This window comes from Pseudomonadota bacterium, assembly GCA_018817425.1.
GTDB lineage: Bacteria > Desulfobacterota > Desulfobacteria > Desulfobacterales > RPRI01 > RPRI01.
In genome coordinates this window covers 1-57671 of the sequence record JAHITX010000058.1, presented here as the reverse complement: position 1 = coordinate 57671, position 57671 = coordinate 1, and the positions used below count along the sequence as shown (strand labels likewise).

General features: G+C 39.6%; 55 protein-coding genes (1 of these 55 running past the window's edge). 18 read left to right on the top strand and 37 right to left on the bottom strand.

Features of this window, described 5'->3' with window-relative positions; genetic code table 11:
• The 5 genes from KKC46_10385 to KKC46_10365 all read left to right on the top strand — a co-directional run.
• On the top strand, nucleotides 1–661 hold the end of the coding sequence (locus KKC46_10385; protein MBU1054224.1) for a DNA internalization-related competence protein ComEC/Rec2. It extends 1847 nt beyond the left edge of the window; 661 of the gene's 2508 nt are visible here — the last part of the coding sequence; the start codon falls outside the window, past its left edge; it ends in the stop codon at nucleotides 659–661.
• Between the two features lie 64 nt (nucleotides 662–725).
• On the top strand, nucleotides 726–1508 hold the full coding sequence (locus KKC46_10380; GenBank protein MBU1054223.1) for a TIGR02757 family protein: 783 nt from the start codon (nucleotides 726–728) through the stop codon (nucleotides 1506–1508).
• A gap of 124 nt (nucleotides 1509–1632) precedes the next feature.
• The gene (locus tag KKC46_10375) at nucleotides 1633–2286 is read left to right on the top strand and encodes a hypothetical protein (GenBank protein MBU1054222.1); all 654 of its coding nucleotides are present in this window, start codon (nucleotides 1633–1635) and stop codon (nucleotides 2284–2286) included.
• A 45-nt stretch (nucleotides 2287–2331) separates the two neighbouring features.
• On the top strand, nucleotides 2332–3768 hold the full coding sequence (locus KKC46_10370; protein ID MBU1054221.1) for a hypothetical protein: 1437 nt from the start codon (nucleotides 2332–2334) through the stop codon (nucleotides 3766–3768).
• 107 nt (nucleotides 3769–3875) lie between these two features.
• A complete protein-coding gene (locus tag KKC46_10365; protein ID MBU1054220.1) occupies nucleotides 3876–4610 on the top strand; it encodes a hypothetical protein in 735 nt (244 codons plus the stop codon).
• A 207-nt stretch (nucleotides 4611–4817) separates the two neighbouring features.
• On the opposite strand, the gene KKC46_10360 is transcribed toward KKC46_10365, so the two are convergent.
• The 3 genes from KKC46_10360 to KKC46_10350 form a co-directional block, all read right to left on the bottom strand.
• Entirely contained in the window at nucleotides 4818–7088 is a 2271-nt protein-coding gene (locus KKC46_10360) for a response regulator (GenBank protein MBU1054219.1), read from the bottom strand.
• Between the two features lie 20 nt (nucleotides 7089–7108).
• Nucleotides 7109–7567 (bottom strand): YfiR family protein, encoded by a 459-nt coding sequence (locus KKC46_10355; GenBank protein MBU1054218.1) that lies wholly within the window; start codon nucleotides 7565–7567, stop codon nucleotides 7109–7111.
• Nucleotides 7568–7705: 138 nt separating this feature from the next.
• Nucleotides 7706–9787, bottom strand: coding sequence for a TonB-dependent receptor (locus KKC46_10350; GenBank protein MBU1054217.1), 2082 nt, complete (start codon nucleotides 9785–9787; stop codon nucleotides 7706–7708).
• Between the two features lie 1102 nt (nucleotides 9788–10889).
• Here KKC46_10350 and KKC46_10345 point away from each other — a divergent pair.
• Nucleotides 10890–11273, top strand: a complete 384-nt coding sequence (locus tag KKC46_10345) for a hypothetical protein (protein ID MBU1054216.1) — start codon at nucleotides 10890–10892, stop codon at nucleotides 11271–11273.
• Between the two features lie 66 nt (nucleotides 11274–11339).
• Here KKC46_10345 and cooS read toward each other — a convergent pair whose 3' ends face one another.
• Nucleotides 11340–13310 (bottom strand): anaerobic carbon-monoxide dehydrogenase catalytic subunit, encoded by a 1971-nt coding sequence (gene cooS, locus KKC46_10340; protein MBU1054215.1) that lies wholly within the window; start codon nucleotides 13308–13310, stop codon nucleotides 11340–11342.
• Between the two features lie 217 nt (nucleotides 13311–13527).
• Between cooS and KKC46_10335 the strand changes: the two genes are divergently transcribed.
• Complete coding sequence (locus KKC46_10335) at nucleotides 13528–13959, top strand: DUF255 domain-containing protein (protein MBU1054214.1); 432 nt, start codon at nucleotides 13528–13530, stop codon at nucleotides 13957–13959.
• On the opposite strand, the gene KKC46_10330 is transcribed toward KKC46_10335, so the two are convergent.
• The 19 genes from KKC46_10330 to KKC46_10240 all read right to left on the bottom strand — a co-directional run bounded on the left by KKC46_10330 (nucleotide 13888) and on the right by KKC46_10240 (nucleotide 32694).
• Entirely contained in the window at nucleotides 13888–14268 is a 381-nt protein-coding gene (locus KKC46_10330; protein ID MBU1054213.1) for a hypothetical protein, read from the bottom strand. The genes KKC46_10335 and KKC46_10330 overlap by 72 nt on opposite strands.
• A 270-nt stretch (nucleotides 14269–14538) precedes the next feature.
• Nucleotides 14539–16932, bottom strand: coding sequence for a fused MFS/spermidine synthase (locus KKC46_10325; protein ID MBU1054212.1), 2394 nt, complete (start codon nucleotides 16930–16932; stop codon nucleotides 14539–14541).
• 20 nt (nucleotides 16933–16952) lie between these two features.
• Nucleotides 16953–17639: a fused MFS/spermidine synthase gene (locus tag KKC46_10320; GenBank protein ID MBU1054211.1), complete on the bottom strand. Its 687-nt coding sequence runs from the start codon at nucleotides 17637–17639 to the stop codon at nucleotides 16953–16955.
• A complete protein-coding gene (locus KKC46_10315) occupies nucleotides 17596–18081 on the bottom strand; it encodes a hypothetical protein (protein MBU1054210.1) in 486 nt (161 codons plus the stop codon). The genes KKC46_10320 and KKC46_10315 overlap by 44 nt, the downstream gene beginning before the upstream one ends.
• Before the next feature lie 17 nt (nucleotides 18082–18098).
• Nucleotides 18099–19286 (bottom strand): MFS transporter, encoded by a 1188-nt coding sequence (locus tag KKC46_10310; protein ID MBU1054209.1) that lies wholly within the window; start codon nucleotides 19284–19286, stop codon nucleotides 18099–18101.
• Nucleotides 19287–19424: 138 nt separating this feature from the next.
• Complete coding sequence (locus tag KKC46_10305) at nucleotides 19425–20816, bottom strand: amino acid permease (GenBank protein ID MBU1054208.1); 1392 nt, start codon at nucleotides 20814–20816, stop codon at nucleotides 19425–19427.
• A gap of 177 nt (nucleotides 20817–20993) precedes the next feature.
• The gene (locus KKC46_10300) at nucleotides 20994–21836 is read right to left on the bottom strand and encodes a tetrapyrrole methylase (GenBank protein ID MBU1054207.1); all 843 of its coding nucleotides are present in this window, start codon (nucleotides 21834–21836) and stop codon (nucleotides 20994–20996) included.
• A gap of 27 nt (nucleotides 21837–21863) precedes the next feature.
• On the bottom strand, nucleotides 21864–22679 hold the full coding sequence (locus KKC46_10295; protein ID MBU1054206.1) for a DUF4198 domain-containing protein: 816 nt from the start codon (nucleotides 22677–22679) through the stop codon (nucleotides 21864–21866).
• 37 nt (nucleotides 22680–22716) lie between these two features.
• Complete coding sequence (locus KKC46_10290; GenBank protein ID MBU1054205.1) at nucleotides 22717–23574, bottom strand: tetrapyrrole methylase; 858 nt, start codon at nucleotides 23572–23574, stop codon at nucleotides 22717–22719.
• A 19-nt stretch (nucleotides 23575–23593) separates the two neighbouring features.
• Complete coding sequence (locus KKC46_10285) at nucleotides 23594–25726, bottom strand: TonB-dependent receptor (protein ID MBU1054204.1); 2133 nt, start codon at nucleotides 25724–25726, stop codon at nucleotides 23594–23596.
• 1 nt (nucleotide 25727) lies between these two features.
• Nucleotides 25728–27131 carry a tetratricopeptide repeat protein gene (locus tag KKC46_10280; protein ID MBU1054203.1) on the bottom strand — a complete coding sequence of 468 codons (1404 nt, stop codon included), beginning with the start codon at nucleotides 27129–27131 and terminating at the stop codon, nucleotides 25728–25730.
• Nucleotides 27132–27135: 4 nt separating this feature from the next.
• Nucleotides 27136–27828, bottom strand: a complete 693-nt coding sequence (locus KKC46_10275) for an energy transducer TonB (protein MBU1054202.1) — start codon at nucleotides 27826–27828, stop codon at nucleotides 27136–27138.
• A gap of 197 nt (nucleotides 27829–28025) precedes the next feature.
• Nucleotides 28026–28445 carry a biopolymer transporter ExbD gene (locus KKC46_10270; protein ID MBU1054201.1) on the bottom strand — a complete coding sequence of 140 codons (420 nt, stop codon included), beginning with the start codon at nucleotides 28443–28445 and terminating at the stop codon, nucleotides 28026–28028.
• A 36-nt stretch (nucleotides 28446–28481) separates the two neighbouring features.
• On the bottom strand, nucleotides 28482–29060 hold the full coding sequence (locus tag KKC46_10265) for a MotA/TolQ/ExbB proton channel family protein (GenBank protein ID MBU1054200.1): 579 nt from the start codon (nucleotides 29058–29060) through the stop codon (nucleotides 28482–28484).
• Between the two features lie 32 nt (nucleotides 29061–29092).
• Nucleotides 29093–30526 carry a MotA/TolQ/ExbB proton channel family protein gene (locus KKC46_10260; protein MBU1054199.1) on the bottom strand — a complete coding sequence of 478 codons (1434 nt, stop codon included), beginning with the start codon at nucleotides 30524–30526 and terminating at the stop codon, nucleotides 29093–29095.
• Nucleotides 30523–31299, bottom strand: coding sequence for a DUF3450 domain-containing protein (locus tag KKC46_10255; GenBank protein ID MBU1054198.1), 777 nt, complete (start codon nucleotides 31297–31299; stop codon nucleotides 30523–30525). Before KKC46_10255 ends, KKC46_10260 begins: the two co-directional genes overlap by 4 nt.
• A 119-nt stretch (nucleotides 31300–31418) precedes the next feature.
• Nucleotides 31419–31616 (bottom strand): CooT family nickel-binding protein, encoded by a 198-nt coding sequence (locus tag KKC46_10250; protein ID MBU1054197.1) that lies wholly within the window; start codon nucleotides 31614–31616, stop codon nucleotides 31419–31421.
• On the bottom strand, nucleotides 31609–32031 hold the full coding sequence (locus KKC46_10245; protein ID MBU1054196.1) for a DUF3842 family protein: 423 nt from the start codon (nucleotides 32029–32031) through the stop codon (nucleotides 31609–31611). The genes KKC46_10250 and KKC46_10245 overlap by 8 nt, the downstream gene beginning before the upstream one ends.
• A gap of 465 nt (nucleotides 32032–32496) precedes the next feature.
• A complete protein-coding gene (locus KKC46_10240; protein MBU1054195.1) occupies nucleotides 32497–32694 on the bottom strand; it encodes a GxxExxY protein in 198 nt (65 codons plus the stop codon).
• Between the two features lie 470 nt (nucleotides 32695–33164).
• Between KKC46_10240 and KKC46_10235 the strand changes: the two genes are divergently transcribed.
• Genes KKC46_10235 through KKC46_10220 form a run of 4 tightly spaced genes read left to right on the top strand, consistent with a single transcriptional unit; the run spans nucleotide 33165 to nucleotide 34255 of the window.
• On the top strand, nucleotides 33165–33419 hold the full coding sequence (locus KKC46_10235) for a type II toxin-antitoxin system HicA family toxin (GenBank protein ID MBU1054194.1): 255 nt from the start codon (nucleotides 33165–33167) through the stop codon (nucleotides 33417–33419).
• A complete protein-coding gene (locus tag KKC46_10230; GenBank protein ID MBU1054193.1) occupies nucleotides 33416–33754 on the top strand; it encodes a type II toxin-antitoxin system HicB family antitoxin in 339 nt (112 codons plus the stop codon). The genes KKC46_10235 and KKC46_10230 overlap by 4 nt, the downstream gene beginning before the upstream one ends.
• A 55-nt stretch (nucleotides 33755–33809) precedes the next feature.
• Nucleotides 33810–34007, top strand: a complete 198-nt coding sequence (locus KKC46_10225; protein MBU1054192.1) for a type II toxin-antitoxin system RelE/ParE family toxin — start codon at nucleotides 33810–33812, stop codon at nucleotides 34005–34007.
• A gap of 2 nt (nucleotides 34008–34009) precedes the next feature.
• Nucleotides 34010–34255, top strand: coding sequence for a helix-turn-helix domain-containing protein (locus KKC46_10220; GenBank protein ID MBU1054191.1), 246 nt, complete (start codon nucleotides 34010–34012; stop codon nucleotides 34253–34255).
• Here KKC46_10220 and KKC46_10215 read toward each other — a convergent pair.
• The 3 genes from KKC46_10215 to KKC46_10205 form a co-directional block, all read right to left on the bottom strand.
• On the bottom strand, nucleotides 34237–35073 hold the full coding sequence (locus tag KKC46_10215) for a TonB-dependent receptor (protein MBU1054190.1): 837 nt from the start codon (nucleotides 35071–35073) through the stop codon (nucleotides 34237–34239). The genes KKC46_10220 and KKC46_10215 overlap by 19 nt on opposite strands.
• A gap of 30 nt (nucleotides 35074–35103) precedes the next feature.
• Complete coding sequence (locus tag KKC46_10210; GenBank protein MBU1054189.1) at nucleotides 35104–35859, bottom strand: TonB-dependent receptor plug domain-containing protein; 756 nt, start codon at nucleotides 35857–35859, stop codon at nucleotides 35104–35106.
• A gap of 65 nt (nucleotides 35860–35924) precedes the next feature.
• Nucleotides 35925–37928: a TonB-dependent receptor gene (locus KKC46_10205; GenBank protein MBU1054188.1), complete on the bottom strand. Its 2004-nt coding sequence runs from the start codon at nucleotides 37926–37928 to the stop codon at nucleotides 35925–35927.
• Between the two features lie 1076 nt (nucleotides 37929–39004).
• On the opposite strand from KKC46_10205, the gene KKC46_10200 reads away from it, so the two are divergent.
• The gene (locus tag KKC46_10200; protein ID MBU1054187.1) at nucleotides 39005–39796 is read left to right on the top strand and encodes a DUF4198 domain-containing protein; all 792 of its coding nucleotides are present in this window, start codon (nucleotides 39005–39007) and stop codon (nucleotides 39794–39796) included.
• Nucleotides 39797–39959: 163 nt separating this feature from the next.
• A complete protein-coding gene (locus KKC46_10195; GenBank protein ID MBU1054186.1) occupies nucleotides 39960–42047 on the top strand; it encodes a TonB-dependent receptor in 2088 nt (695 codons plus the stop codon).
• A gap of 183 nt (nucleotides 42048–42230) precedes the next feature.
• Here KKC46_10195 and rssA read toward each other — a convergent pair whose 3' ends face one another.
• The 6 genes from rssA to KKC46_10165 form a co-directional block, all read right to left on the bottom strand.
• Nucleotides 42231–43148 (bottom strand): patatin-like phospholipase RssA, encoded by a 918-nt coding sequence (gene rssA / locus KKC46_10190; protein MBU1054185.1) that lies wholly within the window; start codon nucleotides 43146–43148, stop codon nucleotides 42231–42233.
• Nucleotides 43149–43209: 61 nt separating this feature from the next.
• Nucleotides 43210–43842 carry an NAD(P)H-binding protein gene (locus tag KKC46_10185; GenBank protein MBU1054184.1) on the bottom strand — a complete coding sequence of 211 codons (633 nt, stop codon included), beginning with the start codon at nucleotides 43840–43842 and terminating at the stop codon, nucleotides 43210–43212.
• A gap of 16 nt (nucleotides 43843–43858) precedes the next feature.
• Nucleotides 43859–44251 carry a hypothetical protein gene (locus KKC46_10180; protein ID MBU1054183.1) on the bottom strand — a complete coding sequence of 131 codons (393 nt, stop codon included), beginning with the start codon at nucleotides 44249–44251 and terminating at the stop codon, nucleotides 43859–43861.
• A 155-nt stretch (nucleotides 44252–44406) separates the two neighbouring features.
• Nucleotides 44407–44739 carry a hypothetical protein gene (locus KKC46_10175; protein ID MBU1054182.1) on the bottom strand — a complete coding sequence of 111 codons (333 nt, stop codon included), beginning with the start codon at nucleotides 44737–44739 and terminating at the stop codon, nucleotides 44407–44409.
• A gap of 74 nt (nucleotides 44740–44813) precedes the next feature.
• Nucleotides 44814–45620: an NAD-dependent epimerase/dehydratase family protein gene (locus KKC46_10170; GenBank protein ID MBU1054181.1), complete on the bottom strand. Its 807-nt coding sequence runs from the start codon at nucleotides 45618–45620 to the stop codon at nucleotides 44814–44816.
• Nucleotides 45621–45987: 367 nt separating this feature from the next.
• Nucleotides 45988–46680, bottom strand: coding sequence for an isoprenylcysteine carboxylmethyltransferase family protein (locus tag KKC46_10165; GenBank protein MBU1054180.1), 693 nt, complete (start codon nucleotides 46678–46680; stop codon nucleotides 45988–45990).
• Between the two features lie 161 nt (nucleotides 46681–46841).
• Here KKC46_10165 and KKC46_10160 point away from each other — a divergent pair, with 161 nt between their 5' ends.
• On the top strand, nucleotides 46842–47180 hold the full coding sequence (locus KKC46_10160; protein MBU1054179.1) for a hypothetical protein: 339 nt from the start codon (nucleotides 46842–46844) through the stop codon (nucleotides 47178–47180).
• A 275-nt stretch (nucleotides 47181–47455) separates the two neighbouring features.
• Here KKC46_10160 and KKC46_10155 read toward each other — a convergent pair whose 3' ends face one another.
• The 3 genes from KKC46_10155 to KKC46_10145 all read right to left on the bottom strand — a co-directional run bounded on the left by KKC46_10155 (nucleotide 47456) and on the right by KKC46_10145 (nucleotide 52093).
• The gene (locus KKC46_10155) at nucleotides 47456–48883 is read right to left on the bottom strand and encodes an FAD-binding protein (GenBank protein ID MBU1054178.1); all 1428 of its coding nucleotides are present in this window, start codon (nucleotides 48881–48883) and stop codon (nucleotides 47456–47458) included.
• A 171-nt stretch (nucleotides 48884–49054) separates the two neighbouring features.
• A complete protein-coding gene (locus tag KKC46_10150; protein ID MBU1054177.1) occupies nucleotides 49055–50383 on the bottom strand; it encodes a DUF1329 domain-containing protein in 1329 nt (442 codons plus the stop codon).
• Between the two features lie 111 nt (nucleotides 50384–50494).
• Nucleotides 50495–52093, bottom strand: a complete 1599-nt coding sequence (locus KKC46_10145; GenBank protein MBU1054176.1) for a hypothetical protein — start codon at nucleotides 52091–52093, stop codon at nucleotides 50495–50497.
• A 315-nt stretch (nucleotides 52094–52408) separates the two neighbouring features.
• Here KKC46_10145 and KKC46_10140 point away from each other — a divergent pair, with 315 nt between their 5' ends.
• Nucleotides 52409–53392 carry a helix-turn-helix domain-containing protein gene (locus KKC46_10140; GenBank protein MBU1054175.1) on the top strand — a complete coding sequence of 328 codons (984 nt, stop codon included), beginning with the start codon at nucleotides 52409–52411 and terminating at the stop codon, nucleotides 53390–53392.
• A 201-nt stretch (nucleotides 53393–53593) separates the two neighbouring features.
• Here KKC46_10140 and KKC46_10135 read toward each other — a convergent pair whose 3' ends face one another.
• Nucleotides 53594–54337: a 3-hydroxyacyl-ACP dehydratase gene (locus tag KKC46_10135; protein ID MBU1054174.1), complete on the bottom strand. Its 744-nt coding sequence runs from the start codon at nucleotides 54335–54337 to the stop codon at nucleotides 53594–53596.
• Between the two features lie 30 nt (nucleotides 54338–54367).
• The gene (locus KKC46_10130; GenBank protein MBU1054173.1) at nucleotides 54368–55519 is read right to left on the bottom strand and encodes a 2-hydroxyacyl-CoA dehydratase family protein; all 1152 of its coding nucleotides are present in this window, start codon (nucleotides 55517–55519) and stop codon (nucleotides 54368–54370) included.
• Between the two features lie 823 nt (nucleotides 55520–56342).
• Between KKC46_10130 and KKC46_10125 the strand changes: the two genes are divergently transcribed.
• The 3 genes from KKC46_10125 to KKC46_10115 form a co-directional block, all read left to right on the top strand.
• On the top strand, nucleotides 56343–56681 hold the full coding sequence (locus KKC46_10125) for a hypothetical protein (GenBank protein ID MBU1054172.1): 339 nt from the start codon (nucleotides 56343–56345) through the stop codon (nucleotides 56679–56681).
• On the top strand, nucleotides 56678–57133 hold the full coding sequence (locus tag KKC46_10120) for an SHOCT domain-containing protein (protein MBU1054171.1): 456 nt from the start codon (nucleotides 56678–56680) through the stop codon (nucleotides 57131–57133). The genes KKC46_10125 and KKC46_10120 overlap by 4 nt, the downstream gene beginning before the upstream one ends.
• Before the next feature lie 345 nt (nucleotides 57134–57478).
• The coding region (locus KKC46_10115; protein ID MBU1054170.1) for a hypothetical protein at nucleotides 57479–57671 on the top strand (193 nt) is incomplete at its 3' end.

Sequence of the window (57671 nt, the reverse complement as noted above, 5' to 3'; positions counted from 1 at the left end):
GAAAATAAATACTGTGGATACCCTTGTTCTTTCGCATACTGACAGTGATCATTTAAACGGCCTTTTATATATTGCCGAGAATTTTCATGTAAAAGAAATATGGTTTAATGGTGAAGCAAAGAATAGTCTTGGGTATAATAATTTTCTTGAGATTATAAAAAAGAAAAATATCAAAATGCAGGATTATAACGATATAAATAAAGAAAGAACCATAAACGGGGTGATGTTTAAAATACTGTATCCTGAAGCAGAATTTATGGAGAAAAAAGATATATGGAGAAAAGGTGACAACAGTTCACTTGTTTTAAAAACAGTATTTGGCACAAAATCGTTTCTCTTTACAGGAGATATAAAGGCCAAAGGAGAAGCTGGCCTTATAAGAGCTGCCGATGGATTACTTGAAAGTACTGTTGTCATCGTACCTCACCACGGAAGTCAAACTTCCAGCTCACAAAAGTTTATTGATAAAGTAAATCCGGAAATTGCTATTATATCAGCTGGCTGGAAAAACAGATATAATTTCCCGCATCCGGTGATACTTGATAGATATGAAAAAAGAATGTGTAATATATACCGCACAGATGAAAGCGGAGCTATAGAAATGTCAACAGATGGGAAAGAATTGAAGATAACGCCATCAATTGGTAAAGTAGAATCATAATGCTTGTGAAATATTTACAACTGCAAAGTTCATTTACGCTAGCAAGGCAAAGAAATTGAGCGATATGAAAAATGTACTTGAAGATCTTTATTGCAGATATAACAAAAGAGAATATGTGCATCCTGATCCTCTCGAGTTTCTCTATAATTACAGTGAAATCAAGGATAGAGAAATTGCAGGATTTATTGCTTCATCGCTTGCATATGGAAGGGTTGCACAGATTTTAAAAAGTGTTTCTTCCGTTCTCGATAAAATGGGGTCTTCTCCTTACTCATTTTTAGTAAATTCAAAACCAACAGTTATTAAAAAAACTTTTAAAGGTTTCAAGCACAGGTTTGCTGATGATAAAAATCTCTATGCTGCATTGACCGGCTTAAAATATATTCTTATGGAGTACGGGTCATTGTACGAGTGTTTCTTAAAAGGAATAAAAGATAATGATGAAACCATCCTTGGCAGTATGGAATTTTTTGCAAAAAAAATTGTTTCAGGTTGCAATGCCAGCCCTGGGCATCTTGTTCCGGTAGTGGAAAAAGGCAGCGCCTGCAAGAGACTTCATCTTTTTTTGCGCTGGATGATCCGAAAAGATAATGTTGATCCGGGAGGTTGGGATATGATACCAACTTCAATGCTTATTATCCCGCTTGATGTTCACATGCACAAAATTGGGCGCCTGCTTGGTTTTACAAACAGAAAACAAGCAAATATTGTAACGGCTCTTGAAATTACTTCCGGTTTCAAAAAGATTATGCCGGATGATCCTGTAAAATATGATTTTACGCTAACACGTTTTGGGATAAGAGATGATATGGATATTGACAGCTTATTGAAAGAATGCCATTTTTAGCCAACAAGACAAAGCAAGGGGGCCGATATGACAATAGATCGCATGGTTTTGGCTTTTGCCGGAAGTTTCATTCTAATCGGAAGAAAAAATAAACCTTCAGAGCCAAAAATCGGAGTATACAAGGATGAATGAATTGCCAATTAATAAAATTAAAGTTGCCTTTATTATTATATCTTTTTTTTGCATTTTCAGAGTATCTGCGGCATGGCCTTTTACTTTTTCCGAATATGAAAAAGAAGATAGTTCCGAAATTGCTGCTGAAAATATTTCCGATGATTTAAAAAATGAACTTAAATGTCTTAAAAATAAAAAAATTGCTGTTATGGTCGGTGAAGAGGTTATCGAAGGCAGGTATAAAATAAAATCAAGCTCAAGCAGCCACCTTGCAGAAGCATTGAACGAACAGTTAAATCAACTTGGCTTAAAAACATATACGCCTGAAGAAATTAACAGCCAGATAGTAAAAGCCGAACAGGAAGCTTTTCTATCAAATGATATTGATGCAGCAGCAAGTGCCGCAACGAGGCTGAGCGCAAAATATTTTTTAAAAGGTTTGATATCAACAAGAACACAAAAAAATCCCGTAATCGGTATCGATGAAATCTTTCTTACTCTTAGCCTGACAGTTGTTGACGAAAAAGGAAGAAATCTGGCTTCAGGTATGTTAAGTGATGCGGTTTTTTCAGACTCTAATACTACAGCTACCGCACTTAAACTGGTCAGAACAAACTCAGCCGGTTTAATATCGGATCTTTTCAAAGAGGTTTGCAGTAAATAAGAAAAAATCAAGAATCAGAATATTAAATTATTGTGGGGGTACAACTTGAAAATAAAACCTTTATATGCCGGAACAAAAACATTAAAAGATGTATTAACGCCGAATTTAAAGATTAACTTTTTTTTATTTTTTATTCTTTTATCTTACATATTTTTTTTCAACCAAAACCAGGTAATGGCGGCAGATAAAACTGAAGCGAATACAATAATCGTATCCGCCGAAGGTCTTGCCGATCCCAATGCCGATATATACAAAAGTGATAAAGGCTTGATGATAGACGATCTGCGCCGTGATGCCAGAAGACAGGTTGTTGAAAAAGCTGTAGGCACATATGTTGACAGCTCAACTCTTGTTGAAAATTACATGCTGATAAATGATAAAATTCTTACCAAAAGCAAGGGGTTGATAAAGCGGATAATAAAAGAGACATCTCCCACACTTGGTGAAGACGGTCTCATGCACATGTTTATCAAGGCAGAAGTTTTTCTAAGTGATGTTAAAAGCGCCATAAAAACCATGTCTAAAGAAAACCGCCTTAGTCTTATTAAAGAAAGCGGTAATCCTACAATATCGGTTGCAGTGCTTGTAAGGGACTCAAAACGTGGTTCCGACACTCCTCCTGAAGCATCTCAAATTGCCGAAAATGTACTTAAAGAGCATTTCGTTAAATTCGGTTACAGGGTATGGTCTGAAGATTATACAAAAATGCTTCGTGGTGAACTTGCCAAAACAGACTCCAAACGGCGGATTGCCGATTTTTCGGTAATAGGTGAAGCAAAATTTAAAGCAAACTCGATAAGACTGAAAGCATCCGGCATTACACTGACAAAACATATTCTCACATCATGGACGGTAAAATGCATCAACAACCATACCGGAGAAGAAATCTATTTTAACAACAAGGTACCGAAAAAACAGAGCTGGACTGATGAGGATGAAGCTATCCAGGCTATAGGAACTTTGATCGGACATGAATTTTCCGAAGATTTTTTTAATGACCATCTTTCCAAACCTTCACAAATCATGCAGGTGCAACTTACCGGTTTGCCTGATTATGATACAGGAGTATTATTAAAAAAGGAGCTTATCGGACTCAGACCTATATTAAATGTCGATTTCAGAAACTTTAATGCGCAAGGTTTATCGTATTATGAGATCGAATTTGCCGGAAACAGCAGCAATATTGCCCAGATAATAAATGCCAATGTCTTAAAACCCATAAATGCTAAGTTAGGCGTTAAGGCGTTCAAGCTTACTTCCCATCACGGAAATGTAGCAAATATTACGGTAAATATGGGTGAAAAACCGGAAGCTATCCGGAAAAAATTAAAAACCATGCCCCCGGCCTCGCTTTCGGCATCCAGTCCGGAAAGAATCAAAGCGGTTGTAAAAGATCCAAAGATAATGGAAAAGATTACAGAAATGAACCCTGATTTGGGTAAGAATAAAAATACCGGAACATCAGATATTGCCGATTTTTAGTTTTATAATTAAAAATTTTGTAAGTTAAATCTTAATATAAAGTTAATAAAGGAGAATAAAGAATGAGAAAAATTTTGTGCTTTGCCATAGCTGTGTTTTTTGTTTCAATGATGATCTTTTTATCAGGGTGCGTGCCGTCTGCAACCGGCGGTTCGGTTTTTCAGCAGGCCAATGCCGAAGCTGACGCAGTTATATATCAGCCTGTTGACTACACGAACAAATCAAAAAAAGGACCAACACTAATAGTATTGCCTGGACAGATAAAAAGTAGTAATGCCACTTTTATTCAGAAGGTAACCTCAAACAATATAGCGGATTTTGCCGAGTTGGAACTGGGCAATGCCAATTTTATGGTTCTTGAACGTTCTGATTTAGGCCCCATGTTAAATGAGATCAACCTTGCTGTAAATATGGGTGATGCAACCGCTTTAAATAAATTTAAACGTGGTAAATTTAAATCAACCAAATGGTTCATCAAATTTGATATTTTAAAAGCTGAACACGTTGCAGACACTACTTCAGGATTTTCAGGGCAAGCTATAGGAAGTATTTTTGATACAGTAGTAGGCGGAAAAGCCGGTAATATCGGTGAAACCGTATTGTCCTCAAGCAAAACAGGCGATGCTGCCGGAATGTGGCTTGTCGGTCTGCGTTACAAAATAATGGATGCTTCAACTTCCGAACAAGTAGCTACCGGCTATATAGAGAAAAAAATGGATACCGGCAAAAAAGCGGTTTCCATGTTAGGTGTATCAGGTTCGGCTGCAAAATTGGTTACGGTAGATACTATTGTTCACCGGCTTGTCCAGGAAGCAGTTGCTGAAATTGATATGAAAAAATAACATATCGAATCTAAAATTGATTAAAATCCTTACGGTCGAAGCTCCCGGATGCTTGCATCTGGGAGCTTCAATTTTGATTCGCAATTTACCGACTCTTTTTATACTTACTTTTTAATTTTGCAAATGCGGTTACTCTGTGTTGCATGGTTTTTGAGTTTGATGGATTTATTTTATAGTTACAGAATCCGATTATTATGAAATAGCCTGTCAGGTCAATTTAAAATCAAGAGCCTCTCTTACTGCCTTTGCGATTTCTTTTATGCGATATGGTTTTTTCACATATGCGCAGGCACCAAGTTTTAAAGCTTGCTTTACCCTTTCTGTTTCAGAAAATCCGCTGCATATTATGATCTTCTGGGTAGGATTGCTTTCAAGAATTCTTGTGCATGTTTCCAAACCGTCAATTCCTGGCTCCATGATCATGTCAAGCAGAATGATATCGGGTGTATTGTTTTGAAGATATTCTAATGCTTTTTCTCCACTTGAGACAACGTCTAAGCTATAGCCAAGATATCCAAGCAGATTGGAAGCAACATCCTGCTGTTCTTTTACATCATCAACAACAAGAATATTTTCTGAGCCATAATAGGATTTTAGTGAATAATCTTTAGCTTCGATTTTTATAAAATCTCTGGTTACAGGAAAGTAAATATCAAATCGACTGCCTCCCTCTTCCCTGTTTGTAATATCTATATAAGCTTTGTGATCTTCAACGGTACCCCTGACTACGGTCATGCCGAGGCCTGTCCCACTTCTTCCCATCTTCTTTTTTGTGTAAAAAGGTTCAAAGATTTTTGATCTGTCTTCAGCACTAATTCCAATTCCTGTATCCGATACGCTAAGAACCACATAATCGCCTCCGGGAATATTTTGGAACCCTTCGTAAGGCTGATCTAAATGATGGTTTTGTGTAGTTACAAGCACTTCTCCTTTTCCATCTTGAATTGACTCACTGCCGTTTGCCATAAGATTCATCAGGACTTTTGTAATATGGAAAAAAGAACCCCGGTTATTAAGAAGTTCAGGATCAAGGTTCAATTTATATTTGATATTGGAATGATATTCTATCATTTTTTCGTACTCAGGAGTTTTTAAATATTCCTCTACTATGTTATTGAGGTTAGTCACTTCTTCTACAGTAACTCCTCTTCTTGCAAGCGTTAGGAGATCCTGCACTATAGCTGCGGCTTTTTCACCGGATTTCATTATCTGCAAAAGAGGCTCTGCCATAGGACTTTCCGGAGGCATATCAAGAAGAAGCAATTCAGGATATCCGACCAGGCCTCCAAGGATATTGTTCAGATCATGTGCTACTCCGCCGACAAGAGTACCGATAGCCTCCATTTTTTGGGCCTGCTGAAGCTGCGTCTCAATGCGTTTTCTATTTGTAATATCTCTTGCAAAAGCGCAACAATATTCCTGGCCTTTAAAACGGACATAATTAAAATTTGCTTCAATAGGAAAGATTATTCCTGTTTTGTCGCGCATCACGGATTCCCTGGTAACAACTTGTTTATTCTTAAGATCTGTCCAGTGGGCGTTCCATGTATCACTGTTAAAATTAGGAACAATAAAATTTACACTATTTAATTTAAACTCATTACTTGTATATCCCAAAGATGCGCATGCCACATTATTGGCATAAATATATTGTCCTTCGGGGTCAACCCAGAAGGCCATGTCTCCCATATAATCAACCACATAATTTGTAAACAAAAGAGCATTATCTCTTTCCTGAATTTGTGCGAGCATATTGTTGAATCCGTCATAAAGTGTGCCCAGTTCATCTGAATATTTGGTATCTACACGGACAGAGTAGTCTTTTTCCGCAGATACCTTTTCCATTGTATTCGAAAGTTTCAGTATAGGATCCGATATGGTTTTTTGAAGTTTAATGGAAAGAAAATATGTTAGAACAGCGCAAATGCATAAAATCCCGGTGCAGAAATATATATTCCATAATATTTGTGAATAAAGGCTTGCCATGTTTGCGCACACATAGATACTACCCTGATATTCTTTCTCAAAATTAATTGCTACAAACATACAAAGATGTTTTTTGTAAAGCATATATGAAGCGCCCATATAGTTGGACCACTTTGAGTCAAGCGCTAAAAACTTATTATATTTCAAAAATTTCTCGGAGTCGGTTTTCTCTGTTATCTTGTTTTCGGGAAAATATTCTGCAAATAATTTCCCGTTTCCGTCAACAATGCAGGCATAACTGATATCAGGCTCTGTTTTAAGGGCGGATAATGTTTCTGCGGCAGACTTCTGATCATTAAATATAATGGCTGCTTTACTGTTGATTCCGATAGTATTTGCAAGAGTTGATAATTTAGCAATTGCTGCGCGCCTGGATGAGATAATATTGGCTGAAATAAAACCAATAGATGCCACAAATAGAGAAATTATGCTTATAAACATAATAATGGCTATCAGTTTGTTTTTTATCGACAGATCCTTAAGTAATTGCATATCAACCTATATTTCAAATATTAATGTTTAATTTTTCGTGCCAGCGACAAAAGATCCGACCTTATTTTAAGATTGGACTCTTCTGCTGCCTTTAAGTTAATATCAAAACGTATTTTATTTTCCATTCTTACAAACCCAATTATGCCGCCTTTTTCTATAAAATTATTCATATCGCTTACAGTAAGTATGTCACTGTTTTTTAAGGTATTTAATATTGTGATAAGATTATTTTCCTCAGAAGCACTTATGAAAATAACATGACAGCCATTAATTCGTTTTGTATTTGACAAAATTCTGACACGAAGTTTTTTGCCCTTTACGGTTTTATCCTCAATAGCCATAAGTTCTTTAATAACACGATCATCGCCAAATATTCCTATTACGAACGGCTGATCTGTTGTATCATTACCGGCTGATGCAGGCCATTCAACAAATTTGGCGAAATTATAAATAAAGGCTGCCTTCAGCTTGGATTCCATGGATAAATATTCCGATGAATAACTCCATGATCTTGGAATTATAATAGATATCATAGGAACCATGATAATCCAGCATATACATTTTATTATCCGATGTGTCATATTATTAGCTGTGTTTACCTTATAATACGTATCCTGCTAAAAATGCCAAGTTACCTTAAAATAATATGCGCGTTCCACCTCAATATCAGAAGAATTCAGATATTCTTCTTTATATTCCTGGTGTTGGCTATCAAAAAGATTTTGCCCAACAATGGATAGTTCAAGGTTTTGAGTGGGCTTCCATCCAAGACGGGCATCTATCATACAATAGCTATCAATATCCAAATCCGAAACATCGTCCGTATAACGAAGCCATAGATCCAGTTCCAGATCCATGGGCAGATCCATGGCAGATCGAAAAGAGAGTTGATGCCTTGGGGCTGCGGTGTCAGGAGCATCAACTTCAGCTTTCGACAGGTTCATGTGCGAAAAGGAATAAGCAGGGTTTATTTTCCACCATAATACCGGCTTCCATTCTGCAGATACTTCTATACCATATGTGTGTCCATCAACATCGTTGTTAATATATACAGGCAACACGAGGTGAGGTGGAAGAGGAGAAGATTCAAAAAATGTAGCTGTATAATCATAATTGGATGATCTGAGATTTTCATATTCATTGTAGTATGCAGCGATATCAATTGAAATGGATTTGCTTATTTGATTACGATACCCGATTTCATAGGCATAAAGGGTCTCGGAATCAAAATCATCACCTGTAATATTTGATATAATCATTGGGAAACCGGATGTGTTTGGAAAAATGCCCGGGGGAAGTACCAACAGATTAGTGCGCGCATCATGTTCGGCTCTTGAAGGTGTTCTAACTGCCCTTGAAAATGATGCCCATATCGAGTTTTGTTTATCAGGGGTCCAGAGTGCCCGGATATTTGGCTGGAATTCAAAACCGCTATAATCATTGTGTTCAATCTTTGCGCCAAGAGTCAATCTAAGGTGATTTTCTACTATTGTAATATCATCCTGAACAAATGCGCTCAAAAGATCGTCTGTGCGACTATCCGGGTCAATAGATATAACAAAGGAAGATTTTGCATCATCGGTTGTAAGCCGATATCCAAGTCCCCATATAACTTCGTGTTTATCCCAAGGGGAAAACCGGTATTGAAAATCCAGATCGTATGTATCTCTTGTATCATGTAGTACGGTTTGCTGTAGTCTTGACCTGTCATAATATATCTGAAGCTTCAAATCCGATGTATTTGATAAAAACCGCTCCCAACTGAATAGAAAGTTTACACCATCGGATCTGGCTTTTTCATCAATATCTGTTGAATAGGGTGGAGACAAAGAAGCATTAGTGATTGTCTGGCCTTCATCAGCACGGTAGTGATTTCCCTCAAACATAAAAGAATCCGTAGCTGTTGGATTCCAATCCGTTCGAAATCCTAATGTATAAATATCCCAGTCATCTGCTGCGTCACGTCCTGATGATAATTTAGATTCATCCCTGTCTTGATATTTGCCAAAGATGCGGTAGTGAGCGTTTTCACCAAGCGAATCGCCAAAACGGAAATTACCGAATCCTCTCTCTTCCTTTCCGGCTCCGGCGCTGACAAGTCCACCGGTGGTCTCTTTGGAATTTTTGGTAATAATATTTATAACGCCATTTACTGCATTTGCTCCCCACAAAGCGGCGCCAGGGCCCCGGATTACTTCTATCCTGTCAATATCTTCAAGAAGAGTATCCTGTATGTCCCAGAAAACACCGGTATAAAGAGAAGAATATACTGAACGCCCATCCATCAATACAAGCAGCTTGTTTGCATATCGGCTGTTGAACCCACGTGAGGTTATGGCCCACTTGTTTGCATCAATTTTGGCAACCTGCAAACCCGGAGCCATACGCAAAGCTTCGGCAATGGATGTTACACCGGAGCGCCTGATATCTTCCTGTGTGATAACAAAAGCGGCTGCAGCCGTATTTGCTATTGTCTGGCTTTTTCTGGAACCCGTGGTAATTTCTATTTCCATCAGGTCCTGGATACTTAATTCGGTCAGGTCGGCAGAAGATTTTAATTCCGAATTGTATATGCCGGCAAAGACCATACCGGGCAAGAAAGATAAAAAAATACTTAGCAGAACCCCAATAATTTTATATTTTAATGAACTGCTTGCATAATTAACCATCTTCTTGAAGCAAAAGTAAATTTTTCGCATATAATATCCTTGCTATATCCCAAAGTAATAAACATTGCCCATTTATAATAAAATCATTCTTGAGAGCCACTTTCAAAACGTTTCAGCTTGGTCAAGCTCGAGGTGGGGGGGAAAATTTTAACCGCAGGAATACATGGAGTATTTCGAGGATTAAAATTTTCACCCAACGCAGAGATCGGCCGAAATGGGACGTTTTGAAACTGGCTCATTTGCTATAATAAGTTTTTGTTTTAAAAAGCAATTAATATGCCAGCAATATAAATTGGCAAGGTATATGTGTATAATTATTTAAAATCGCAAGATAACGAGCCAATTTCAAAACGTTTCAGTTTAGTCAAGCTCAAGGCGGGAAAAAATTTCAAACACAGGAATACATTGAGTATTTAGAGGATAGCGCTGATGGTTAGCGCTATGCTTCACTACGTGTCACTTCTTGCGAAATTTGAGCCCAACGCAAAGATCGGCCAAATAAGGCGTTTTAAAACTGGCTCTAACGTTATAGTTTTTTGCAAAGCTGTAAAAAGATACTCGACAAAGACTATGAAAATAAAAAATAAAACAACAACGCGCCAAACAATTGACACTTTACAGATAAAACAATGGAGTATAGAATCTATATTTCTTTGTTGATATGTTGTTTTTAATTATCAAGCGGATGGATTTTTTTAATTTTATATATACGATGAATATGAGATAAAGATAATCGGGAAAAATTTATAACTACAAGAAGAAAAACTAATGCTGATTGTTAGTATATTTTTTTATTAATATTTGCAAATATTTTGCAAATATTTTGTTGATAACATTGTCAAAAAAAGGTAGGATTTTATTTCTATTTAATTTACTTTTTATCGGAAGAGTAAATTAAGGTGTTTTGTTCTGCCTGAAAGGGTTACTAAAATTATGTTTGTTCGACTTTCCCACATCAACAAACTATCGAGCCACTTTCAAAGCGTTTCAGTTTGGTCAAGCTCAAGGCGGGAGAAATTATCAACCCCTAAATATGTATTAGCTTATAATTATATAAAGATAACAAATTATAAATGATCAATACCTATTATTGGATTTCTGTTGAAACAGATAATTTCAAGGAGGGGAAGTCATGAAAATGAACAAAATGAAATTTGGCGGAAAAGATTTGATTGTTGACGATATCTTAAATGGTATAAGTCGTGATGTATTATATTCTTTATCTTTCGAACAACTGGCAGAAATTAAAAAAGCTGTTGAACAAAATTTGCCGAAAAAGATACAACATTCAATCGATGTGCATTTTTCCATCCCTCTTTTATTTAAACGGTTCTATTTTGTTTTTTCTTCAGGGCCGGATAATCGTGGTAACAAAAAACCTCCTGAAGAAATAGCTAACCTTCGTGTTAAGACTCAGCCAGGTGATGCAGCAATTGTTGTCGCAGGTTTTTTATGTATGTCCGCTTTCATAGGCACTATACTCTATAAGATCTTTCAAATAATACCCGTTCGTTAATTTTGCTATATAAGAAAAGACCCGAAAAGGGCTAAAACCTCTCCGGATCTTTTTTTGCTAAAAAGATTAAACTACCGACATTTCTCTTCTTGTCGCCATGTCAACTAATACTCGCTCCTTTCCTTTGTCAAGGCCAAGGGCTTTTCTTTTCTTGTCGATATGGGCTATCATCATTTTTGCCATTTCATAAGGATCAGCGTTATATCCCCATTTCCCGAATCCCTGCTGCTCTAGACCTTCAAAAAGAAGTTTGTGGAACTTGGTATCTTCTATTATCGGGAAAGTCACACCAAAGACCGTATATACGCCTGATGCTACAAAGTACTGTCCGATACAAATAGCCTTTTCACTCATCCATTCCGGAGCAGCGCCTGCTACCGGAAGATCGGCAATGCTGGTTCCCAGCCCACCTTCTTTAACCATCTGTGATGCGGCAATCAGAATACGGCTGTTATCAACACATGACCCCATCCCAAGAACCGGCGGCATACCGACTGCTTCACATACTTCTCTTAATCCTGGGCCGGCGAGGCAAGCTGCTTCAGGAGTGTAAAGTCCGGCTTTGGCAAGAGCAATCTGGGAGCAGCCTGTTTGAATTACAAGCACGTCATTTTTAATAAGTTCTTTCACAAGTTCAACATGAACCCAGTCCTGTTTTACCCTTGGGTTTGTACAGCCCACAACACCTGCTACTCCTCGTATTCTTCCATTGATTATATTATCATTTAAAGGTGTATAGCTCCCTCTGAAAGTTCCGCCCAGCATGTAATTGATATACTCATGTGAAAAACCGTGAATTCCGATATTTTTGATTTTTGGAATTTCAACAGGAAGACTACGGTTTTTAAACCTGGAGATAGCCTTAATTACTATTTCATCCGTGCATGAACTTGGATCATGTTCATTAAATTCAATATGCTGAGCGCCTTCTATATGGCAACGGGGATTGGTAGTAAAAAGATGGGTTTTGTAGCATTCGGCAACTTTTACAAGGCCTTGTTTTATGCATTGAATATCTACTGCCATAGCATCTACAGCACCTGTTACAAGGATAGCTTCAGTTGACATAAAATTACCTGCATGAGGAATTCCATGGCGGGAAAGCATTTCTGCTCCCGAACAGCACATACCTACAAGATTTATTCCTTTGGCACCTGCATCTTTTGCCGCCTGTATGAGCGATGGTTCATTGACCGATACAAGCATTGATTCAAAAAGATTGGGTTCATGACCATGAATAATTACATTAACCTCATTTTCCTTTAATACACCCATATTCACTTCGGCACTTACCGGTGTCGGGGTACCGAACAGAATATCACATATTTCAGTTGCAACCATAGATCCGCCCCAGCCATCAGCAAGAGCTGTTCTGCTGCATTGCTTTGTAATATTTTCGTAATGCTGGTCAACTCCCATGTGTGTCCTGTTCATAAGTTCCATGATTTCGCGCATTGCGCCTCTTGGAACAATGCCGTGTTTTCTCCATGTTTCGAGTGTTTTTTCAGGAACTCTTTTTGCAAAAGGAATTTCGCCTTCAACCTGGGTATATGTTTTTTCCAGTTCATGATACAGATCTAACGCAATGTCTTTTATTTCGCGTCCATCGACTTCAATCCCTATTGAACGTGCAACTTCTTCCAATTTATAAGGATCTTTGATTTTATACTCTGTATTCTTTCCGGTTACTACTTCTCTGAAAAGTTCAAGCATAGCCATACCATGATCATTATGACATGCAGATCCTGCCGCAACCATACGGGCAAAGTTTCTTGACATAATTGTATCGATAGTTGCACCGCATACACCTACTTTTCCATAAGGATCCTTTGAGCTAAGCCTGCATGGACCCATTGCACAATGTTTACAGCAAGCAGAATCTGCTCCTATAGGACATGCTTTCATGTTTAAAGCCCTGTCAAACGCAGTTTCAACACCATCCCTTCTGGCTTTTTCAAGCATCTGGGCTGTAGCATCACAAATTGTAAGATCTTTAATGTTTACTGATTTTTTTGAAGCGCTTTCTTCCTTTTCCATGTGCTCCTCCCTTCGTGGAAAGATTATATGTTATATTGAATTGAAATAAATTGGACAAAAAATATAATAGGAATTATTATTATTAAGAATAAGATTTTTAATATTATTGTCAAGTACAAGGTTTAATACACATAAAAATAATGGGGGATATAATGGTAAATAACAAAATATTTACAAATGAATCCAACAGGTTGATAAATAAAAAAGTCCTTATCTTTTGCAGCATGCCTATAATCCTGTTAACTGGTATCCGTGGGGAGGTGAGGCCATCAACAGAGCCGTCAAAGAGAATAAACCAATTATATTATCGATAGGTTATTCTACATGTCACTTGTGCCATGTAATGGAATATGAATCATTTACAAATAATAAAATTGCATCTGCTTATAAAATTACTGATATTATAACAAAGAATCTTTCTCATGAAAAGGTGTTTTCACCTTCAAAAAAAGATAAACAGAGTCATCTATACGATGCTTTCAAATATTATTCGTCTTCTTTTGATGATAAATATGGAGGTTTTGGAAAAGCTCCCAAGTTTCCTTCACCTTCAATATTCAAATTTCTTTTTGCCTGTTTAACTTATGCAAATATAATTGGGGATATAAGAACTTCTCCATTGCCCATACACTTCCGAAATCCAGTTTAAGAATGTTGTATCAGGCACATGCATTGATAAATCATCAGAACGCAGGTTCAGTTCTTCATCCAGATCAATCAATTCTTTTTCAACAACAAAACTGTAACTCTCGCCGGTAATTTGATCTGTGATATTTTTTTCCACCAGGCAAAGATATTCCAATTTAGCATCAAGATCAGCATTTGCTATAATTCGGTAAGCCCTGTTTTCGGTTACAAACGGACAGGTTTTGAACATTCCGCGCTCATTTAAATCGAATACACCGGGTATCCGGTGCTTCGGCTGGTAGATTACATAATAACCATCCGGAACAATCATTTTTATCTCCTCCTTTTTTTCAGATAAAATAAGGCCACGAATACCAAAGCTGAATGCTTTAAAAGGTCTTCGTGGCCTTTCAGGTTATATTAATTATTGGGTTATAGTATCTAAGTTTTTAAACAAATACTTGTCACAATTTCCGATAAGCTAATGCTTTATGTTCAACCGGCACGGGCTGCATCGCTTCAGCAATTTTTTAGGCAATCCCGGATACAAGTCTTCTTATCGGCTGGGTTATTATCAAAATCGGAACATCTTTTAAAATCCTCACTGTCTATAATTTCTTGTCCGTTCATTTTGATTTTCTACTAATGTATTTTTTTCCGAATCGATTTGCGCTGCTGCCAAAAAATGCTCCCCGGCCTTTTGCGGATCCCCAAGGTGTTTATAAGCAAGTGCTATATTATGATGAGCATCAGCATCCATTGGTTTTTGTGCAAGTACTTGTGAAAAAGATTCAACCGCTTTTTTGTAATTATGCCGGTAAAAGTGTACAAAGCCCAATTCAGTCAGGATTTCAGGATCATCGGGTTGAAGAGCCACAGCTTTAGACAGGCTTGAAACAGCACTTTTCAAGTCTCCTCTGCGAAGATCAATCATTCCCAGATATTTATAAGCTTGCGCCATTTTTGGCGACATCTCAAGAATACGAATAAAACACAGGGCTGCCTCATCCAGCTTTCCGCATTTTGCCAGAAGTAGCCCCAAGGCGGTGTGCCCTTTTTCATGCCATGGATCAAGACTAATCGTTGTGCGAAATTCATTTACTGCCTCATCTTCTTTGCCTGCAGCAATCAAAGCAAGTCCCAGATTATAATGATCAACCGTTCGTAACCCATTTGCCGAAGATCTCTGCCTGATCCTGTCGATTTGCAGTTTCGCGCAATTTCTTTTTAAGTCGGTATTATCGAATCTATTGTATGAAGGCACCTGCACCAGACTGCAATAACGCAACACAGCATTTTTATAACGGCCTTTTTGTTCCAAATTAAGATTCTGCCATTTTACCATATCAAAAGCCGGCACATTAGCCGACACAAAGAACTCATTCAGATCCAGCATGGTATCGTAATCAGAATTCGTTTCAAGCATTCTTAAGGTATCGGATGAAAGCCGGCGTTTGCCGGCAACAGCTTTATCTATGTTTAAACTGCCGCTGTATAGCTTCAAAGGTGCTGAGAATTCCAAGATCGGCCGGTTGTCTGCATGAACTGAACCGGGACCAAAAAGCGCCTGTAAGTCTTCGGTCAGTATTAAATGCACGAGAAATTTCAGTCCGGGAAATGTAACATATCCGGATTTTCCGGCATACCTGAGATTTTTCTGAGCAACCGGCCAGTCAAAGCCTTTTTCATCCATAAAACCCAAAAGCATATAATCCGCCGGGCCGATCTTGATAAGTGCGGCATTGGGAAATGCCTTAGCAAAAGTCCTTCCCAGCAAGCAAAAGGTATCCCAATCCATTTCATAAGACTGAATCCATTGGGCGAAAATACCTTTTTCGTTTAAGCGATTTCTGACCATCTGAAAGAATTCTGCCGTATAAAGACTTGCCAGACCTGCCATCCATGGATTAGACGGTTCGGAAATTATTACGTCATATTTTTCCCGTGTCAAGGCAAGATGATTACGACCATCCTGAATGATCAACCGTGTTCTGGGATCAGACAGGCAATCGTTATTCCATTCGGTGAAGTATAACCGGCAAGCCTTGACCACCTGCTCATTTATTTCCACAATATCGAGTTTTTCCACAGGATATAATAGTACTTCTCCGGAAGTCATTCCGCTTGCAAGCCCCAACACCATAACGTTTTTTGCATTTGAATGAAAAAGCATCGGTATATGTGCAGACAATGTCTGTGTAGATCTGTCACCATGGGAGGAAGCATCCGCTTTGCCGCTGTTGAACATGGCATATTCAACTGTTCCGATGCTTGTAATCTCTTTTTCTACCGTTGTAAATCCTCCTATCCCTTCGCCATAAAAAACCACATCTATACCTTCGCGCTGTTTGGATAAAAGGCCACATCCTTTCCACAAAGCCTCCATCCATCCAGTTCTGTCGAGTTCATGTTCAATGGTTCTGAAATCACGGTACCAACCCCTTGAGAGAAGATCTCCATGCCATGATGGGAAATAAAAGATAAGAAAAATACAGGAAACGACCAGTCCGATGCCGGCAACCGCTCTTTTGGTTAGTTTTAAACCGGATGTGGATGTAGTTAAAAGAGCAAGTACGGCTGTAACAAACTGGAACATGATAACAATCCGCAATCCGTTTTCCTTGCCTATGAGCGGAATCATCAGATATCCGGCAGCAATTGATCCAAGAATGGCACCTACCGTATTAAGTGCATAGGCAGTACCAAGGGATTTTCCCAGATCATTCATTGATCGGATATAAATGCGGTTTACAATAGGAAAAGCTCCGCCCATAAAAATGGTAGGTCCTATAAGGATTACAAAAATAACCACGGACTGTACTATTATCATGGTCGAATAACTGCTGTTAAAGGTATGGATGAGTTTGGCAAAAAGAAACTGGCTGTTGCCCAGAACCTGACTGACTATCAGTGCCATTACCGAAGCACAAAGCTGGGTGATCACCAGTAAAAGAAAAACACGTTTTGTTTTATCCGCTATTTGCCCGAAGATCATGCTGCCCAGCGCCAGGCCGATTATGAATGTAGATATAAAATGTTGATGGCGGCTCCAATACCAAGGCTTTGCCATACACCCAGGTTTTTAACCAGCACAAATCCGCACATAACGGAACCCAATGCGGCTCCAATTGTATTAAGTCCGTACAACCATCCTGTACGTCCGCCTATGTGACTTAAACGGCTTACATAAAACCGGCACAGCACAGGCAAAGTTGCTCCCATAAGACATGTAGGAACTATAAGAAGTACTGCACACCCTAAAAAAGAAATAGCCTGATAACACCAGAAATGGCTCACTAACGGGTCATAAATTATTCGATAAAGAGGCGTTACAGCCATAATCAGAAAAGAAAGAAGCAAAGCATAGATACCAACACAGATTTCAATCTTTCCGTAAAAAGCAAGAAGGGCATTCCTGGATTGGAAACGGTCCACGTATTTTCCCGCCAGATAACCGCCAAGAGCCAGACCGCCCATGAATATCGAAAGCACTGCAGCTACGGAAAACGGGGCGCTGCCGATAACCTTTTCTATCATGCGCACCCACAGTACTTCATAGATCAGCCCTGCAGCTCCTGACAAAAAAAAGCAACCGGAAATAAAAAGGGAAACAATAGTAAACCCGTTTTGTAACAGGTTATCGCTATTTGTTAAATTGTCAGGAAGCTTTTTGCCGTATTTCACGTTTCGCCTTCCATCCATACCACAATCCGAAAATACCGAAGATGATCGATAAACCCATAACTATTTTTTCCGCCCGTGTTATGCCGTAAGAAGCCGCCTGTGATTTCGTTTCGGAAGTCTTAGGCTTGTCATCATTATTGGCATCAATGCTTATATCCGAGATTAATGCTATACGGTGCCCCATACCATCCGTAACCACAATATCCCATTGGCCTTGTTTATCCGGGAAAAACATAAAATGACCGTTACGATCACAACGTCCGGTTTGAAATGCAATATCCGAATCAGCAGACCTGATCTCAACAGCCGCATAGCTCATAGGTTCTCCATCATCATACTCCGCAGTTACAAGATACCCATCGGAACGGGCGACATGGCCCAATGTTCCGTGTGAAAACCCTGATGTTACGCATAAAATCTGAATTACTATACAAGCTATAATTAAAATAAAAGGTTTCATTTTCCATATCCTTATTGTTAATAATTAATCAGGTTAACTCTGTGAGTATTTGCAGAACCTTCTAAAAATTTGAACCGATATGCAATCTTCATGGCAATTATTAGAGCGAATACTAATGGAACTGTAGATAAACCAAAAATCAAATGCAAGGGCATAAAGCTGCTCAAATATCCAAAAAGAGAAAGACTAAAAATTGATCCGGCACTTTCAGAAAAAGATATTAAAGATAAAATTGAGGCCCTGTTAGCATCAGATATTTTACGATTAAGTATCTTTGCCCTTATAGGACCTAAAATACCGAGAAATAATTGATAGGAACAAAAGAAGAACACAGAAATCAAAAAATTCTTATCAAGAACAGCAGACAATAAAAGTGTTATACCACATAGGCATATTGTAATCCAAAACAAATGTATGTCATTTATTTTTTGTAAAGTTTTACTTTTAACGAATAAATTTCCACACATATTAAAAAATATAAAACCTACCCATATCCACCCTAAGGATTTTATAGATTGAACAGTGTTATAGAAAAATGGCTGCCAATATACCAATGGAATGCTGCAAAATATAATAAAAAAAACGCCACTAATCATAAGCCAAAAAATATCTTTTTCTTTTTTCATAAAAGCAAAAGAGTTCTTCGCATCAAAAAGTAATATACGAATAATTGACTTCTCGCGTTTATTCATTTTATTTATATATTTTTCTTTCGTAATCATATCGTAAAAAATAAATAAAGTAGAAATTAAAACCAAGATTGCCGAAGCAATTACAAAAGGAATTCTTAACTCAATTGACCCAAGAAAAGCACCTAACCATCCACCAAGGACCTTGCTTGCTCCTGTAAGAAAAAATATATTTGAAAAAAAATTTGCCATATTATGTTTAATAGTACTATCCCTACTAAAAATCCATGCTTCAGCTGCACCGGAGTAGCATGTTGCCCCGACTGAGTGCATAATGGTAATAATGGAAAACAAGAATGGCCCGTAACAAAATATGGTAAGAAAGGCTGCAATGCCACGTACTATTAAAGAAACCGCTACAGACGTTCCGCTTCCCAATCTATCTGCAATTAGACCGGTAGGAAATTCAAACAATAAAATAGTGATTACACCAACGGTTCCCAAATAACCGACCCACTGGATAGAGATGCCTCTGCTCAGCAGATACATAGTTCCGTTAGACGCAGTCAGCGACATCGCAAAATATTGAAAGAATACCAAAATAATGTATATAATATGGCTATTAGAAACAGATTTAATATTAAATTTAATAAAGTTTTTATTTATTCGGTTTAGATACATTTAATATATAATTTAATGTTTAATAATCACTGCTTAAGACGCTAATACTTTGTCGTGCTTTTGTTTTACGGCAAAAAAAAGATAAACGATTATCCCAAGCCCGATTGTTCCAATCCCGAGCAATGCCGTCACCGGCCTGCTTTTTATTGAAAAGAAAATAATCCATAAATTTCCTGCAATAAAAATTAACGGTGTTACAGGATACCCGAAGGTCTTATAAATAATCCCGGATTCTAATCCTCTTGTTCTGATTTTCATCAACCCTATCACAGTGAGTGTGGCAAAAAGTGAAAGAGTAAAACCGATATAAAGAAGCAATGTTTCAAATGATGCGGACACAACCATAATAACGGCAATTGCGGCCTGTAGAAAAATGGAATATGCAGGGGTCTTATGAGCCGTATCCAGCCTGCTAAACACATTGAAGAAAATGCGATCTTTCGACATGGCATAGTAAATCCTTGGCCCGGTCATAATCATGGCACTAATAACGGAAAGAAGACCGATTGAAATAGCACCGCTAAAAACCCTGCTTATATTTTCCCCGAAAAGAAAAATCGCAGATTTTGCACCTATCTCCAATACTCCACCCATATCTTTTGGAGGCATTGCGTAAATATAGACGGCATTTAAAAGCAGATACAAAAAGATCACAATAAATGTGCCGATAAACAGGGAAAGAGGTATGTTTCTTTGCGGATTGGTTATCTCTCCACCAAGATATGCGGCTGCATTCCAGCCGCTGTATGCAAAAGACACAAAAATCAGCGATACTGCAAATTTCTCTGCCGGCAGTGTCTCAATTATAGTAGTTTCAAAAAAGTGGCCGATGGATCCCTTCCCCAGGAAAAATCCGGCCACTATAAATGAAATCACAAGGGTGATCTTAAGAATAGTCAGGGCGTTTTGAACCCGGCTACCCATGTGCAGGCTGTGATAATGGACAATGGAAAACAGGATGATGACAACTATGGCCACAAGACTTAAAGACGAGATCTTTATTACAGTGTACCCAAATATTGAAAGCGACAGTAGATTATATGCAGGGATGGAAAAAGCCTGAAACAAATAGGTGCCAAAGGCAATGGATGCCGCAGCAATGGGTGCCGAAAAGCCAACGATAAGAGAAATCCAGCCGGATAAAAATGCGACCGGCTTTCCGAAGCTTTCCTTTAAAAAGACATATTCGCCGCCTGCACGCGGAAACCGCGCGCCCAGCTCTCCATAGCATAATGCGCCGCACAGTGCGAACACTCCACCACATAGCCAGCAGAAAAGAAGTGCACGGGGATTGCCAAGTTCCGACATAATAAAGCCGGAAGTAGTAAAAATTCCGGTTCCTACAGTATTGGCGACTACCAGAATAGTGGCTGAGAACAACCCGATCTCTCTTTTCAGGCCATTTCCATTTAATGTATTTTTCATATTAATATTTACCGAATTTTTTAATCTACGAGCCACTTTCAAAACGTTTCAGTTTGGTCAAGCTCAAGGCGGGAGAAAATATCAACCGCAGGAATACATTGAGTATTTCGAGGATTGAAATTTGAGCCCAACGCAGAGATCGGCCAAAATGGGGCGTTTTGAAACTGGCTACTACTTCTACATCATGAAATCACCAATATAAACCAGATGCTCAAATGGAAATTTTTTATTTTGCGTTTTTTGCAAAATATTATCCAATCGGCCCCGGATGATATGTTCCTTTTCTTTATACCCGGCAAAGAAAACAATTGCGATGGGCGTTTCCGGTGGATATTGGGTTTTTAATTTCTCAACCAATGTTTCAAACCCGGTATGCATAGTAAAAATAATCATGGTTGGATGGTATATAGAAAGATTCTCTATTTCACGGTAAGTTGTAAGTATGGCAGAATGACTCTCTTTACCCGACATGATATCCTTGCCTATCGCTGCATTGGAAGCATTAAAACAACTCACACCCGGAATTACTTTCGGATTCAAATCTTGAAATTCCTCAAGATACCAGCGATAAGGTCCGCCATAGATCATAAGATCACCACTGCCAAGCACCGACACTTTTTTGCCAGCCTGATTTGCAGAGCGCATCTGCGAAATCAGTTTGTCACGGGAATCCTTACTCTTGATACATTTAGCTCTTTCTTTCGGATCTGCTATTTCTGTGCATATTTTCCTGTACGAACGCCAGCCGCTTTGCGACCCATCCAAAATTTCTTTTCCTTTAATGTATTCGGCAAATCTGTCCGTTTCTTCCTTACGGCAGACTATTACATCTGATGCCCTGATAGTATTGATGGCCCGCAAGGTGATAAGATCAGTATCACCTACTCCAATACTTACAAGGTATAGCTGATTTTTGGTTTGTTGCCCGGCAGGAGCCTGTTTGACAACAACCGATATGCATAAAACCATATAAACTATGGCAATAAAGATAATTTTTGTTTTCAAATTAGATGTGTACATTAAAACCTCCGCATAGGGTAAAATCCATTACTGAACCTGTAAAGTAAAAGTAATATTGTACATATATTCATCACAGATCTCTTTATCCGGATAAGAAGGCTTGTGTGAAAGAAGCACCATCCAGTAGCCAGGTTTATCCAATTGGATTTTTGCATCTCCCTTATCGTTTGTAACGGTTTCAACAGGAAAATGCCTCCTACTGCCTTGGTTGCCTTCTGTCGAAGGTTTGTGAGGAGCAATGTCTTCGTCTTGGAATCCGGCATAAGTAGCGTTAACCGATGTATTGGAAAGAGGCATTCCATCAAACAGTACCCTTACGTTTAGTTTATCTCCGCTTTTTATTTTTTCCGGATTATTAAGCGGAATCAATTCCAAAGTTTGACCTGCTACATGACTGAGATTTTTTTCATCGCCTCCTGCAATGATGACCGTCTTGGCTTCTATATGATAATTGGTACATTTAATACAATTGGCAACGGATTGTTTATCTCCCCATTTTCTGCCCTCGGTTGTCATCGAAAAATAACCGGGTTTGAGTTTGGCTGTTACCAGATAAGCTCCGGCCTTTTCAACTTTCAATTTATAAAGCGTAGCCGATACTTTTATCAAATTTGCTATGTTGCCATCAGGATCTATCACTTGAATTTCTTCCAGACGATCATCTTTCACCTCCTGTTCAACACGGCTTGCAGGATATTTATGGCCAAATCCGATTCCGATATCCACTGTTGTTCCGATCTCAGGATAGTTATTTCCGGGATTCAGCCAGAGATTATGGGCTTTCACGGAAGATACTAAAACAAACAGGAATATTACTGCTGTTATACAAAATATTTTTTTCATTCTATTATTCTCCTAAATAAATGGTTTGTTAATTTGTTTAGTTATAACGGTTAGCCAAAAAGTCACCCACATAAATCATATGCTCAAAAGGCAATTTGTCTTCGCCGATTTTATCTAAAATTGTGTCAAGAGTAGCATAAATGACTTTTTCTTTATCTTTATAACCGGCATAAAGCACAATTGCTATGGGAGTGTCGGACGGATAATGGGTTTTTAATTTTTTTATTACTTCCGGCAGATCCAAAAACATGGTAAAAAAAGCCATAGTCGCCTGATGTTCGGAAAGTTTTTCTATGCTGTCTGCTCCTGCATAATCTTCTTTTCCAAAAGATGCGGTTAAAATTACCGAGTGAGTTTTTATGCCGGATGTCACACCTTTTTTCAGTGCTGCATTGGCTGCATTAAAGCAACTGACACCGGGAATGATTTCAGGATCAAGGTCTTCAAATGCCTCAACATACCACATATTCGGCCCATAAATGGTAGGATCGCCACTGTCTAAAACGGATACAGTCTTTCCCTGCTTTACTGCATTTCTTATAATCTTTGTAATCTCTTCAAGTTGTTTAACCTTTTCTTCATAATTGAAGCGTTTGTTTTTCCTAACATCTTCCGCCTTTTTGCCGTATACGGCAAAAATACCAAAACCCGGATCATGTATTTCCTTGCCCTGCAAAAGTTCAGGAAATTTCTCTTTAACTCTTTCATGACAAAAAACAATATCCGATTTTTTGATTACTTTTACGGCACGCAGGGTAATATTATCTGCAGAACCATTGCCTACGCTTACCAGATAAAAATGTGCCTTGGTTGTCTGTCCGACCTCATCTGCGAACGCATCGCCTATCACAGCCATAAGTATAAACACACAAACGCAATAAATGATTTTTCTCATTTTTTTAATTCCTCTTTAATTACATCTTCGCACTGAACGACACGCCAAAGAACATGTCTGTAGCCCTGTATCCGGATGTATCGTAGTATTCTTTATCAAACAGATTTTTAACATAAACGTTTAGTGTAACATTTTTAAATGCCCAGGCATCATCTACCAAAGTTTGCTGAACGCCTATATCCACAATATGATATTCATCTATATCCACATTGCGAAAATCCCAGACATCTTCCGCAATTTCTTCGGAAATCTCAGTGGTCTCTTCACTCTGGTAATAGTAATCCATCATCAGTGTCGTTTTTTCATAAAGCGCATATCTCAAACCTGCTCCCACCCGGTTTCTGGCTCGCTGATCCAGTTCGGTTTCCGCTGCCGGTTCATTACCTTCGTTTTCAAAAATCTGCCATGCATATGTCAGGTAAAATGAGAGTGCATCCGTCAAATGGCCACCCATTTCCACATCCACTCCATGCCGGTAAACCTTTTCCAGATTTACCTTATAATCACTATAACGCAGGCTGCCGGCAGATGCCCCGGTATAATTGGCATAAGTACTGTTAGTTGCGATAAAATCTTTGATCTCGTAAAAAGCATAGTTTAGTTTGAAATTTATGTCCCGAAATAATCTTCGGTTAAATACCAGATCATAACCTATGCCGTGCTCCGGCTCAAGCCAGGCACCTGCCGGCCTGCCTTGGGGATTATAATCACCGTGGTAGTCAGGAGCACGCCATATTTTGCTTATGCCTGCAGATAACGATGTATCACGCAGCCAGGGAGCCACTTGGTCCATTTTCCAGGTGGCAAATGATTTGGGCATAAGTTCGTCCCAGTTGCGTTTAATTTTTTCATCTCTTCCCGGTATGGAATTTGTTCCGGTATTTGTAACCCATACCCCGACATCTTCATAGCGCATCCCCAGTCTCAGATCTACCGAAGGAGTTATAGCCCACTGGTGTTGTACATAACCGCCATTTTTATGTATACGCTTGGTCTTGCGGTCATCGAGACCGTCGTCATAAAGCTTTACCATATCATACCCGACAGTAGTAATATGGTTATCCGTCCATTTTATTTCATCCTGGATCTTGCCTCCCTGCTGCCACCAATCCGTATCCATTATGGTGTGATAGGTTCCCAGCGCATGATTATTGCTGTTGTTCCACTCTTCATAGGCCCGTTCACGATTGTCTTCACCGTAATAGCCGCCGAATGTCAGATTACCTATAGGACTAGGCTGTTCTATATTCAGGCGATAAGAATATGATCTGCCGTCCCAGGTGGGTTTTTGCACGGGATCCCATGGGCTGTCCGATACTTTCGGATAATTTGAATTATAATCAGTCTCGTAAGGAGGAGCAGATCCTGGATTATTAACCGGAGCCTCACGTCCTACCTCGGAATAGGATACACTGAAAGCAGCAAAGCCGTCAGCCGGCAACAATAAACCAAAACGGCTGAAAACAGTATCGATATCCGTCTCGTTATTGCGCAGATAACCGTTTGTGCTGTATTTCTTATAGGCCATGTCATATGTGAACACATTTACAGCCCCCTGAACCACTACTTCACTATTTACGGTATCGTAAGAGCCATAGCTGGTCTTAAATGTAAGATCCGGCTTTAACGTGTCATAGCGCCTGGGTTTTTTGGAAATCATATTCACAACACCGCCTATGCTTTTGCTATCATAAAGGGCCGAATGAGGTCCTGGCAGAATTTCCACTTTTTCAATTAAAAAAGTGGGCATTAGAGCATAGTCCACAATGTTGCTTGATTTCCGGCCACCGGTTTTCTGTACGGTCAGTGAATCAATGGCCGTAACAAATCGCTTGCTGTCAAAACCCCGCAGATAAATGCTGTCAACACCGGGATCAAGGCCGCTCTCCCCGCGAAAGTCAACGATAGCTTGTGTTTTAAGCACATCCATCACACTGGTCTGAGGACCTATTGTAGTAAACTTGTCAATCTCAATAATCGTTTCCGAAGGGCTTTGTTCAAGACCCGGCGCCCCTGCCTTTTCCTTGACCACCATATCATCAAGGTGTTTAACTTCATCTGTAACTTCTTCCCCGCCATAAGCGAGCGGAGATATGGTTATTACTAATATCCCTGTTAAAAGGATAAAGCATTTTGTCAATAATTTTATCATCTTACATCTTCCTTTCCTCTGAATTCTTTGACTTTAAAGCACTACCATTCTTTTTTATTTCGGCCATTGCCAGGAGAGCTGCTTTACGTTGCTCGTTGTATTTTGCAGCCATTTGAAAAGCTTTGCATCCTGCATCAAACTCTTTAGTTTTCCATGCTGAATAACCGGCCATTAACCAGGCCCGACCTACTTCCTGTGAACCGGTTTTTGCAGCACGACAATAGGTATTATTTGCTTCATTGAAACGTTTTAGCGTATAAAGCAAATCTCCTCTTAGCATTAACAGCTCAGGATCATTGGTTTTAGCAAAAAAATTTTCCAAAAGTTCCAGTGCTTTTTCATTGTTGTTTAGCTTGCGATAAGCCGCCACAAGATTTTGCAGCAGCCGTTTATCAGGATTGTCTTTTAATATATTTTCATAAATCCCGGCAGCCCTGACAGGAATTTCAAGTTGAAGATTTAAATCGGCCCACAGTTTTTTCTCTTCGTCTGTGAGCGGCGTCAGGTATCCGTAGATAGTAAGAGCTGCCAAAGCATCTTCGTAACGTCCACACGGTAAATATATGTGCACAAGGGCCTTCCACCATCCGGCCACAGAAGGATTATCGCGTGCCAGCCTTGCAGCAAAAGAAAGTGCCTGCGTGCGCATATCCAGTTGCAGATAAAGATGAAGCAGTATTTCCTGCCATCTGGTTTTATCCTTTCCTTTTGAGTCATTTATAACCGCTTCAATTACAGGCAGTGCACGACGTTGTTGATCGGCGGAAAGCAGCGCATGGATATAATTTTCCCGCCACTGCTGTTGGATATTTCCTGAGTAGTCTTGAAACAGTCTTTCAAATACATCAATTGAGAGACTGTATTCTTTGGCCATGAGATAACCTGCCGCACAATAGTAAAGGTAATCAGGATTTTTCCGGCCTGATTGGCCTGATTGATTCGATTGACCCGATTGTTCATAGGCACGGGCATAACATTTTGCGGCTTCATTATATTCTTTGAGTTCATAACAGGTTTTAGCCAGATTCAACCAGCCTTCTAAAAACTCCGGAGTTTGCTTTACCGATGCTGTATACTCTTTTTTTGCATTTAAATAATTTCCCTGCAAAAGATAACAGTTGCCAAGAGTAAAGCAAATAAGGGGATGCCCATATTCCCCGGTTTCGGTTTTTTTTGATGAGGTTTTGCATTCACCTGTCCGGAATGCAAGGATTCTTTCTACAACCCGATCGTACTCTTTTTTGTTCATTAAATCCCTTACATCAGATAGTACTAATCTCACTGAAACGGGTAATTTCCCAAAGTCATACCCGGCCTTGCAGACTGATGGGCAAGTAAAGGTTATAGCTGCCGACACCAATATTACCAGTAATACACTTTGCATTATCTTTTTTAAGGTTTCCATATTTTTATTCCAATTCAAAACGGATTGTTGTTTCTGCCCATACCTTTACGGGCAAGCCTTGTATGGTTCCAGGCTTAAAACGCCAGCCTGATATACAGCGCAAAACACTTGCATCAAAAATACGGGGAGGTTTTGCTTCAACAACTGATATATTTTCCGGTTGACCCTGTTTGTTGACAACAAACTTTACATTAACCCATCCTTCAATCCCTCTGCGTTTGGCTTCAAGAGGATAAAACGGCGGCATGCGTGTTAACGTCACCAGCGGTTGATCAAGGTCACCCAACATGGCAATGCCGGAAGTATCAGGTATATTTACTGCCATCTGAGCCATGGGTGGAACCTGAACGCTATCTGACCCGGCCGGCAGTCTGGTATTGACTTCAAACGGAATATTATAATTCCGTGGCGTAGACAGACGGTAGGCAGGAACAGAAACTTCGATTTTTTTGGCCACAGGCTCAGGGAGTTTTGGCTGTTTTCGTTCCACCGGTGTATCAGGCCGCCTGATACGAATCACATTAATCTGGGGAACCAGAGTATCCAGTAACGGCGGAGCGGATGAACGATGCAACAGATTGGGCATCATGGCGAACAACATCAAATTCATACCAAATGCCCCTACCCCGGCCCACATCCAGGTAGCCCAGTTTTTACGGTGAATTACTTTATAATAGTACTGTCGAAAGTCATCCATGCTATCAAATCTCCGATACCCCATATTTCGTAAAATAAATACTTTTGAGCTACTTTCAAAACGTTTCAGTTTGGTCAAGGTCAAGGCGGGTAAAAATTTTAACCGCAGGAATACATGTAGTATTTCGAGGATTAAAATTTTTACCCAACGCAGAGATCGGCCAAAATGGGACGTTTTGAAACTAGCTCTATTCTTTCTTATTGACTCTCCGGCAGACCGGCAGCCAAAGAAACATTTTTTGCACCTGCCATACGGCATCCGTCCATAACCGTAATAGCTGTTCCTGTAGTACTGGCTTTGTCCGCAACAACAATAATAGCACCATCAGGATTCTCGGCAAGATTGCGTTCAACATTAGCACGCACTGCGCGGATATCAATTTCACGATGATCTATAAAAATACGGTTTTGCTGATCCACTGCAATAAGAATGGTTGCTTTGGATTGGCTGACTGCTGTAGAGGCAGTGGGCCGGTTCACATCGATTCCCGTCTCTTTTACAAAAGAAGTTGTCACCAGAAAAAAGATCAACAGGATAAAAACCATGTCTATAAGCGGCGCCATGTTCAATTCCGTTACACCGCGCTTACTTCGTCTTGCTGCTGTGATATTTAGCATAATATTTTTCCCTTAAACAAAATCAACTATCAAATCTTATAAATGCCGTTTTAAATAAAACCCTACTGCTTCAATTCGTTGTTTTAATATCTGCGCTCGTCGGTCCAGAAAACCTTTCATATACAAACCTGGTATCGCCACCAAAAGACCGGTTTGAGTAGTAATCAAAGCTTCTGAAATACCTCCTGCCATAGCTTTTGCATTACCTGTTCCAAATACTGCCAGCACATCAAATGTTGCAATCATGCCGGTTACAGTACCCAGCAAACCCAAAAGTGGCGCTATAGCTGCAAGTACGCCGATTAACGCCAAATAACCAGTAAGGCGGCGGCTGAGCTTCTGTATAATTTCATCAAGAATATGAAGATCCAACTCCTTGTTCCCGTGACGCCTGCTCACAAATTCCGCCACAAGCAGTGAAACCACCCCACGATATTGTGCAGGGTCCGGCATACGACCTTCGTTAGTATGACTCCATGCAGTTTTTGAATCCATATTCTTGTGATACAGGCGTCTGAAAAACATGGCACGGTCGATAATAAGCAACCACATAACGATACTGACCGCAAAAAGCGGTACCATAACAACTCCCCCTGCTTTGATATAATCATCCATGCCGTAATAAATATACCGGATCGCATTAACCATCAGTTCCCCCGGTTTTTATGAATAATATTTATCAGCGCCACAGCTTTTTCTTCCATCTGACCGACCATGTTATCCACAGCACGGCTGAGTAATGTATGTGCAAACATAATAGGAATAGCCACAGATAAACCAAGCATTGTGGTTACCAAAGCCACCGAAATGCCGCCGGACATCATACGTGGATCACCTGTGCCGTACTGAGTAATTATATGGAAGGTATCGATCATACCGGTTACCGTACCCAATAAACCCAAAAGTGGAGCAATCGCAGCCAGCATACCAAGGGTGGATAAAAAGCGCTCCAAAGGAGGAATCTCCGTCAGGATGGACTCATGCACTGCATTTTCCATATCTTCGCGAGGCATGTTGCGACAGTTCAAAGCGGCTTTCAATACCCTGATAACAGATTTTCCAGGATAAGATGCACAGATTTCTTGACTCCCTTCCCAATTCTGCTCATTGACCATGGTTTCAATCTTTCCGATAACGCTGCTGTCATTAATGCGTTTTCGGTTCAAAAATACGATACGTTCAACTACAATTATAACACCTATAAACAGGATCGTGAGAATCGGCCAAACCAGGGCCCCCCCCTTGGGAATCTGTTGCCACAGACTTAACTCATGGGTTAACTGCCGAAGGGCGGCACCCCTTGAAACATCTATGGGTACTGCTTCAGACCTGCCTTCCATGTAACGGACTAACTGTTTTTGAAGGCGTCCTGAAGGCAGCTTTGAAAGAGCATAGAGTTTTTTCCCTGCTTCGGAATAATTCAAAAAGCCTGTTTCACCGCCGGATCTATATGCTGCGGTGAAACATCCCAAACTAAGAATATCTGCATGAGTTTCTTTACCTGCACGGTCAACGATAATACCTTTTTTAATACTTACTTCTCCTGATGTTTTTACTTGCCCGAAAAGCATTTCGGCCATACTGCGAATCTCTTCCATCCCCGGAAATTTTGACTGAGCTGTTACAGCCTGCAGAAAATCAGAATTATTTTTACTTATTGCGCTCTGAAGGTTTTCATTCACCAGTGCAGATATGTCTTTTGCGTTAATCCGGATTACCCCCACAAGCTCACGAACCATACTGTCAGAGTCGGCCAGTTCCAGGATTAATATTTTCTCTTTTTCCAAAAGGTTACGCTCCTGAGTATTAAGCACTTCATTTTCTTTTTCTATTTGACGGTTTTTCGCTCTTAATTCTGCAACGGCTTTTTCCATGGCAGACCTGTCGCTGGCAATATGCTCCAGATTTTTTGTCGCTTCCTGCCTGGCAGACTCAAGCTCGGTAGCCGCTTTTTGAATCAGCACCTCTTTTGTTTTTTGTGCCTGTACCTGAATTGCACGCATATCCTGAGCATAAACCGAAAAAACCAATATCGCAGATATAATGAATCCGGTTAATACCGGGTAAAGCAGATATTTCATTTTACAGTTATCCTTCCTATAGGCAGATTCAACATTTCAACCGGCCGTCTTTTAGCTCCGATATCAATGGCGTTTTGAATTGTGTAGTTATAAGATTCCGGCAGGGGTTCCCATGCAGATAAAGCAACATTGTAAAACCCGGATTCCTTTCCATCAAGACTCTGGTAAAACAGAGCAATCCGGCCAAGCCTGAAGATATTGACTAGTATTTTGCTGCCGTCCGTTTCTATTGTTTCCTGATAAACTTCGATAGTCCGCCCATATTCAGCCTCCACCATCAGAGCTTCCATAATTTTACGGAATTTTTCGCTTACCGCCACATCAGGTTCCAATAGCATTTGGTCTAATCTGTTGAGACGTTTACAACGCTCATCACTTAAAAACGGCATGTCATCTTCAATCATTTGATGCATGCTGATAACCAATTCATTTAGAAATGGCTTGATCTGAACGGATATTTTTTTAATATCTTTTAGCTGCGTTTCTTTTTCTGCAACACGGAGTTTTGCGGCGGAAACGCTTTTCTTAAGATTTTCTCTTTGCATCTTCAATTGCTCATTGGCCAGTTGCAGTTGCTCATAATCATCTAAGAGTCTTTGACTTTGTTCCTGCCAGCTTGTTTGGGCCTTTTGTGTTTCACGGCGTATGTCAATTGCCTTCCGAACAGGCTTTTCAATCTGATCATAAACATCATTGCCGGCATATACTATTTGAAGCGGTATAATTACGGCAATGGCAATTAACATTCTTATAACATTAACAATTTTTATCAATCTGCCTCCTTATTAAAACAACAAAAAAAGCCACGAAGGCTTAAGGGCGATATTCGCCCTTAAGCCTTCGTGGCTTTTTTATTACTACAAGTCTTTTATGTTAAATTCTACCGGTATTTTCAGTCAACTAGTTCTTCAAACAAAATCTTGTGTTCCACAAGCTTCATTCCTTTAATCTTGCCCCTCACCATTGTTTGATCGCCAAAAATACCTACCAACCGCCATGTCTCATCGTCTTCCGGTTCAATAATATCTACTGATTCCATTAGAAGTTGCTCTTGACCATCTTTAACCAGATATGCATTAGCCTCACACATCTTTTATCACCTCCTTGATTTTCTCCACCGCCACCTGCACAAGATGCGGCAATGGTTCCATAGATATTCCGATAATATTTGTGTTTTCCTGTGAAATAGGCAGTAATATTTTTACAGCCTTGCTTGATGTAACTGCCTCTGCAATTTTAGGCGTTACTTCGCCAAGCATGGCATTTGCCCATGTGATACCAACAGATCCTACTATACAATCGGCATCAATTAACATCCGGCAAATAGCATTTTCTCCGCTTGCCCCCTTATTTGCACCAGCTTTAAGCATTTGTGCCGTTGCAATTGCGTTTGTTCCCAAAGCTATTAACTCTACATTTTCAGCAAATGCATGCTTAAGGTATTTTATCAAAGTAGCGCCGATACCGCCGCCCTGACCGTCAACAATGCAAACCCGTTCAGGCATATATACTCACTTTTTATTTATAACTTTATTTAAATAACAATGTTTGTATGTTCCAAAAAAAAAAGCCAAGAATGCTCAACCTGTTTTTTCTATGGTTAAAACCTTCTTGGCTTTATATTTCTATATTGAAGTACTAAATTTTTAACTACTATTTTAATAACATCGCAATTTCGTATTGCGTATTCGATGCTTCTTATTAAAATACTATCATATGTCTGTCAACATTTATTTGCCGTAAGATTTTTGCTTTCACGTTGTAGCTGTTTGTAAAGGGGATCGTTAAAAACAACAGCTTCCGGATCTATTAACCACCGGAATTCACACCCCATGCGGCCACCTGGTCCAATTCTTTTTGATTCCTCGCTATTTCGTGTGGGTGACTCTCACCCTTGGATGCAATTCAATAAACATAGGGTCACAACAAAACCTTATCTGACAGGATTTACATGATTAACAGTAGATTTGTCAGACCGCTCTGGAAGAGCGGCCTAAAACACGCAGCCGCTTCGCGGAAAGACTTTCCTGCTGTACTCGCAGTCCGGAGGCTTCAATTTCGATGACTATCGCTTTTCGATAGACGCTTTCCAAAAATCCAAATCCCAAGTAGTTATAGACTTGGTAAGCGCAGCCGATTACTTTGTGGGTTACGTCTTCTTTCTCCACCGGGTTACCCTCCTCGCCACAGGCGATGGTTTATTGCCTGACCGGCTTACGGCCGGTCGGCAACATCCTGACCATCCTGTTAATCCTGTCTAAAAACCTTGGTTAATATATGCGTTGCGTCAATAATACTTGCGGCAACTGTTTACCCACACAAAACAGCGAAGAGCCATTTTTTTCAAAAGCATCAGATTGCTGCATGAAAAGGCCCCTTTTATTACAACGTCTATGTACTATAGAAATATTTATCTAAAATACTACCTGTCTCCTCTTTTGTCCATTTTTCAATTTGGTTTTAGAATAATTTATTTTTAATCTTTCCAGAGTTTCTTACAATGGTAAAGCTATCCAAAACTTTACAATAACTTGTTATGTGCATGAAAACCTTTGAATTATTGGAATTTTGAAAAAGCAACTATAATTAGTTGCAATATGACAATAAATCCCTTATCCTAAGATGAAAAAGGGAGAGAATGAGCAAAAAAGAAAAATTAATAGCTAAACTGCTGCAATGTCCAAATAATTTTACATGGAATGAGTTAACCAGTTTATTAAAATCATTTGATTACAAAGAGGCTAAAACAGGAAAGTCCGGAGGCTCAAGAAGAAGATTCATACATGATAACGCAGCAACAATAAGTTTGCATAAACCACATCCTCAAAACACTTTAAAACAGTATGCAATTGATCAAATCATTGAAGTATTGGAACAGGAGGATATGATATGAAAGATATGATGAGTTATAAAGGATACATTGGTTCAGTGCACTACAGCGATGAAGACCAATTATTTTTTGGAAAGCTCGAATACATTAAAAGCTTAGTAAATTACGAAGGAACCGATGTAAAAAGCCTTAAACATTCCTTCGAGGAAGCGGTTGAAGACTATCTGGAACTTTGCACGCAAGAAGAGCTTGAGCCTGAACAACCTTTCAAAGGTAGTTTTAATGTTCGTGCGGGAAGTGAGCTGCATCGGAGAGCTGCTTTATATGCAAAAGAAAAAGGGTTAAATTTAAATAAAGTGGTTACAGAAGCTCTGGAACAGTATCTATCTACCATGTAATGACTTCAATCGGGTAGCCGGGGGTATTTAACCCCCAGCCCCCACACCACCTGGCATGCCTTTGGTTGAAAAATTAAAACCGTTCCTATGGGAAGTAAGGTCCAAGATTCCGGATGGAATCGCCAGAGTTTTATTCACTGTTGACGGGAATATGATGACCCTATTACACGGGTTTATTAAAGAATCGCAGAAAATTCCTAAGAATGAATTAGAAACAGCTCTTTCCCGGTTGAAAGAATATCAGGAGGATTAAGGATGAAAGACAAACATATTGGAAGTAGTTTTGATGATTCCCTTCAAGAGGAAGGCCTACTGGCAGAAGCCGAAGCAGCGGCTCTAAAACGCATACTTGCTTATCAGATTAAACAGGAAATGGAATTACGTAACATTTCAAAAACAGCTTTGGCTAAAATGATGAAAACAAGTCGATCTTCAGTTGATAGGCTGCTGGATCCTAAAAATTCTTCAATAACACTTCTAACTCAAGAAAACGTCCAATAAACAGAAGACCCATGAACTTTTCTTTTTCTGTTGTTTCCCGAATGTCTCAGACCGGTTTCATAGTCCCAGCCTTTGACGGGTTTAATTTGTCCGATGAGGTTTTGCCATGCCTGGATATATTGGGAAGGAATGATGCCGGCAGGCGCACCCGGTGGCTGATTGAGGCCGTAATAAGCCCGGAGTACGGCGCGCCCGGCAAACGATTTTAAACAATAACTGCCATCCCAGCGATACATGTCCGCCAGAGTAGGGGACTTAAACACCCGCCCTGCAAAGACAAACGTCTGCCAGTTATCAGGCAGGTCATAGGTCAGACTGGCCCGCGGGGAGTATTGGCTATCAGAAAGCTTTACAACGGTTTCGGGTTCTTCACCGTAACTTTTGGCATTGTTTTTAAAGTAGTCATAGCGCAGCCCGACAGTTATGTTGAGTCTTGGAAGCATCTGCCATGAATCCTCAAGGAAAGCGCCTGCCAAATCCTGCTCCCATTCCACTTTACTTGCGTTTTGCATATAATAATCCCAATGAGCGCAGGCATCTCCATAAGAGTATGTTGTACCCAATTTCAATTTATGGTTACCGAATTGGTGGTGTAGTTTAGCCTTTAAAGCCGGAATTTTAAAATCCAGACTGTAATCCTCATAATCACCCACTGACCGGTCGGCGTTTTTATAGTCTTCGTCACGTTTGTGTCGCAAATACGAAACGCCGATATCCAGCCAACCCGAAGTATAGGCGGCTATTACCGTGTCAGTATCCTGGTTGGTTTTACTGCCGTCATCAAATCCACGAGAATCGCTCCAGACATTCCAGGTCACCCGGTCATCCAATGTCAAGCCTTCTTCGCGTCATATAGTAAATGCGGTCAGTCTCAGTGCGCCCACCTGGCCAATATCCACGCCTACCGATCCGCTGGCATTCCTTTGTTCAATGTCGTTGTTATTGAGATATTCGTCTCTACTGCGATGAGCGCCGCCCAATGTCCAGTCTATTTTGCCCGCCGATCCGGCGGTGGTCGCATTGGCCTTAGAATCGTTGAACGTACCGTAATTCAACGTAACTTTGCTCTGTGATTTTTCTTTCCCGTTTTTAGTAATGATGTTGATAGTCCCGGCCAGAGTATTGCCGTATTCCGCCGAACCGACGCCACGAACGACCTCAATACGCTCAATATTTTCCAATGGTATAGCCTCCCAGGCCACCGAACGGGCGTAGTATTTTCCCAATTGCCCCAACGGCATACCATTTATCAAGATACACATATCCTGGTCGGACATGCCGCGCAGGTATAATTGCTTGCCATAGGAAGAGTCTTGAATGAAAATGGAATTGCTCAACTTCAGCAGATCGGTAAGACCGCTGATCTGGCCGGCGGAAATTTGGTTTTCCGGTATAATAATACCGGTCACGGGCGAACTGTAAACATCTGCATCGGGCGCAGTGGTTCGCACCACTATAGGCGGCAGTTTTTCATCAGCCCGGCAAACCGGATAAGCAAATAAACAACATATTAATAAAACAATAGAGAATAGTACTATCGTACTTTTTCGTATAATAATTCTATCAGTACTGGTTTGGATATATATTCTCAATAAGTTCTTCATACACTGGTAACCTCATTTTTCGATTTCATCAAGATGAAAACCGGTTTTCCAATAGCGCCTGTCATTTAATAGCTCATTGCGAAAGTAACAAAAAAGGCTCTTGGATTGGCAGTTCTGAGAGAACTTGCCGATTCAGTACTGGGATAACGTTTATCAAAGGCATTTTTGATATCCAGGGTAAGGGAATACTGGTTCCACTGGTAGCCAATCTGGGCATTCGCCACCCAGTAATCAATGGTTGTCTTTTGGTTGCCGGTATAATTGGAAGGGTAATCTTCCAGATCGGCTTCCCCTACATAGCGATAGTCAAATCCTGCAAAAAGGCCCTCGGGCGGTTTCCACCTGGCGCCGAAGCTAAACAACCAATCCGGCACCAGGGAAATATCCGTATCAGAGTAGTCGATCCCGTTATTAACATAATCCCTGTATTTCCCTTTTGTGTAAGAAGCATTGCCAAATATGGAAAGATGATCCACAGGAGCATAGTTTACTTCCAGCTCCACCCCTTTGCGTCGGGTTTCCCCCTGATTTTCCTTTGTGCCGGCAGCTGAGTCGGTAACGATTTCGTCTTGCACATCCAGAATAAAACCGGTTAATGTGCTTTCAAAATTTAAAAGCTTCATAAATTTTATTCCGAGTTCGTACTGCTTGTAGGTCTCCTCTGTAAGATCCGGATATGTAAACTTGTCAAAACCTCCCGGAAGTTTGAAGCCTTCCCCGTATGTAGCAAACAATGTGTATCCATCTATTGGTGTGAACTCCAGGCCGGCTTTGGGGCTGATAACTTCAAACGTTCCCATGCTAGTTTCTATGCCCGTCAGGTTGTCGTCCAGATCGCCGTTGATATGGTCATAACGCAGTCCCAGACTGATTCTCCATGCCTGGGAAGGCGAGAATTGATTTTGAAAATATCCGGAAAGCGTATTTATGGTCGAATCGCCGTCCACGGTTATGATCTCCCGTGCAGAAGGGATGCGGCTCGGGTTGGAAGCATTTAAGGTATGGGTAAGCTCCACCTGGCCGTCAACGCCCACAGTAAGATTATTCCCCATTCCGTTAAAATCGGTTGCCCAGACATAACTTGCGCTGCCACCATACATGTCCCTGTCATGATACTCTTCGCGAACATAGGTATCCATATCCCGGTATCGTGTCAGATTCATGGTATATCCATAAAGCAACAGATTGGCAAAGGCGTTATCGGCCACATCATAGGTCCAATTTGTGTTGACCCCGTAGCGATGTCTTTCTCCGCTACCCAATGATTTCGCACTCCAATAATCGTGGGCATCCCATTGTTCGCGGGTCAGGTATTCAGGATGATCCCATTCCGTACTGTGCAGGTTAACTGTCAACCCACCCTTTAATTTTTTATTAAAATCGTAAGTAAATTTGCCGGTGGCGTTGCCTAATTTCCAGTCGGAATGATCGGTTGCCCCCTCGCTGCGTGAAAGTTCCGCACCAATGACCGAGCTGATATTTCCGTCATCATGACCAACCGATGCTGCAAATCGTTGTTTATCAAAATCACCTGCGCCGAACTTGTATAGGGCAAAGTCCCCGCTCCTTTTGGTGATAATGTTCACAACACCGGCTCTGGCGAACTGACCGTAAAGTGCCGAGGCCGGCCCCTTAATAACTTCAATGTAATTGATGTCCTCCGGAATTATGGTATTGAAGTCACCATAGCCGTCGCCGTGTGAGGTCGACTCATTCAAGGGCACACCGTCGACAAAGATGGCAACACCGGTGTTGTGCCCCAAACGAAGACCTCGCATGGTGAATTGACTGGCCACTGCTCCCTGTCCATAATCCTGTATGACCACTCCGGGTACTTTTTGAAGTATATATAGTGTCTTGTCATAGTTTTCCTTTTCTATCTCATCGCTTCCGATAATAGTTGATGACGGAGGCGGCATAGAAACGCTTTCCGCTTTTTCGGATACAATAATATCATCAAGATGTAATACCTTACTGGGTTCACTCCCCCATACCGAAACGGAATAAAACAGAACACAAACAATAATGATTATATTAATTTTTCTGATCACATTCTTCTTACAAAACATATAATTCTCCCTTTATTTCTAGAATTTGCCAACATTTCGAAAGTAATACTTTTCTTTTTGGCAAAATTATTATTCTCAGAAAGGTAGCAAGTTCTTTTAATCGTATATGCTGCCTTCCTGTCACTGTGTTATTGTTTTCAATCAAACAAAATAAAAAAACCAGAAAAGTACTTACCGGATTTCTATCCGGTTTTGCCTTCCTGGCTTGTTTAACGGCTTAATTCTATTTAAAATTAAAGAAGTATTTATCGATTATTTTCTTTTAAGAATCGGAACTTCTGAAAAATCACATAAAAAAAGCCAAGAACATATGGCGGATTTCTATCCGGTCATGCCTTCTTGGCTGTTTCAACTAATGCTTATATTTTACAATTATATTAAGATTATAATTTCTTATTATAGATAATATATTTAATGCAAATACACGTTAACACCAATTTTTGTCAAGTATTTTATTACAACATCCAAATCCCTCCTGTTAAACCTTTTAATTACACAAATTGATGCAGACAAGCATTTGTTGTTGACAGATGATTTAAAACTTTATATCAATCACCCATACCTCTCAGCAAGATAGTAGAAGCTATCTACAATAGTACTATAAACTAATTTTAATCAAAAGCCACGAAGGCTGTTATCCAAAAACGGATAAAATGCCTGAGTGGTTTTTTTTGTGGTATCAGCGGGTAAAGAAGTAAATGATTTACAGCGGGTTGGGGAAAGCGGTAAACACCGGCCAGTGCTTTTAAGCCGCCCTCCCCTGCCACCCTTGGAATAAGGAATGCTTAAAGTATTATTCCCATGGAATTTTCTTTTTGTCAAACCAATCTTTTTTCATTCCGGCTTCATATTTGTACTCGCACAAAATAATTTAAAATAGCGGTTTTTACAAAAATATTCAATGGCTGTTATCTCCGGGCATTCGCAAAAATATGCAAAAACCCGGAAACGGTAAAATCACTTGAAACTTCCCGTTGCCGGCAACAGAAATAACGCTCGCTACAACGGCTTAAATGCGGCTGAATAAAATGATGTAAATAATGTAATTACTATTTCCAACAGAAAAGGAGAAAATTATGAAGTGTATTTTAAAAAATCAATTTATCTTGTTTGTTAATTGTATAATAATTTTAATTCTAACAAGTCATCCGCTTATGGCTCATGACATGTGGCTTGAGGTTAGAGACTATACACCTGAACCTGGTGAAGAAATCAACATTGTAATAGCTTACGATCATCACTTTCCCACCCGCGAATTCATGAATCCAAACGATCTGGAAGAAATTTTTCTCTGCAATAATAAGGGAGATAAAACAGGATTCAATAACTTCTCCGAAGTAGAGTTAAAAACTCAAAAACCATTAAAAACCGCAGGAACATATATAGTTGCAGCTAAAAATAAAGGCGGCTTTTTCTCCAAAACCACGGAAGGATACAAAAAGGGATATACCAAAAAAGACTTAAAGGATGTAATTAGTTGCGGTTATTATGCAAAATATTCAAAAGCCGTAGTAAATGCAGGTAAACCCGGTGGATCGGCTTTTTTAAATCCTATCGGACATGATCTGGAAATTATTCCCATGTCTGATCCGGGGACATTGAAGCAGGGAGAATTTTTGCCAATCAAGGTTTTATTAAAAGGAAATCCTCTTCCATCCAGCCTTGTAACTGCCACATATATAGGATTTTCTACTGATAAAAATACTTTTGCTTACGCCACAAAAACAGACAAAAAGGGCACGGCCAACATCAAAATGCTAAACTCAGGCATCTGGCTGATAACCACATCATACATGGAAGATTATCCTGATGCCAAAATATGTGATGAACAAAAACTATCGGCCTCGTTAACATTTGAGATCAGATAATAATTTATTATTCAGCCGCAAATTTCTGTAAGAAAATATCTTAACAGCATTATTAATATAATTGTCTATAGGAACACCTTTTCCATGAAGGCAATTTGCGGAAAAGGTGTAAATCAAAGAGGAAATTGTTTTTTCTCTTTAATATTTAAAAGGAGAATAACAAATGAAGTACTACAATTATGTGGTGTTGATTTTAAGCATATTACTGTTTGTCACACCTTATACATATTCACAGGAATCATATGAAGAAGAGTTAATTCAACCGGTCGAAGCGAATAAAATAAATAAAGGCAAAAAGCTGTCTGAAGTAATAAAGCTCGAAGATGTCGTTGTGCGCGGTGATGTCAGCCATAAAAATCTTGATGCCACATCTGCAACAATATTGTCTAACGAAGATATTGCAAACAGAGTATATGAAAACCCATTGGAAATCATAAGTCTTGCTCCGGGTATATCCATTAACCAATATAAACAGGGAGGGACTGCCGCATCTTTTCAAATGAGAGGGTTCACGCAATGTTCCCATGGTTCGGATGTAGCGATATATATGGACGGCATTCCTTTAAACGAAGGCGATGGTTATGCAGACACTAATATCGTAAACTCTGAAGAACTGGAAAGAGTTGAAGTAATCAAGGGTCCTGTTTCTCCGCTTTACGGGAATTTTGCATCAGCCGGAGTTGTACATTTTTATACGCAAAAAAAAGTGGACCATCAGCACATCAAATTGCTGCATGGAGACTATAACACTTCAGAAGGAAATTACGTAGGCGGATTATCAACCAATGACGGAAAATGGGATCATGTATATTCATTTCAAACATATCATACGGACGGGTATCAGGATAATTCTGAATGGGACAAGCTCAATGCCGCCACCCGGATTACGCATCACTTAAAAGACGGATTGGATCTTAGGCTTAGCCTCAGAAGTTTCAACTCCGATTGGGATGCACCCGGATGGTTGAATCGGGAAGAGTATGAAAAAGATCCTGAAAAATCTGTAAATGATGCAAACGGAGGAAGTAAAGACAGAGTTTCCGGCAAAATAGATGTAGACTATCGAATTACGAATGAATCAAAAATAATGCTACAGGTCTGGGGATACGACCAAAATTTTAAAAGATACTATGCCGGTCGCGAAGACGGTCTGTCACCCGGCACCAACATTGGAAATTTGCGCGATTTTGACCGTTTTGTCTATGGTTCCGGAATCAGCTATAATTTTATAGGAGAAATCAGTGAAAGGGAATTACGGTTTTCAATAGGAACGGACTATATGGCGGAAGATATAGAACGTAACAGATGGACACTTACTGCCGGTAATGGCAGAGAAAAAGGGGATCAATATATCGACTATCATATTGATTTTAAATCTTTCGGATTTTATACTGACGCAAACTATCAGGTAATCAAACCTCTTAGATTAATCATTGGAGCGCGTTACGACCATTTTACAGGTGAATTGACAGATCATCTATTAAATAACCAAAAGTCTTCCATGAATGATGTTAATATTTTCAGCCCTAAAGGAGGCCTTGAACTAAGCTTTTTTGATGATTGTCTGGAGTTTTTTGGTAATTACAGCCGCGGGTTTGCCATCATGTCAGGTTTTGCCGAACTGGCCCAATATACCCAGGATGACTGGGATCCTCAAATAAGAACTCAATACGAACTGGGTATGAGAACAAGACCTTTTACCTGGTTCAGCGGGCAACTTCTTGTTTTTCGGCTTAACACCGAAGACGATTTCATTCAAGATCCGGTCACTCTTGAATATGCAAATGCCGGTGAAACAACAAGGGACGGAATAGAAATATCACTTGATTTTTTTGCATTTGACTACGGATACCTGCACGGTGATTACTCTTATATTGATGCCGAATATGACTCTTATTCATCCGGTACAGTTTCATACGACGGCAATCAGCTCCCAAGAGTTCCTACCGATATTGCAAACTTAGAAATCGGTTATAATGCACCAAAAGGTTTCGGCGGCTGGCTCAGATATCACTATCAATCTGGGGCAAATCTGGATGAAGCCAATACATTAAAAGGAGAATCATGGGATAAAGTTGATGCAAACCTTTTTTATCGTTTCGGCGATAAAAGGAAATATCAGATTGCACTTAATATCATCAATCTGTTTGATGAAAAATACCCAGCCACCGAAAGTTACTGGAGTGGGAGTACCAGCTATTCCCCAGGAATGCCTTTTAGCGTTTATGCTTCTTTTTGTGTTGATTTTTGAATATGAAAATATTATGGCATTTCCCAAACCGCATCAGCACATAAAAATTCCCCGTTGCTTGCAGCGGGGAATGCAAGTCAATCTGAAATTGGTTAATACCTTATCGGCGATAACTCTCCGGCGCTAAAGGCCGCACCCAATGCCGCAATAATTTGTGGTTTCTCAGGGATAAACAGTAGGCAATCAGGTTTTTTTAAACAGATAGTTAATCTCTTCCTTCACTCTTTCAACACATTGTCTGCCTTCGGCAATTGCTTCTTTTGCACGGTGAAAATCCAATAATCCGATATGAGATAATTTCGGAGTCAGTAATATATCCGGTGGGTCTCCGGCAATACGGCTTCGCGTAATTCTGTCTTGCGCAATATTAATCGAGTTGGCGATTGCATCAATTAAGTTTGGCGCGTTATCAACTTCTTCATCTTTATCTTCATCTACGGTTGATCTGAATTCCCAGTCACTATACTTTTTCACGAAACCGGAAATCTTGCTGAAAACATCCGCCTCTTTATTTTTAACCGGTCTCTTTGTTTTATTAAAATGTTTACCAACAATGTCACTATTCAGATTTACTGCAATTACTACATCCGCACCCAATGCACGACAAACAGAAACAGGCACCGGATTAACCAAACCACCATCTACAAGCCACTGATCATCTTTATTTATTGCCGGAAACAGACCAGGCAGCGAAATAGATGCCCACACCGCATCCAGAATCGAACCATTGGTAATCCAAACTTCTCTGCCAGTTGCTATCTCAGTTGCTACAGACGCATATTTTTTAGGAAGATCTTCAATTAAAGAACTGTTTTCAGAAACATATTCATTCAAAAATTCCTGAAGCTTTTTTTTGTCTATGAACCCGTTTAAAGAAGCTTTTATCTCAAAATATTTTACTAGTTTAAATTTGGTTAATGAACATACCCAAACTTCCAGCTTATCAAGATTATTTGAAACATAAGATGCTCCTACCAATGCGCCGATAGAAGTGCCGCATACCACATCAGGCTCAATTCCCATATCAATAAGTGCTTTTATAATACCTATATGCGACCATCCACGTGATGAACCACTTCCAAGCGCTAAACCAATTTTCATTTTTTATCCTTATTTTTTCTTACTATGGAATTTAGTATTTAAGTACTAAACACAAGATTATTTAATTACTTATTGCAGGTGCTTTTAGCATAAATTCTTTTCCATTCACCTGAGCCAATATAAAATCAACCAAATCGTTTCTGGATAATGTAAAATTAACTACTCCTTTGCCTGTATAGCCGGAATTGACTTTTCCTGTCTTTTGTTTATTGTTTAGAAACGGAAGTCTTACAATCGTCCAATTTAATCCTGATTCCCGGATAATACCGGCAGTTTTAACAATATCTACATAGGCATCCCCCATCAGAAGTCTTATCATCATGACCGCAAAACTGAATTTTAGATCAAAAGAATCATTGGGGTCGGAAGCACTAGGCGTTGCCGTAGCAATTAACCGGTTTATATTTTTCTCTTTCATTGCTTTAACTATATTTGCCATACCTTCTGCAACCAAACAGCCTTTTACTCTTCCTGGAGGACCTAAAAGGCTGATGACCGTATCTGCTCCTTCTACAGCCTGTTTTATTGCTCCCATATCATTTAATTCACCCTGTACAATTTTTAGATTTGGGTGGCTAAAGTCTATCTTAGATGGGTTACGGGCATATGCCGTTACTTTATAACCTTCATCAAGCGCTTGTCTCGTAAGTATTCTTCCACTTAAACCGGTTGCTCCAAAAACAGTCAGCTTCATAATAATATATACTCCTTTACTTCGAATACCTGATTGTTAAAGACGTGACAACTCCCCAAATCCAATTAAACAAAAAAACCAGTGCCGGTGTTAAAAGCCCAAGATCAAGGCCTGCAATACCCTTATTTGCTTTATAGGGAAAAACGACAAACAATTGAACCATTGTCGGAAAAAGACTCAGTAAAGTCCCTTTGGAAAATGGTTTGGAACTTAACATAGGCAGGAAAAATATCAGCCCCCAGATACCCCCCCAGACTATACGAGGATATAACCATCCCGAAGTTAAAGCAGGAGCAATTGAAACTCCCAAAGATTTACTTATCCCTAAATCACCGAACAGCCAAACAACCAGGCTGTTCGCTAAAGCTCCCAAACACCCGGCTGCAAAGTAAATTAATAATTTTTTCATTTTTTTTTTGTTTCCTTGCAAAATGAGAAATTGTAGCCACAAGATTTAAGGCACAGCACTTGGGCTATTTATGCTGGGAAGATTTTGCGCCACTTTTTTCAAGTGAAGTATAATAAATAGTATTCGACTATATGGATTGTGTAATAACTTCATAATTAATCTATATATTTTCCAATCACACTATGATTGATCTTAATTTCATGAATAAGGCGATCATAATGTCGCATTCGGATTATGGAACGAACAATCAGGTAAGCACCAAAAACAATCAGGGCAAGACTAAATGCACCTAATGGAACGAGCAGATATAATACATTAAGGATATCATAATATTTTGAAGTAGCTATCAGAAAGCTAACCACAGACAATGGTAAAGCCAATACTGCTATTCCTGTTCGCATTACGGATAATGACGTGCGCTTTTCCGCCAAAACAAGCTGCGCCTCATTAATTGCTATTGAATCAATTTCCGGTTTTTCGTCAGCCAAATTTTTTACCCTTTTTTATAGATATTTATTACGTATTTGACAGTGGCAATAGGTCTAATCCGCCTGAAATAATTTTACGCCTTCATTTCTTCAATGCCTTCATAAATATGCCGATGTTTTAACTCCGGCAACAATTCACTCCTAAACCGGGAGGTTTCTCCATAATAAGATACCCGCCCTATGTCTATGAAGTCCTTGGTCAATGGACTTTTAGATCCAAATACTCTTGACACAAACTCAAATGTTTCAGCAGCAAAATATATGAGCCATAAGGGCATTCGCCATGGTTTACTGCATCCCCATAAATCGCATGCAAAATCGAGAAATGACTGTAAGGTATCATTGCCTTCATCACCGACATGGTAAACACCAATTGCATTTTCTTTCCTTATTGCAGCCACAACTGCTCTGCAAAAGTCAGTCTTAGAAATCAAATGAATTTCAGTTGGGTCCTTCCAAACACCAAGCAGATGTCTTTTTGCAAACCATTTTGCAGCATCTATCATCAGAATACCTTTACCATAAACCATTCCCACCCTAAGCGATACCGAGTTTTCGATTTCATTGAAAAGATATTTTTCTTCCTCAAGTCTTGTCTTGGCATGGACAGATACAGGGTTGCCGACCAAGCTGCCCGTGGCAGGCAGCTTTCTTGAGGTTGGCCCTTCAACATGGGGAAAACTGATTAATATCACTTTACTTATATTTTTTTCTTTGGCAACTCCAATAAGATTTTTAAAATACTGAATGTTTGTTTCATAAAGGAACTTTTCCGGATCAGCCTTAAACAGTACTCCTGCAAAATGAACTATTGCATCAGCACCATCAAGACATTCATACAATGTTTCAGGTTTTGAAAGGTCCGCGCTTCTTACTTTGATCCTTGGATTTTCTCAATGAAAAAATAATACCAATGGAATAATTTTTTTCATGATTTTATCCGGCTACCGCAACGATAACACGCTGGGCTGCGTGTTATCGTTCGGTCGGGTTTATTGTTTTTTAGAAAGTACGAATGATACAACTTTTTCTTAGTTCCATACCAAGCCACTCCAAATCAGGGAAAATCGCATAGCGTCTAATTCCAAAGCAGTTTGTATCTTATTTGCAAATTAAGTTTACTAGTTTAATACGCACCTAATACTACCCCTGAATACGCTTCTTTCTTTTTTAATTTCCTTTATAGTAACATGCTAAGAAAGATATCTGATAGAAACTATATAACTAAAGAACGTTCCCGATATTCCCCTACCATATGCCAGGCAGAAGCCTATAGCGGGTCTCCTCAGCATATGCCTTATAACCTTCCAATTCTTTGTGGAGAGTGCGATCCTCAAGAGCGGTTCTGATAGTGAACAATAGCATCAACGCACCGGCAGGAAAAAATGTCCACCAGGAACCCAGGATCAAGGGCATTGCTGCTAAAAATATGATATAGGATGCGTATCCGGGATGTCGAACGATACTGTATGGTCCCGTTGTAACAACTTGATGTTCGCGATCATTTTGTATGCGTACGAATTGTTCGAAATGTGCATTTGTGATCATAGCCCATGTACCGAATGGCCACGTTAGAGCCAAGAGACCAAACCCGATATATAGCGCTGTAAGAGACATGCCAGACCATCCAAAACGCCAGTCCATACCTGCGACAACAGGCGCAATCAGCTCCTGGATAACCATCCAGCATAATGTGAACAGTTTATCAAATGTCTTTACACCGCTATGCGAAGTTCCACGATGATTGAGCGTTTCCGGGACTCGTTGAGCGAGTATAACAAGCATAATGATTTCCAAAACTAATGTGGAAATGATCCAGATCCAACCCCGTACCCAATGAACGGTACCAGCTGCAACAAAGAGAATCACCGCATACACAAGGATAAGGCTTATACGATGGATGGCATACCAGTAGCCATGTTTATCAATTTTTGTACCCATATTTCTCCCTTCACCATTCACTTAGCTTGATGCTGTCTTTATCGTCCAACCTACAAACCCAGCGGTCAGCGCAATCCATGGTGATAATATTGCAATTTTATTCTAAAAGCATTGGGAAACTCACAAACACAAAAGTTTCTCTATATAAAGGAGGTTTTCCAATGCTTGAAGAAAAGATAAATGATTTTTTAACCTATTGCAAAGTATCAAATTTTTCAAAGAAATCAATAGAGACTTTTACAATAAGATTAAGGGAGTTTAATTCTTTTATTGATATTGTTCCGATATATTTTATTTGTTGTTTCGGAGGGGGGTATTCTCAAGGTCTCTGCAAGAACGGATTGGCATTTTTTATAAGTTCTGACGGCTTTTTACCGGATACGCACTTTGGTACAACCGCAGACACCGCAGATCCGGACATCTGTTTCAAAACCGCTACAAATCTATTTTATGCCAGGAAAACTCTTACTTATTGGAACTGGTGCGCTACATCCATCTAAACCCTCTTAGGGCCGGACTTGTTCCTGATTTAGCAAGATTGGAAAATTATCCATACTGCGGCCATAGTGTATTGATGGCAAAGGCTTTTGAGAAGGGTGTTGAGAGGATTTTGGGAGATGGCGAATTTGTTGAATATAACAGTAACAGCTGTTAGCAAATCTGTAATACGTGGCGAGAAACTCGCAAAGGCAAATAAATATTTGCTTTTTGATAAGTAAATTTATAAGTGTGATGCGTCCCTTGTTTTGCACATTAATTATATTGTAGCCAATTATTATATTCTACCAAAGGGATTATCAGTACATAAGATCATGTTAGCTACTGAGACACCGGTACTGGCGGTACCATCGGTAATCTGACCATACATAGGCCAGGTTGCCTCACCACAGAAATAAAGCCCTTTAACATCCGGTGATTTCTGTCCGATTTTGGGAAGTGAACTGAACTCGTAATGTGAAGGGTGTACAGCGCCTTTGGGAGGTGTCTGAAACTCGATGGCTTTTTTGAAACCGGGATAGATTTCTTCAAAGTTCTCATTCATCTCAGCAGTTATACCTTCCAAACCAAGCCTGTTAAATTCTTCCTCAGACCTGATCGAGTACGACCAGACTAGTTGTTTACCTGCCGGAACATTCCAGGGCTGTTCTATGTTCTGTGCGCATCCTCCCTGTATGGTGGAACCCGTCTCAGGATCGTAAACCATAAAAAAAGCTCCATCAAGAGGTATCGATTCATTTAGGCCTGTTATAAGAAAAACTCCGCCCATTTTCTGATTCATAGGTAAACGAAGAGTATCTGCAAGTGAAGCCGGCATAATCTTGAACAGGTTAAAGTAGTCAAGCCATGTTGTTGCCAGTATGACCCGCCTGGCTTTTATGATTTCGTCTGATTTTTTTTCGTGCTTTATCACTACACCAATTGCTTTGCCGTTTTTTATAAGCACTTCGGATACGTTCTGGCCAGTCCTGATTTCACATCCGAAGTTTTTGGTAATTGCATCAGCAATTGGTTCACAAATGCCCTTTTGCACATCCGGCATAGCAACACTCATCAATCCCTGGCCTCCGATCCATATCCTGAACATTACAGCGCCCTTGCCCATGGAACCACGTTCCCAGGTAAAATTTGCATCTCCTGTCCAGGCATAGCCTGCCCAGAGACTGGTAAACAGGTACTTGACAGAAGGGTTTGAAGATCTTGCCTGAACCCATTGTTTTACCGAAAGCTGATCCCACTCACGGCACATTTCGTTGAAAGGCTTTGTGAGAATCTCATGTACGAGAGGGCACAATTCCTGCTTCAGGCCATCTTTGACAAGATCCGGACGTATCGCATCAAGAAATTCAATCATCCATTCCACAGCTGCATCTGTAGTCAGACATTTAGGAACCGTCATAAAAGTTTTTTTGGAACCTTTGAAATAAATTCGCGGTTCCCGGCTGGTGTGATAGCGTATGTTTGCGCCAAAGTCTTTCGCAGCATTTGCCCAACCATAACCTCCGCCATTGTTGAGCGTTGTCATGATAAGCGGTAGGTGCATGACTATATTGTATCCGTTAAAGCTGTGCGCTGCCGCCCGTCCGCCAACAACAGGCCCCTTTTCGAGCAGCAAAGTCTTCTGCCCTCCTTTTGCCAGATATCCACTACACACTAAACCGGCAAAACCGGCACCTATCACAATATTTTCAATATTTTCTTTCATAATATCCTGTTTTATTAAAATATTATTTATTTAATACTATGATTATTGGTAATTTTCTTTAAATTTAGTTTGAATATAGGAGAAGTCAAAAATAAAACAGTAAAAGTAAAAAAACAAGAAGTTATTTGGGGTGGGTTTTAAATACACCCCAAATAACTTTAAAAAGCATTCCTATTTAGACAGCAATAAGAAATTATTTACAGTAAAATAGTCAGGATCCAACTTGGACGAAGGTAAGTACACGCGTGCTTCAGGATGATCCATACGGCCTGACCATGTTGCGTGTTTGTATATTTCATCAATATAGAGCTGGCTATCATAATCTCCCGTGCTGACCTTGCCGCTGGGCGATTCACTATAGTGCAACAGCATGCAAACCCAGGTATGGAATGCGCCTGCCTTGTCATATACCTCCTTATACCATATTGTATAAGTTTCCTGATCAATATAGTTTACATGCAATCCCCAGTTATAATAAGGATCTGTAGGTATCTGTTCTACAACCCATACTTTTCTTGGGACATAGGTAAGCGTGCCCGGAGCCGGAGCCCATGCATCACCCTTCCATCCAGGAACTTCAAATCCTAATTTCATGCGTTTGCCGCTCCAGGGATATTTAGGAATGACACTGCCATCAGGCACATCCTGCATTGGAATCATGTTTGGGCTGGTAAAACTAACAAGAACTGTCTTTTCTCCTACAACCTTCCATTTCATGGAATCGTTTTTACCGCTCCACATGTAATTCATATCAAGCCATGCATCAGAACCCATATATGGGTCGGATCTTGCCGTTGATGCTGTTTGACGTATCCTTCTGATAGCAGGCACATAAGCATAGTTGCTATTATCCCTTTCGTCTATATAGACGTAGGACATGGTATTGGTGCCCTTGATACTCATCGGCTCAGAAACTCTCTGAAATTCATATGTAAGAACTTTTTTAGGATTTCTTATTTCCGTGCCCAGAGGCCTTCCCATCATATAAAGGCGCGTATCAATTCCGGTTATATAACGTTCCTCTGTGGTTTTGTTAATCCACGTTACATAAGAAGCTATTTTTGTCCCCATTAAACGATATCTCTGATAATTGAAATTCCAAATGATCTTGTTTGCCACCTTGGGATCATTAAGGTCAATATTCGGAAAAGGCATACCATAAAAATTTGTTTCAGCAATTTTTCCTGTGCTCTTTTCGATTAAATCACCAGTAGCATTGACATCGAATCTCCCGGCATTCTTAGCAGTTGCAGCAAGATAGCTGTCCAAATGCTTGTATTGAAAGTTTATCGTGCCAGGCGTAACAACCCAGCCTCCCCTTTCAACCGCCCTGTATAATGGCGGAATGAGTAAGTCTTTGTATTGAGCGCAGTTAGTTTTGTCTATCAAATTGGGCAAATCCGCAGCCTGTAAAGTACCACCGATACCCAAAAGAAGAACAAGCAGGGAAAGTAACGGTAATCCTGTCCGGTTAAAAAATCGCATCAATCTTATTTTCACTTTTTCCTCCTTTGCTTTTTAGCAAATTCAAAAAACTTTTGTTATTTCAAGTATTGCCTGACAATGTTTATAACATTTGTTTAAACGGCTTTGCGGCAATTAAATAACGGTTTACCATTCATATCCCAGTTTTAAAGTTACCTCACTGGTTTCTATACCATCAGCAAAGCCATAGCATGCGTCCTTGTCTCCAAGAAAGGCCTGCATTTTGAGATCAGTATAAAGCTGGGGGGTAATATACCACTTGATTGAAGGTTTAATAAGATATGTAGTGCCTTCACCATGTTTCCCGGGATTAACTCCAATTACAAGCAATGGATTGAGTTTGGAAGCCCACCAATAAGTCATGATCTGAAACATGAACACATCTTGTTCTCTCATATTTCTGCGGTCGTATCTGAGTGTTTTACTAGTATCGCCTCCTACCATCAGGGTGCCTTCATAATGACTGACATAATGCTTGTTGCTCAAATAGCTTTCCCATTCATTAATAGTTTTATGTATCCATTCTACTGAAACTTTTGTTAGATCTTTAGAAAGCCACCTCAAGCGCAGATCCTTGTCAAGCGCAAGCATTGTTTTTGTAACCGGCTTGTATGTATAAGTTTCTATTGCCATATTGCCAAGATCATCGGTAGTTCTTTTATAATCTGAACCTGGTCGGCCTATAGGATAAGCTGTATAACGGGAAACCTCACCTCTGACTATAGCTTCCATACCAAAGACTAGTAATTGATAGCTGAAAAACCCACCGTAAACATGCTGTTTATTATAATTCAACTCAACTAATGTTGGGAATCGCCCAATAAAATTCTTCAACGCTACGCTCGGTTCATTGACCACATCTCTGAAATATACAAAAGAGAGGTTGAGTCTGTCTCCGATTTGTGCAGATACCTTTGCTCCGTATTCATTATTGTCGGTGGGAACATTATACCGGAATTCTCCAATACCCCTAAAATCGGCAAACGGTAGTATTTTTGCATATGGAGCTTCCAATTGACCCTTAGATGTACCATTTGCTTTTGTATCAAGAGGCCCGAACTGAGTAGGTCTGATGTCCGGAATTAACAACAAATCAAAGTTAAGGCCAAGATTAGCCGTGGAGGGCAAACTGAAATTCAACCGGCCCATCCAAAGGGGAGTTTTAACATCATCAGGATTCTGAAAAAATAAATTGAAAGAATTATCCGGTGGGTTTATAACATCATTAAGTGTTTCGAGCATGCCCTCGCCCCAGGAAACAATTTGTCTTCCCGGTCTGAAGAAGCCTCTTCCAAGAGATCCTTTATATGAAAAATCTATAAAAGCTTCCCTTAAATCAGCTTCGAATCTAATATCTTTTAAGCCATAATCGAATCTGGAAGCACCCAGATTTTCCTCGATGTCATATTCATTTGCACGAAGATCAAAAATCGAATCATATGCGCCTCGAAAGGTCAGATGGACTTTTTCTACTGCAATAGGACCCCAATTCATATTTGGGTCAACATCAATATCAAACTTTAATGTATTTCGCTGTTGAACTCCTTCTGTTTGATCGAAAAAACCGTTTTGAATACCAGTTGTATCACGCAAAACAAAACTGGATTCAAAAAAACCATGAAAATTGGCGTCCATTTCTGCTGACGCACTTGAAGAGAAAATTCCTAACAGCACAAAAATTGCAAACACAAACAAACCTGTTTCCCCCCATCTTCTCTTACTCATGTTTTTCCTCCTAAATTAAGTGTTAATAAATACAAGCTCCTCTTAGTTTTAATTTGTAATTCTCACCCCCTTTTTTTTAAAAAAACACCCCTTACACAAAAGCAGAACAAACAAAGAACACAATGACAATTCAAAATGCTTTAGATTCCCGATATACAATTTATCGTAAAGAACATGATTATTGGGCAAACTCAGAAACAGCCAATTAGTGATTTATTATTTATTGACAACACACTCTATTTTTTTATAGGTTAACCAAAGATATGTTATATGCTTTAATGTATTTTGATTTCTATCGAGGGGTATAAACAGTTTATGACTTCTTTACAACGAACAAAGAATTCGTATAGTGAACCCAAATTATATAATTCGATGGGGTCTCTGATTAAAGATTATCGTCACTGGCGTAGAATAAGCCAGGAAAAAATCTCAAGCTTGGTTGGAGTGAGCGTTCGCCAACTACAAAACTGGGAAGCAGGATGCCGCCGCGCCCGTATTGAAAACCTTCATGATCTTGCTGAAGCTACCGGCATTCCGATGCAAGTATTTGTTGCTCTTAACGCGGATCAGCCACTCTGGTATTCCATGCAGAAAAGGCATTTTGCATACTCTTCATTAGAAGCGCATTGTGTGCATCATGAATTATTCAGATATCCTAATAAATCAAGCAATGAAATTATATTAAAAAGCGAGTGCATTTCAACAAACAAACACATAAGCATTATACTTTCTTGTCATAGTGATCTTTACTGTATGCCCGAATCATTGCAGGCAGATGTCATCAAAAAGGCTTCCATGATTCTTCCTGATCTCAACCGCATTACCTTTGACTCCTGGGGCCATTATGTTGGTCACAGCATCTGGCTGCCTTTAAAAACAAATGACTATAAGCAACTCCGACAGCTTAATTCAATTGAAAATCATCTTACTCCCGATAGAATTTGCGATATTATCGCTCTTGATGAGGGCACATTTTTCAACTACTCTTCATATTCAGCCAGCTTGAACATGGCACATTGTCAGATAATGAATGTCGGAAGGAACCTTGCTGAAATAAAACATAAAAGTAAATACCTGATTGCCGCCAATTCATTTACGGAAGAAGTACATGAACTGTTAAGCAATATGGATATGAAAGTATTCAGAAGTTATGAAAGTGTAAACTCCGAAGTTTGTAATAAACTCTATGAGGTAAAATTAGATCTTCTGATGAGACCCAAAGGACCTTGGCAATGGTTGGTAGAAGAAGTTGCTAAATCAAGAAAGAAACTTTCCAAAATATCTGTGATAAAAGAGTAATAGCAAACCTTATCAAATTGAGCTTGGCATTTCTGTTTTGAGAAGTAGAGAGTAGTATTGGGTGTAGTATTAGGTACGTTTTGAACTATTAAACTTTATTAATTCTGGCTGATATATTAATTGAGTTTTATGCCAAGAAAATCACGAATAGATGCTCCTGGAGCGATGCATCATATAATTGTACCCTATATTCCCCCTTGTTCATTCTCCCGCAAGAAGAGCTGCTCCAAAAGCACCAACCATCTGGGGATCATTTGGTATCAGAATTTTTCGACCCAGTCTTTCTGCAAGTAAGTTACGCATACAAGGATTTTTTGCTACACCGCCCGTAAAAACGATTTCTCCTTCCGATGATACACGATTAATCATTCCGGTTGTACGGCGTATGACACTATTGTGCAAACCCTTTGCAATTTCACGCCTTTTGCAACCTCTTGCAATAAGGGAAACGACTTCGGATTCGGCAAACACAGTACACATGCTTGAAATATTGATATCGTTTTTTCCATAAAATGCTTCCGTGCCAAAATCGTCAATATCAAACCCCAAAGTTTTCGCCATGATTTCCAGAAACTTTCCTGTACCGGCAGCGCATTTGTCATTCATTTCAAATTTTTTTACTTTTCCGTTACTATTCATAAAAATAGCTTTGCTGTCCTGACCGCCAATATCAAGCACAGTCTGAGCATCGGGAAATAAAGCCCGCGCACCCCTGGCATGAGCTTTAATTTCAGTTATCGTAGGCATATCAAAAGATGACCCGATCAGAGAGCGCCCATAACCTGTTGCCATAATTTTATCGTATGATATTTTGCGCAACAGCCTTTTCACCTGTGAAACAGGATCATAACCGGTATCGGTCATGAAGTAATATATGATTTTATCCGCTTCGATAACTACAAGTTCTATTGTACGAGATCCGATATCAATGCCTGCATACTTCATGATCTTACCTTGAACTCTCCATTATAAATCTTATATACTTTCAAAAAGTGCCTCAATTCTTGTTTTAAGCTGACCGATATCTCCATCGGAGTAATCTGTTTCAATTTTAAGAAACGGCAACAAATGTTTACCGGTCACATGATTGCCGACCTTATACGACTCAACATTATAGGAGTGGCAAGCCTGAAGTATAAAATCAATCACAACATCCGGTTTAAATTTTTCTATTAAAAAGGATAGATCATCAAGTCGTTTACTATTCGGTGTCATGCAGGAACAGGGAATTTTCAAATAACGTTCGGCCATAGCAGTTACAGGATCATCTGTGTTTTCTTCGAACCGGCCCATAAATGTCTTCATTCCAGTGCATGAATCCGGGGCTACAACGATACCGCCTGATTCTTCTATCACTTTAAAAACTTTTGTTGCATCCCCTCCTATGGGGCAACCCGTTACCAAAACCCGCACCGAATCAGGCTTTCCAAAATAAACGCCTTCTTCTACACGCTTTTCCAGTTTTTCTATCACTTGTTCAAGAACGGGTATAACATCGTCAGCAGTTGCCGGTTGTGCCAAAAAGGAAACATCATACATCTCCTGCCAGCTTATAACAGGAGGCTTGAGTGATGCATATTCGAAAATTTTTTGCATCAAAGTATTTTTTATGTTTGATGCGCAAAGTGATGATTCAATTTTTTCATCCGATGTTTTACAATTAAAAGTATTTTCAAGAAACCTTTGAAGATTTAAAATCATTTTCTTCCAGTTTTGCACAGCTTCAACTTCATCCGGCACCTGCGGCAAATCCATAATATGTATCGGTTTGATATCTGCGATAAGTTCAAACATTTTTTTCTTCCCGTCACAAGTAGTTTCCGCAATTACTGCCTGAGACATGGCATAAAACGGGCAGGTCCCTTCAATAATAAAACCATAGCTCGATTTTATTAAAGGGCAGAGATTTGCCGGCAATACTGTTTCCGCAGCTTCTATAGGGACTTTTGAAAATGCGCATAGACTTGCCGGTGCGATACCCATAGAGTGAATCAGCTCCATAGGCGCATAACCGCAATATATACCGACTATCGGAACCCCGTTTTGTTTTCGGCCCTGCAAATAGTTCAAAACTCTTTTAGCCGGTTCGCCATCATATCCGTCATTCATCAAAGGTGTAATTTTCATATCCGTTTTTCCTTAATTGCATTAATCCGTGAATATTCCTCTCACCGATTTCATCTGCGTGTCAAATAGATAGTATTAATATCTAAAGGTATAATTTATAGAAATTCCCAATGAAGTAATAACTGATCAACAATAATTATTTCTAATATCAATAGAGCCACTTTCAAAACGTTTCAGTTTGGTCAAGCTCAAGGCGGGCGAAAATTTCAACCGCAGGAATACATTGAGTATTTCGAGGATTGCAATTTGAGCCCAACGCAGAGATCGGCCAAACTGGGGCGTTTTGAAACTGGCTCAATAGAGTTTTGAAATAGCGCATCCCCATACTGGCTTATTGCCTTAAACAATTTTTTCAAAAGCATTAAATTCTAAATTTTATTCTAAATTTTTATTGATTTAATTCAGGCAAAGTGCTATCGGGATTTTTATATTTTTGTTCATTATACAAGTTGTGATATTTTGAGGAATATATTAATCCTGTATCTCATTTTGTATTTTACTTTTTTAAAGCTCTCGAGGATTTAATATGACCGGAAACAAATAAGCCCCAATCTTCATAAAATTGAAGTATGGGGCTTTTGTTTTTTTAATATTGTGAACTATTAAAAATTGGGATGAAAATCTTAAGGTAGCAAGTTTTTAGCTCAATTAGATGGGAACAGGTTATATGCCTAAAGGAGAAAGAAGCGATGAAAAAAATAAATTGAATAACGAACATGCGTATGGCCCTGATCACCACAAAGCAATTGTGGAAGCCGTGAAGAACTTTGGAGCACGATGATTATAAGTGCTCACATTTTTAAATAACCAATATGGAGCCAAAATGAAAATACAAAATAGACCGATAGGCCGCACATTATGCCTTGCTCTGCTTTTGGTGGTATTAATAGCGAGTTGCTCATCTCAGAGGACGACCATTGTTCCTATGCCACCTGAAAATATGCAGAAACTAGGACGGGTTGAGGGTAAAGCTTACGGAACGATCTTTCAGATGTTTTTCTCAATATTTCATAATTCTCGTACGGACCGTGCCTATGCTGACGCACTTGCAAAAGCACCGGGAGCAACAGCCCTGATTGATGTAACGCTCCAGGAAGACTGGTTGTGGTACTCTTTAGGCACCTTTTCAATCTTGACCATTTCAGGGGAGGCTGTAAGATGAATATCAAAACAAAACTCATAACAGTGCTCTTGTCGGCAGTTATGTTTGGCTGTGCCGGAACTCCGGTGCATTTTTCAGATGCACCGATAGCAAAACTCGATTTGTCACAGAGACACAAGGTGAGAGCCAGAGCAGTAGGCCTTCTTCTTTTTGATTTCATACCCATTGGTGTTAACAACAGACAAGCTTATGCTTATGAACTTCTGAAAGATGAAGCTGGAAATAATTATCTAACAAATATTGCAATTCAAGAAGTGTGGCGCTGGGTTTTTATCGGTCATAAGTATGTAACAATTTTAACAGCGGACGCTTATCCTTTGGCAATCGATTCCAAACAGATTCTTACTGACAAAATAGAAGCGCTGAAAACTCTTTATGCAGGTGGAGAGATATCAGAAAAAGAATATGAAAAGGCACGGCAACAGCTTTTAAGCAATTTCTTAAAACAATAATTATTTCTTATATCAATAGAGTTTTGAAATAGCGCATCCCCATAATAGCTTATTGCCCTGAGCAATTTTTTCAAAAGCATTAAATTCTACACTTTTATTCTAAAAATTTTATTGATTTAATTCAGGCAAAGTGCTATCGGGATTTTTGTATTTTTGTTCATTATACAAGTTGTGATATTTTGAGGAATATATAATCCTATATCTCATTTTGTATTTTACTTTTTTTAAAGCTCTCGAGGATTTAATATGACCGGATACAAATAAGCCCCAATCTTCATAAAATTGAAGTATGGGGCTTTTGTTTTTTTAATATTATGAACCGTTAATAAGAAGTATGGAGTCGAAATGAAACAAAATATTAAATCAAAAGGCAGTACATTATGTATTATTTTATTGTTGGTACTATTCACAGTGGGTTGTGCATCCCAAAGAACATTGATTGTCCCAAAACCTTCTGAAAACATGGAGAAACTGGGACGGGTTGAGGGTAAGGCCCGCGGAACGATCTTTCAGTCATTTTTCCCAATATTGTATAATT

Coding starts and splice junctions, on each gene's coding strand:
- KKC46_10380 (MBU1054223.1), top strand. CDS start 726: ATGAAAAATGTACTTGAAGATCTTTATTGCAGATATAACAAAAGAGAA.
- KKC46_10375 (MBU1054222.1), top strand. CDS start 1,633: ATGAATGAATTGCCAATTAATAAAATTAAAGTTGCCTTTATTATTATA.
- KKC46_10365 (MBU1054220.1), top strand. CDS start 3,876: ATGATGATCTTTTTATCAGGGTGCGTGCCGTCTGCAACCGGCGGTTCG.
- KKC46_10360 (MBU1054219.1), bottom strand. CDS start 7,088: ATGCAATTACTTAAGGATCTGTCGATAAAAAACAAACTGATAGCCATT.
- KKC46_10355 (MBU1054218.1), bottom strand. CDS start 7,567: ATGGAATCCAAGCTGAAGGCAGCCTTTATTTATAATTTCGCCAAATTT.
- KKC46_10350 (MBU1054217.1), bottom strand. CDS start 9,787: ATGCGAAAAATTTACTTTTGCTTCAAGAAGATGGTTAATTATGCAAGC.
- KKC46_10345 (MBU1054216.1), top strand. CDS start 10,890: ATGAAAATGAACAAAATGAAATTTGGCGGAAAAGATTTGATTGTTGAC.
- cooS (MBU1054215.1), bottom strand. CDS start 13,310: ATGGAAAAGGAAGAAAGCGCTTCAAAAAAATCAGTAAACATTAAAGAT.
- KKC46_10330 (MBU1054213.1), bottom strand. CDS start 14,268: ATGATTGTTCCGGATGGTTATTATGTAATCTACCAGCCGAAGCACCGG.
- KKC46_10325 (MBU1054212.1), bottom strand. CDS start 16,932: ATGATCTTCGGGCAAATAGCGGATAAAACAAAACGTGTTTTTCTTTTA.
- KKC46_10320 (MBU1054211.1), bottom strand. CDS start 17,639: ATGGATGGAAGGCGAAACGTGAAATACGGCAAAAAGCTTCCTGACAAT.
- KKC46_10315 (MBU1054210.1), bottom strand. CDS start 18,081: ATGAAACCTTTTATTTTAATTATAGCTTGTATAGTAATTCAGATTTTA.
- KKC46_10310 (MBU1054209.1), bottom strand. CDS start 19,286: ATGTCGCTGACTGCGTCTAACGGAACTATGTATCTGCTGAGCAGAGGC.
- KKC46_10305 (MBU1054208.1), bottom strand. CDS start 20,816: ATGAAAAATACATTAAATGGAAATGGCCTGAAAAGAGAGATCGGGTTG.
- KKC46_10300 (MBU1054207.1), bottom strand. CDS start 21,836: ATGTACACATCTAATTTGAAAACAAAAATTATCTTTATTGCCATAGTT.
- KKC46_10295 (MBU1054206.1), bottom strand. CDS start 22,679: ATGAAAAAAATATTTTGTATAACAGCAGTAATATTCCTGTTTGTTTTA.
- KKC46_10290 (MBU1054205.1), bottom strand. CDS start 23,574: ATGAGAAAAATCATTTATTGCGTTTGTGTGTTTATACTTATGGCTGTG.
- KKC46_10285 (MBU1054204.1), bottom strand. CDS start 25,726: ATGATAAAATTATTGACAAAATGCTTTATCCTTTTAACAGGGATATTA.
- KKC46_10280 (MBU1054203.1), bottom strand. CDS start 27,131: ATGGAAACCTTAAAAAAGATAATGCAAAGTGTATTACTGGTAATATTG.
- KKC46_10275 (MBU1054202.1), bottom strand. CDS start 27,828: ATGGATGACTTTCGACAGTACTATTATAAAGTAATTCACCGTAAAAAC.
- KKC46_10270 (MBU1054201.1), bottom strand. CDS start 28,445: ATGCTAAATATCACAGCAGCAAGACGAAGTAAGCGCGGTGTAACGGAA.
- KKC46_10265 (MBU1054200.1), bottom strand. CDS start 29,060: ATGGATGATTATATCAAAGCAGGGGGAGTTGTTATGGTACCGCTTTTT.
- KKC46_10260 (MBU1054199.1), bottom strand. CDS start 30,526: ATGAAATATCTGCTTTACCCGGTATTAACCGGATTCATTATATCTGCG.
- KKC46_10250 (MBU1054197.1), bottom strand. CDS start 31,616: ATGTGTGAGGCTAATGCATATCTGGTTAAAGATGGTCAAGAGCAACTT.
- KKC46_10245 (MBU1054196.1), bottom strand. CDS start 32,031: ATGCCTGAACGGGTTTGCATTGTTGACGGTCAGGGCGGCGGTATCGGC.
- KKC46_10235 (MBU1054194.1), top strand. CDS start 33,165: ATGAGCAAAAAAGAAAAATTAATAGCTAAACTGCTGCAATGTCCAAAT.
- KKC46_10230 (MBU1054193.1), top strand. CDS start 33,416: ATGAAAGATATGATGAGTTATAAAGGATACATTGGTTCAGTGCACTAC.
- KKC46_10225 (MBU1054192.1), top strand. CDS start 33,810: ATGCCTTTGGTTGAAAAATTAAAACCGTTCCTATGGGAAGTAAGGTCC.
- KKC46_10220 (MBU1054191.1), top strand. CDS start 34,010: ATGAAAGACAAACATATTGGAAGTAGTTTTGATGATTCCCTTCAAGAG.
- KKC46_10210 (MBU1054189.1), bottom strand. CDS start 35,859: ATGAAGAACTTATTGAGAATATATATCCAAACCAGTACTGATAGAATT.
- KKC46_10205 (MBU1054188.1), bottom strand. CDS start 37,928: ATGTTTTGTAAGAAGAATGTGATCAGAAAAATTAATATAATCATTATT.
- KKC46_10200 (MBU1054187.1), top strand. CDS start 39,005: ATGAAGTGTATTTTAAAAAATCAATTTATCTTGTTTGTTAATTGTATA.
- KKC46_10195 (MBU1054186.1), top strand. CDS start 39,960: ATGAAGTACTACAATTATGTGGTGTTGATTTTAAGCATATTACTGTTT.
- rssA (MBU1054185.1), bottom strand. CDS start 43,148: ATGAAAATTGGTTTAGCGCTTGGAAGTGGTTCATCACGTGGATGGTCG.
- KKC46_10185 (MBU1054184.1), bottom strand. CDS start 43,842: ATGAAGCTGACTGTTTTTGGAGCAACCGGTTTAAGTGGAAGAATACTT.
- KKC46_10180 (MBU1054183.1), bottom strand. CDS start 44,251: ATGAAAAAATTATTAATTTACTTTGCAGCCGGGTGTTTGGGAGCTTTA.
- KKC46_10165 (MBU1054180.1), bottom strand. CDS start 46,680: ATGGGTACAAAAATTGATAAACATGGCTACTGGTATGCCATCCATCGT.
- KKC46_10160 (MBU1054179.1), top strand. CDS start 46,842: ATGCTTGAAGAAAAGATAAATGATTTTTTAACCTATTGCAAAGTATCA.
- KKC46_10155 (MBU1054178.1), bottom strand. CDS start 48,883: ATGAAAGAAAATATTGAAAATATTGTGATAGGTGCCGGTTTTGCCGGT.
- KKC46_10145 (MBU1054176.1), bottom strand. CDS start 52,093: ATGAGTAAGAGAAGATGGGGGGAAACAGGTTTGTTTGTGTTTGCAATT.
- KKC46_10140 (MBU1054175.1), top strand. CDS start 52,409: ATGACTTCTTTACAACGAACAAAGAATTCGTATAGTGAACCCAAATTA.
- KKC46_10135 (MBU1054174.1), bottom strand. CDS start 54,337: ATGAAGTATGCAGGCATTGATATCGGATCTCGTACAATAGAACTTGTA.
- KKC46_10130 (MBU1054173.1), bottom strand. CDS start 55,519: ATGAAAATTACACCTTTGATGAATGACGGATATGATGGCGAACCGGCT.
- KKC46_10125 (MBU1054172.1), top strand. CDS start 56,343: ATGAAAATACAAAATAGACCGATAGGCCGCACATTATGCCTTGCTCTG.
- KKC46_10120 (MBU1054171.1), top strand. CDS start 56,678: ATGAATATCAAAACAAAACTCATAACAGTGCTCTTGTCGGCAGTTATG.